Origin of the sequence: Segniliparus rotundus DSM 44985 (assembly GCF_000092825.1) — a bacterium.
GTDB classification, from domain to species: Bacteria; Actinomycetota; Actinomycetes; order Mycobacteriales; family Mycobacteriaceae; genus Segniliparus; species Segniliparus rotundus.
On record NC_014168.1, the window covers coordinates 2,474,156 to 2,531,826 of the forward strand.

Consider the following 57,671-nt stretch of genomic DNA (forward strand, 5'->3'; position numbering starts at 1 on the left):
GCGACGGCGTGGGCGTTGTTCTGCTCAAACGCCTGTCCGACGCGATCGCCGACGGCGATCGCGTCCGGGCTGTCATCAAAGGGAGCGCCGTCAACAACGACGGGAACCACAAAACAGGCTTCACCGCGCCCAGCGTCCAAGGCCAAAGCGAAGTCATCGTCGCGGCCCAGGCGGTCGCGGGAGTCGAAGCCAGTTCCATCGGCATGGTCGAAGCGCACGGAACGGCGACGCCGATCGGCGACCCCATCGAGGTGTCGGCGCTCACCAAGGCGTTCCGGGAATCCACAGATCGGACCGGGTACTGCCTGATCGGATCCGCCAAGACCAACATCGGCCACACCGACGCAGCGGCGGGCGTGGCGGGGCTCATCAAAGCCGCCCTGTCCGTCGAACACGGTGTGATACCCGCCAATCTGCATTACAACACCCCGAACCCGCTGCTCGACCTTGACACGAGCCCGTTCCGCGTCGCGGCAGACACTGTCCCCTGGCCCGAGGCAGAGGGACCGAGGCGCGCCGGGGTGAGCGCGTTCGGCATCGGCGGCACGAACGCGCATGTGGTGCTCGAACAGGCGCCGGACCCGGCCGAGGCCGAAGCCCCGCAGGACGCGCCCGCTGAGTCGTTGCTGGTGGTGTCGGCCGCGAGCGCCGCCGCGCTCGACCAGCTCGCCGCGCAATTAGGGGAGCACCTGCACAACCACAGCGACATCCCTCTCGCCGACGTGGCCAACACCCTGCAACTCGGTCGGCGCGAACTGCCGTACCGGCGTTCATTGGTGTGCGATTCGACGGCTCAAGCGGCAACGGCGCTGGCTGCTCCCGCACAGGCGACGCATTCGGGCGACGGCTCCGTGCCGCTGGTGCTGCTGTTGCCAGGGGGCGGGGCCCAGTACGTCGGCATGGGCAAGGGGCTCTACGAGACCGAGGACGTGTTCCGGTCGAGCATTGACGAGTGCGCCGAAATCCTGGCGCGGACATGCGGTATCGACCTGCTCGCCCACCTCTACGGCGACAGCGGGCTCGACGAGGAACGGCTCGATGTGCTTTTCGCGTCCGTGGTGGCGGTCGAGTACGCGCTCGGAACCCAGCTCGCGGCGTGGGGGTTGCGACCGAGCGCGATGCTGGGCCACAGCCTGGGCGAGTACGCGGCGGCATGCCTGTCCGGTGTGATGGACATCGGCCAAGCATTGCCCTTGGTGGCCAAACGTGGCGAGCTGTTCGCCCGGACCGAAGGCGCGACGACGAGCATTGTCCTGGCCGCCGCCGAGGTCGCCCAGCTCATCAGCGGCCGTCTGGTCATTTCCGGCGTCACGGACGCGTCCTCGTGCACAGTGTCCGGGCCCACTGCCGAGGTCGAGGCTCTGGAACAGGAGCTGGAACGGCGCGGCACGCAGTTCCAGCGGGTGCGGGTGTCGATGGCGGTGCACTCCCCCGAGCTGGACCCCGTCCTCGGCGAGTTCGCCGATGTCTTGGCCGAGGTGACACTGCGTGCGCCACAAGTGCCGTACTTGTCGAATGTCACCGGGACCTGGGTCCGCCCGGAAGAGGCGACCGACCCCGCCTATTGGGTCCGGCACAGCCGGGAGCCAGTGCAATTGGCCGCTGGATTCGACACATTGACCAGCCTGCCCGGCGCCGTCTTGTTGGAGGTCGGCCCCGGTATGGCGCTGACGCGGATCGCGCAGCAGCACGAAGCTCCGTTCGCGGTTTTTCCGACCATGCGCCATCGCAGCGACCGGCGCAGCGACCGGCGCGCGCTGCTGACAGCAGTGGGCAAAGCCTGGGAGCACGGCATCGGCGTCGACTGGGCAGTGTTGTCGGCGAACCACCGGGCCTCGCGCGCCGAGTTGCCCAACTACCCGTTCGAGCGGCAGCGGTACTGGCTCACAGCGCCCGAAAACGCGCAGCCCCAGACGCAGGCCCGGTCCGGCGCTGCTGTCCCCGTGTGGCGCAGCAGCGCGCCGACCGCGCCTGCCGCCGCGCTGCCTGCCGGGCGGTGGCTGGTGCTCGTCGGCGACGACGCGTCCGCTCAGCGGTTCGGCGCGGAACTCGCCGATGCCGGCGCTGGCGCGGTCGACCTCGTCGGCCCTGGCCAAGCAGGGTCGCCTGCCGACTACGAGCACATCGTCTTTCTGGCGGACGGGCCTGCGGCCCAGTTGGACCGGGAACGTCACATCGAATTGGCGCGCGCCGTCGAAGCCGCCGGTTCCGATGTGACGGTGCACATTGTTGTCCGCAACGCCTTCGACGTGACTGGGGCCGAAGCGATCGATGTGGCGCAATGGTTGGCGGTCGGCGCCGCGCAATGGCTGCGCCGCAACGCCGAGACACGCGCCGTCGAGCTCGTGGACATGGACCGGCCCGACGCCGGGCGGCTGGTCGCGGAACTGTCGGCCCCTGGAGGCGACCGGACGCTCGCCTACCGCAACGGGCGGCGATGGGTCCTCGACAGCGAGCCGGTCGAGGGGTCGGCTCCGGCGTGGTCGAGCGCCGGGGACGCGTTGCGCGCGGAGCCGGTCGCGGCGTTGGACGAGGGAAGCTCGGCTGAGCCCTCCAAGGATCTGGACGATCTGTGCGCCCAATATGTCTGCGCATACCTGAACAGCGCCGGAGTCCCCCTGGCTCCCGGGGCGGAGTTCTCGCAGGACGAGCTGATCGCCCAGCTGCGAGTGGTTCCGGAGTACCGCAAGATCATCGGCACATTTCTGCGCATCCTGCGCGAGGACGGCATCGTGTCGTGCGAAAACGGCCGGGCGCGGGTGCGGGACGGCGCAACGATTCCCAGCGCGCCCGATCTCGGGCGCTGGTGCGCGGAGCACCCCGAGCTGGCGGCGCAGGCCGAGCTGCTGGAGCAGTGTGTGCGCGGCTACGACGGCGTGCTGCGCGGCGAGGTCGTCGGCAATGAGGTTGTCACGCCGGGCGGGGACGACAGCTTGTACCGGGCAGTCACGGAACAGCGCATCGCGCACAGCGATTTCGCGAAATACCGCGAACTGATCGGAACGACGCTGGCCAGGCTCGCGCGGAACACCACACCGGCGCGGCCGCTGCGGGTCCTCGAAATCGGTGCCGGCCGCGGGTACCTCACCTGGCCGGTGCTCGAAACACTGCGCGGCGCGCCCGCTGGCTCCGTCGAGTACTGCTTCACCGACGTCGGGCGTTCCTTTGTGGTCGCCGCCCAGCGGCAGGCCGAGGCGGCGGGCTTGGATTTCGTCCAGTTCGCCACGCTCGACGTCGTCGCGGAACCGGCGACCCAGAATCTGCCGCTGGGCGGATTCGACATTGTGCTGGCGTTCAACGTTGTGCACGTCGCGCCGGACTTGCCCGCCGCCATCGGCAACACGGCCGCGTTCACCGCTCCGGGCGGGGCGCTGTTCTTGCTGGAAGCCAAGGGCGAGGCGCGATGCGACGCGCTGATCGACCCGCTGTTGACCGGCTGGCTCGATTTCAACGACGGCCTGCGGACCGATTCGCCGCTGATGGCTCCGCAACAATGGGCGGCGCTGCTGGAAGCCAATGGGTTCACCGGCCCGGCCGTGTACGACTCGGGTCCGGCGGGCGACCACGCGTTGCTCATCGCCGAGCGGCGCGCGCCGGTGCGCGTCCTGGACCCGGAGTTCGACCGGGCTATCGCCATGGCGCGCGAGATCGCGGCGTGCGCGCCGTGCGATCGCCGAACGCTGCTCACCGGCCCGTACGACGACTCCCTCGAAGCCGCGCTGGCCGCCGCCTACGCCCAGGGCACAGTGACCGCTCGGCACCGCGCCGGTTGTGGCGACTGGACCTATGTCGACGCATCGGCGTACGAGCGTTCGGCCGCGCCGGCAGACCGGCTCGGCGAGGTGCTCGGCATACCTGCCGTTGCGGCAGTGGCGCTGAGCCATCCGACGGCAGCAGGGCCGCGCGTGAGCCCAGAACGGCCCCCGGCTTCGGCGGAGCCCGCGTCCGCGAAGTCCTCGTTCAACCAGCGGCCACCGCTGTCGACGGAGTACTGCGCGCCGCGAACCGAGTTGGAAGAACGCATTGCGGCGATCTGGCAGCGCTTTTTCGGATATGACCGGATCGGCGTCAACGACAACTTCCTCGAGCTCGGGGGCGAATCGCTGTTGGCCATGCAGATCGCGGCGGAACAGCGCGCCGAGCTCGGGATCGAGGTGAACATGCGCCAAATGGTCGGTTCTGGCACCGTGGCGAATGTCGCCGCGTTCGCCACGGAGGCAGAGCCCGAGGAGTTTGCGCACGCCGCGCCGCCTGCCAGGCGAGGACGCGCCGCGCGCCGCACCGCAGACGGCGCGATCCTGATGGAGGAAGCTCGATCGTGACTGTTGACGTGCCATCTGTTGACGTGCCCGCTGCAGGCTTGGCCTCTGCGGCCGGGACCGAGGAAGAGATCACGCTGTTCCGGGCGTCCTTCGCCCAGCAGCGGATGTGGTTCCTGAGCAAGCTCGACCCCGGCAACCCCCTCTACAACGTTCCCATTATCCTCCAGTTCGACGGAGCGGTGCGTCCCGACGCGTTGCAGCGCGCGCTCGCGGAAATTGTTTCTCGGCACGAGATTCTGCGCACCACATTCGTCGAGTTCGAGGGCGAGCTGATGCAAGCGGTGGCCCAGAGCGCGGCGATCCCGGTGCCCGTGACAGAGATCGAGCCCACGCCGGGGCAGCCCCAGGCCCCGACGCGGCGCGCGGATGTGCGGGCGGCCGTGCGCGACCTCGTGACGGCTCCGTTCGACTTGAGCGCAGGACCGTTGCTGCGAGCGCATTTGCTCGATCTGCGGGACGGGGTGAGCCTGTTCGTCGCGACGATGCATCACATCATCGTCGACGGCTGGTCGATCGGCGTCCTGTGCGAAGAGCTTCGCGCCCTCTACCAAGCCGAAGTCACCGGCGTCGCAGCGGCATTGCCCCCCGTGCGACTGCATATGGGCGACATCGCCGAAGACGAGCGCGAGCGCGCGTCCGGTCCCGCGTACGCGCGGCACCGGGAATACTGGAAAGCGCAATTGGCCGGGGAGCTGACGGCTCCCGAGCTGCCGTTCGACCGCGACCGCCCGTCGCACAGCACATCCCGAGGCGCCTCCCTGGATTTCACCGTGTCGTCCGCCCAAATGGCGGCGATGGCCGCATTGGGCCGGGACATGGACGTCACTGCCTTCATGACGCTGCTCGCGGTGTTCTACACGCTGCTCTACCGCTATAACGGGTCACACGACCAAGTGGTGGGAGCGCCGATGGCGAATCGGGAGGACAGCAGGACCGCGGGTCTGATCGGACTGTTCGTCAACACGATTCCGCTGCGCGCGAGAATCGACCCCGACGCCGGGTTCGCCGAATTGCTCGCCAGTGTCCGCGAAGTGACCCTGGGGGCGTACGAGCACCAGGAACTGCCGCTCGAACAGATCGTCGAGGAAGTGGCCCCGGAGCGTCTTCCGGGACGCAACCCGCTGGTGGCCGTGTTGTTCGCGATGCAAAGCCCACCACCTGCCAATCTGGATTTCGCCGGGTCGAGCGCATCCTTCGTGGGGATGCCGACCGAGGCCACTCGCGCCGATCTGGAACTGCATTTCTGGCCGCGCAAGGACCACATCGCGGCGCAGTTCGTGTACAGCACCGAGCTGTTCGACGCCGCGACGGTCGAGCACATCCGCGACGATTATCTCGCGCTGCTGGATGCGGCGATCGCATCGCCGCATGTGCCGATCCGCAGCCTGCCGATGGGCACGGAGGAGGCGCCTGTCGTCCAGAACCTGGCGCCGCTGCTCGAACACGCCGGAAGTTCCGTCGCGGTCACGGGCGGCGGCGGCGAAATCACCCACGCCGAGCTGCGCGAGACTGCGGCGGCGCTGGCTGAGGCGCTGCCGGAGGCGCGCGGCGGGGTCGTCGCGCTCGCGCTCGAACGCGGACCAGACCTCGTGGCCGCGCTGGTGGCGGCGGTGTCGGTCGGCGCTCAGCGCGTCGTGTGGCTTCCGCCGTCGCACCCCGCCCCGTACCGGGAGCGCGCACTGTGCGAATGGGCGCCTTCGGTCGTGGTGGACGAGGTCCGCGTGGCCGGCGCGCGGGCCGCTGGCACGTCCGCGCCGCTCACGGCCAACGCCGCGGCAGGGCAGCTCGACAGCGGCCTCGCGGAGATGCTCGCGGCATTGCTGCATTCCGGGAGGGTCCATCTGGACCGCCCCGAACCCGTGGCGCGCACGGTGCTGACCGCAGACCGCCGATTCGCGCCGCCGGGCGTGCTCGGCGAGCTCTGTGTGGGCCCACTGGACACAGGTGTGCTCCCCACCGGGGTTCCGGCACGCGTGCGGCGGGACTCCTGCGTCGAGATCGCGCGCGCTCCCCGAGGGATCGCCTGGGACGGCTACCGCTGGGCAGACCTCTCGACCGTCGAAGCAGTGCTCCTGAACAACCCATTGATCGACGACTGCGCGGTGCTGTCACGCCGAACCGATTCGGGAGCCACCGAGCTCGTCGCCTACGTCGCGACCTGCGCCCCGGTCTCCGCGCACCGGTTGTCCGAGCTGGCCCGCGCCGCGTTGCCCGCGCCGCTGACACCGCGCGCGTTCGTGTTGGTCGCCGCCTTGCCAGTGACCAGCACCGGAGCGCTCGACATCGCCGCGCTGCGGCGCTTGCCAGTGATCGACGACGAGCTGATCGCGCAATGGTCGGCGCAACTGCCCGAAGCGACACGGGTGCAGGCTGTGCCCGACATTGCGGAGCCGCCGCGCATCCGGGTGCTCGGTCCGCCTGCGCACGGCGCGCCGGAGCTCGCGGCGCACGCGGCAGAACCGACTCGTGACGAGCTCTCTGTCCTCGATGGCGGCCCAGCGGTCGACCCGACAGTGCTCTCCCTGCCCGACGCGCTGGTCCGGGCGGCACACGAAACCGCAACGACAGAGCTGGTCTTTCTTGACGAATCGGGAGCCGAACGCAGGCTGACCTACGCGGCGCTGCTCGACGCGGCGCGGCGGGTGCTCGGCGGACTGCGCGCATCGGGGCTGGTTCCAGGAGACCTGGCAATTGTCCACCTGCCTCGCAACGACGATTTCACGGCGGCCATATGGGGATGCTTCCTCGGCGGCTTCGTGCCGGTGCCGGTGGCTGCGAACTCGGCCGGCGGCGCCGACAAAACAGCGGAGGCGTGGAACACGCTCGGCCAGCCGTTGGTCATCGGCGAATTCGCGCATCCGGCGGCGCGCACCGCGCTCATCGGCGATCTGTTGGCGCACGAGCCAGACGCCGAACACCACCGTCCCGATCCTGACGCGCTCGCGCTGCTGCTGCTCACCTCGGGCAGCACCGGCACGCCGAAAGGCGTGCAGCTGACGCACCGCAACATTCTCACCCGGTCGGCGGCGACCGCGCAGATGAACGGTTTCGGCTCGGCTGATATCTCGTTCAACTGGATGCCGCTGGAGCATGTCGGCGGCATCGTCATGTCCCATTTGCACGACGTGTATGTCTGCTGCCAACAGGTCCACGCCGCCACATCGTGGGTGCTCGCGGACCCGTTGCGCTGGCTGGCCGTCGCCGACCGCTACCGGGTGAGCACAACGTGGGCTCCGAATTTCGCGTTCGGACTCATCGCCGACCGGCTTGCGGAGACGGCCGAGCCGGAACGGTTCGACCTCTCGCCTTTGCGGTTCATTCTCAATGGCGGCGAGGCTATCGTGCCGCGCACCGCACGGCGGTTCCTCAGGATGATGGAGCAATTCGGCCTGCCCCGGACCGCGATGCGGCCGTCATGGGGGATGTCGGAGACCTCCTCCGGGGTTCTGTACTCGGAAACGTTCTCGCTGGAGACGACCACCGACGCCGACCAATGCACCGAGTTGGCGAAACCGCTCCCAGGGACTCGGATGCGGATTGTCGACGCGGACGACAAGGTTGTCCCTGTCGGCGCGGTGGGCCGGGTCCAGATCAGCGGCCCCACGGTCACGCGCGGGTATTACGCCGACGCGGAGCGCACCGCGGAAGCGTTCACCGCCGACGGCTGGTTCGACACCGGCGACCTCGGGCGGATCCAGCATGGCGCGTTGGCGCTCACCGGCCGGGCCAAGGACGTCATCATCGTCCATGGCGTGAACTACACCTGCCACGAGATCGAATCCGCAGTCGAAGAATCCCCCTTCGTGATGCGCTCCTACTCCGCAGCGGTCGCGGTGCGGCCCGAGGGCAGCGACACCGACGCGTTGGCGATCGTGTTCAGCCCCCAACCCGAAGCCGCGGAGGACGAAGCTTTCGCCGATATCCGCGCCCGCGTGTTGGCAGTCGGCCCGAACCCTGATTTCCTGATTCCCGTTGCGCCGGAGAACATCCCGAAAACCGATATCGGCAAGATTCAACGCACCTTGCTGCGGGAACGGTTCGCCGCTGGCGAATTCGACCATGCGATCCGAGGCCAAGGAGCGGGCGCAAGCGCAGCGAACACCTTGCCGAACTGGTTCTTCCAGCCAGTTTGGCATCGGCGCGAGCGGGCTCGGCGCAGCGCCGTCGTGGAAGGCGGTGTGCTGATCACGGGCGAGCCAGGAGCGCTCGGGGCGCAGCTGGCGGAGCAATTGGGCGCGCGCGGCGTTCCGGTGGCGCGCGCGGACGCGAAGGACGTCGCCGCAGGTTTGGGCTCGTGCGCAGGGCAAACAGCGATCCGTGCCGTCGTGTGCTGCATCGCGGAGCAACCCGGGCACGCGAACCCCGACAGTTCGCAGGAGGCGTTGCCAGCCAGCGTTTTCGAAGTCGCGCGGATACTTCGGGGCTTGGCTGGCGAGAGCCAGCCGCCCGCGCTGTACGTCGTCGGCTGTGGGACGCAGGCGGTCACCGACACGGACGCGGTCGAAAGCGGCCTCGCGACAATTCCGGCGCTGCTGCGCAGCGCGGTGGCCGAGACGCCTGGGCTGCGGGTGCGCTTCATCGACCTGGACCCGGACGATCCGGGCGCCGGAGCCCATCACGTGGCTGGCGAACTGGGCGAAACCGCCCACGACGGAGAAATCGCCTACCGGGGCGGGGTTCGCTGGGTCAAAGGGCTTGAACGGCTGCCTGACGAGCCTGGCGCCCCAGCCGACATCGCGCCTGGCACGCTGCACCTGATCAGCGGGGGCCTCGGCGGGCTGGCCTATGAGCTGGCCCGGCTGCTGGTAGAACGCTTTCACGCTCGGGTGCTGCTCATCGGGCGCCGCGATCCGGCCCCCGGACAGCTCGCAGCCCATCGGCGCCTGTCTGAGGCCGCAGGCCATGAGGCAGTGCGATACCACGTCGCTGACGTGTGCGATGTCGGCCAAGTGTGGAACGCGGTCACGGAGAGCGAGCATGACTGGGGCGCGCAGCTGTCCGGTGTCTGGCATCTGGCCGGCGCGTACCGCGAACAGCCGATGGCCACAACGACGGAAGCCGAACTCGCGGATGTCGCCAAGGCGAAAGTCGCAGGAGTCCGCGCCTTGCATCAGATCGCCTTGCGCCGGCCCGGCGTCCGCTTCGTGTCCTTCTCCTCAGTCAACGGATTTTTCGGGGGCGCTGGCGTCGGCGGATACTCGGCCGCGAACGCCTATCTGGACGCGTTCACCCTGTATCAACGCCGCAACTGCGGCATCGCCGCGCAGAGCATTGCGTGGACGATGTGGGACCACATCGGGATGTCGGCTCATGTGGAGCACCCGGAGCTCACTCGGGCAAGGGGCTACCATGTCCTCAGCAGATCCGATGGGCTCAACTCGCTGTTGATCGCGCTGGCCCACGACGCGCCGCACATTCTCGTCGGTCTCAATGACGCCAAGCCCATGGTCCGCGCGCGTTTGGCCGGGTTGGCTCCGACCAAGCACCTGCTTGTGGCAGATCTGCCGCAAGCCGCCCCCGAACGCGCTGGCGTGCTCGTGCACGACCGATACGGCTGTGTCGTGCCGACTCGTGTCGAATCGCCCAACGCCGCCCGCGAATGGGTCGCGGCGCGCGATGACACCGAACGCCGGCTGTCCGCCATCTGGCAACAGGTTCTCGGTTCCGACAACTTCGGTGTGACCGACAGTTTCTTCGAAATCGGCGGGAACTCCGTGCTGCTGGCTCTGGCGCACAGACTGGTGCAGGAAGCGTTCGAACGGTCCATCGCGCTCGTCGATCTGTTCCGCTATCCGACGGTCAGCACCCTGGCGGCGTATCTGTCCGGCACCAGCACGGCGCCCGATCCCGGCGATCCGAAATCTGACTTTGGCAGCGACCGCGCGCGAATCCGCAAGGAAGCGCGCCGACGCACACGCCCGAGCCGCGCATGAGCGAGCATCACGCCGACAAAAGGAGCCACTGATGACAGAAATCGAGCTGCGCGGAGCGGCCGAGACCGCGATATGGACGCTCTACACCCGCGCTGTCGAAGCGCAACGACCCGATAGCGTCTTGGACGATCCCACATGCGTCCAAGTGTTCGAGGCGATCGATTATCCTTATGAGCGCACATTCGGAAAAGACCAGTCGGGAATCCATGGCGAGAAATCACGGATCTTCGACACCGTCGTGCAGGGATGGCTGGCCGAGAACCCTCGTGGCACAGTCGTCGAGCTGGGCGCTGGCCTGGAAACCGAGTTCCACCGCGTGGACAATGGCACTGTTTCCTGGATATGCGTCGATCTCCCAGAAGTGATCGCAGTGCGGAACAGGTTCCTCCCTGCCACCGAACGGTGCCGCAACGTCGCCGCCGATGTGCGCGATCTGTCCTGGTGCGACCAAATCGAGGCAGGACCTGTCCTTGTCACCGCGCAAAGTCTGCTCATGTTCCTCAGCGAAGAGCAGGCGCGGGAGCTGGTCGTTGCCATCGTCAAAAAATTTCCCGGCGCGGAGATCGTTTTCGACGTCATTTCGCCGACAGTGTCCAAGAGGACCATCAAAGGGTACGACCTGACGGAGCATTACCGATTCCCGGTGTTGCACTGGGGCGTGAAGAAAAAAGACATCGCCGCGCTGGTGCGGCAATGGCATCCGGATCTGCGCATTGTGAAGACGCACAGTTTCGGCGCGGTCCACGGAATGCAGAAGGCGATCAAACCGCTCGCGCTGCGGCTTCCCGGTCTGCGCGAAATCCTGCCAAACGTCATTCATGTGCAAAGCCGCGCCGACCGATGACCCCGCCGGGCGCGCGGGTCCGCGCAGCGACGTCCCGCCGCCGGCCTCCTCCCCCGACGGCGTCGGCATGCTCGCGCTAGGGCATCGGCATGGCGGCGACCTCTAAATAGACCTCAGCCACCTTTTCGAGCCGACCGGGTTCGGCTTCTTTGGCCTGCAACCGCTCCGCAAGCCCGGCCACAGTGCGAGCGGCGAAGAAGTCGGCGACGGCCGCCTGCGGCGAGTCAAGCCAATCCCGGATCTGCGACACGGCTTTGATCGCCAGAATCGAATCGACCCCGAAGCTGAAAAAGTCGTCCAGGACGCCGATCTCGCCGCCCACCACCTCGCCGAGGATGCGCACAAGCGCTGCCTCCAAGGAAGTGCGCGGGCTGACGCCTTCCTGCGCTTGCGCGGCTGTCTCGACCAGCTTGCGCACGGCGGCCCGGTCGAGTTTGCCCACAGCGGTCAGCGGCATGGCTTCGAGCAAGACGACTGTGTCGGGAACCATGTGCGCGGGCAGAGCGCAACCGAGCGCAGCCCGGACGCTGTTCGCGTCGAGATCAGCCCCAGCCTCGACCGAAACAGCGCCGACCAGCCGTGTCGTCACGCCCTCCAGAGGCACGACCACAGCCCTCGCCACACCAGGAATCCGCCGCAGAGCGGTCTCGACCTCGCCGAGCTCCACGCCATAGCCGCGCACCTTGATCCGATGGTCCATGCGCCCGACGAATTCGAGCACACCGTCCGGCCAGCACCGAACCAGGTCGCCGGTGCGATACCAACGCTCGCCCTGATACTGCACGAACCGCTGCTCCGTGCGCTCGGGATCGCCCCGGTAGCCCTCAGCGATCCCGGCTCCGCCGACCCAGTACTCCCCTGGCACCCAATCCGGGCAGTCCTCGCCGCGAGGATTCACCACCCGGCACCGCACACCGGCGAGGGGCCGCCCGAACGGGATGGCCCGCCAATGCGCGGGCGGGCTGCCCTCTTCGTTCGGCACTTCGAAAACTGTGGAATGGATCGCCGTCTCCGTCGCGCCGCCCAAACCAGCGAAACGCGTCTGCGGCGCGCGGACGCGCAGGCGCCGCGGCAGGTCGGCGCTCACCCAATCGCCGCCGGCGAGCGCGACGCGCAAGGAGGGGAGATCGCCCGAGCTGGCGTCGAGCAGCAGGTCGAGCCAGCCGGGCATCCAACCGATGTAGGTGACCTCGTGCGTGCGCATGAGCTGCGCCCACAGGGCCGGCTCCTGGCGCGAGGCCTCCTCGATGACGACAACCGAGCCGCCGACGCTGAACATGCCGAAAATGTCGAACACCGACCAGTCGCACTCCAACGGGGAGAGCGACAAGCATCGGTCCGTCTCGGTGATCCCGAACCGGTCCACGACAGCTGCGATGGTGTTCATGGGGGCCCCGTGCCGAAGCTCGACGCCCTTCGGCTCGCCGGTCGAGCCAGAGGTGAAGAGGACATACGCGAGATCGTCCGCAGTCACCGCAACGGGCTCCGGCAACGGCCTGGGATGCTCTGTCGCGCTCGTGGCCGACACGGCGGGAACCGTGCCCGCCCAGGCTTCGACGGAAGCGGCCGCGACGTCGTCCGGCGCGATCACAGCAGCGATTCTCGCAGTTCGCGCGATCTGCTGGCGCCGCGCTTGCGGCTGGTCCACGCCAACTGGCACATACACCCCGCCGCTGGCGAGCACGCCCAGCAGAACCGGGATCTGCGCCGCGCCTTTCGCCAGGGCGACGGCGACGGCTTCGCCGCGCCGCACACCGAGCTCGGCGAGGGCGCCCGCGACGGCGAGCGCCTGACGGCGCAGCTCTGCGTAGGTGGTGACCGAGCCGTCCTCGGCGATGACGGCGACCGCGCCCGGATTGCGCTCGGCGTTTTCAAAGAACCCGGTGTGCAGCGCGCGCTGGGTGTCGGAGGCGGGGGCGGAGGCTCGCAGCGCTTCGCGCACCTCGCGCTGCCGCGCGGGCAGCGCGCCTTGGCCCGAAAGCGCGGCCCACTGCTCGGGGTCGGTCGCGAGCCGTTCGATTTCCGCTGTGTACCAGGCGAACATCGCCTCGACAACGCCGGGACGCAGCAACGGCTCGCGCACGTCCCAGTTGAGCAGGAGCCCGCCGTCGATTTCGGTGACCTGCGCGTCGAGCGCCACCTGTGGGCCTTGAGAAAGCACATGCACCGGCTTGCCGAATGTTTCGGCCACCCCCTGCGCGAAGAGTTCCCCCAAACCGATGGCGCTCGTGTACACCACAGGGGCGAGGATCTGCTCGCCGTGCAGGCGGCTGAGGTCCCGCAACACGTTCAGCCCTGAGTACGCGCTGTGCGCCGCCGCCTCGTGGAATGATTGTTGCAGGCTGCAGGCGCGCTCGCCGACTGTCTGGGGCTCGGCGAGGTCCACGCTCAGCATCACGGAGGAGGTGAAGTCGCCGACGACCCGGTCGAGCCGAGAATCGGCCGCGTCACGGGTGAACAACGGCAGGTTCAACAAGAACTTGGGGTTGGCCGACCAGTTGCCGATCGCGGTGGCGAAGATCGAGGCAAGCGCCATCGCCGGCGTCACGCCCCGGGAGCGGCAACGCTCGAACAAAGCCTGCTTGCGCTGCGGCGAGAGCCAGTAATGGCGCCGCGTCGCGCGGGGCGAATGGGCGAGACCGGACTCCGCCTCGGGCAGAACCGGCAGCTCCGGCGGGGGCGGCAACGCAGCAAGGCGCTCTGCCCACCACGCCCGGTCCGTCTCTTCGCGCGAGTCCGCGACGGCGCGTTTTCGTTCCAGGTGCTCCTGGAAGGTGATGCTCAGCGGTTCGAGCCGCTCGCCCCGGTAGAGCGCCGCGAGATCGGCGACCAGCACGCGGTAGCTCATCGCGTCAGCGGCGATCATGTCCACGTCCAGGCACAGCCTGCTCCGCCCGTCCGGCAGCGAGACGAGCAGGACGTCGAAGACCTGGCCCTCGTGCACTGCGAGATGCTGATGGCTCTTTTGCTCGCGGATCAGTTCGAGCCGCTCTTGCGCGTCGTGCTCCGCAAGCGCGCCGAGGTCCTCATGGGCGAACACCTGCCCGCCCGCGGCCGGCAGCACCCGCTGCGCCCCTTCGGGAAGGATCTGCACGCGCAGCATCGGATGGCGCTGCACCAGCAGGTCCACGGCGGCCTTCAGCCGCGCCGGGTCCACATGCGCGCCGTCGAACTCCACATACAAATGCGCCGCGACGCCGCCGAGCCGCTGTCCGCCGTCGCGGCCGACCCATTGCGCGTGCTGCATCGCCGCGAGCGGGAAAACCTTGCCGGCGCTCGCCAGTTCGCCGGCCTGGACCGGGGCGGCCGAAGATCGGACCGCCGGGGAGGGCTTTTTCGGCGCGTTCTGCAAGAGCGCATGCCATCCGGCCAGCGTCGGAGCCGCGGCCAACGCCCCGAACGCCACATCGACCCCCTGTTTGCGCCATGCGCCCGCGAGGGACATCATCCGGATCGAGTCGAGGCCCAGCGAGATGAGGTCCGCGTCCGTCGCGAGCGAGTCCGGCGGAACAGCCAACACGCCAGCCACCTGATGACGTATCTTTTCTAAAGAAATCACCGGCTCGCTCACGCAAGCTCCTTCCACTCCTGCGACGTTGGCTCAGTCCGCATTTGACATCCGGTCCTCGGAATTCGGCACCCAGAGTAGCATAGGCTAACCTTACTTTCCTCCGCATGACAGGGGGCTGCGGGTGGATTACACTAGGAAAGTTATGCTAGCCAAACCTAAACCATGCTTCGCCGCGGCGCCGGTGGTCGCCGCGGGGGTTGGCCGCCGCGCGCTCGGGGACGTGAGCCGCCGGGCGCGGTCCTCGGCGCAAACCCTCCGCGAAGCGCGGCCCGTGCTCCTTGCGCCACAGGAAAATTCGGAGGTTCTGTTGTGACTATGCCGGGGTTCTTCGGGTTGCCGCCCGAGATAAACAGCGCTTTGTTGAGCTCAGGCCCAGGCGCCGGGCCTTTGCTCGGGTCGGCGAGCGCATGGTTGTCGCTGGCGGGCCAGTACGCGCTCGCCGCAGAGGAGCTGATGGGCTCCTTGGCGGAGTCGATCGCGGTCTGGGAGGGCCCAGGCGCGGAGGCGTTCCGCGCCGCGCACGCCCCCATGCTCGCGTGGCTGGAAGAGCAGTCCGCCGAGGCGGGAGCCGCAGCAGCGCGGCACACCGGCGTCGCAGCGGCCTATGACGCGGCCCTCGCCGCGATGCCCCCCCTCGCCGAGATCGTCGCGAACCGCACCACGCTCGCGACCCTGCTCGGCACCAATTTCCTGGGCATCAACACCATCCCCATCGCCGTCACCGAGGCCGACTACGTCCGCATGTGGCTCCAAGCCGCCAGCGTCATGGAAGGCTACCAAGCAGCGGCCGAAGCCCTCACCGACAACGCCTCGCAACCCCAGCCCGCACCGCGCCTGCTCAAGAACAACGCCCGCGCCTTGAACGCCCAAAACTTCATGCAAACCCCCGGCAACAACAATCCGGACCTGCTCCGCCTGCTCGAACTCGGCGTGGACGATCTCATGAGGCTCGTCGACGATGTTGTGAAACTCGGCGAACGGGCAGTGGGGTCCCTGCTCGCGCTGTTGGGCTTGCTCCCGCTGGTCGCCGTGGGCGCCTATCTCGTTGCTTCGCAAGGGTTCTGGCTGGTCTGGGCGGCGATTTTCGCGGCGCCGGTCCTCATTCCGGTGTTGCTCGGCACGCTCATTCCGATGCTGCAGCCCCACGTCGAAGCCGAGGAGCCTGACGACGACCGCGAAGAGCAGAAGGGACAACCGGAGCAGCCCGAGACAGCGCGGCCGAAACAACACCAGCTCATACCCGTGGGCACGGTGGCTCCCCCCGGGACATCGGCTCCTGCCTCCTCGACCCCCGCCCCCCAGGCCCCGCCTGCGCCGTCGGCGCCCGCCGCGCCGGCGCCCAGCGCGCCGCCGGGCTTGAGCCTGTACGCGGTCGAAGGAGACTGGGGGGGCGGCGGCGGCGAGAAATTCGGGCCGGGGGCCACCACCGGCTCCTCTGCTTCATCCAGCTCCTCATTGGCGAGCGCGGCCGCCGCCGCGCAGAGCTTGCAAGACTCCGCGAAACGCAAGCAAAGCCAAGCCGCACGCGTCAGGGGCCGGGCGAGGGGCCGCAAAGTCGTACTCGAAGAAGACCAACGGATGCGCGCCGACGGGCACATGGACCTTGCGGAGGAGCCCGCGCTCGCCCCGTCCGCTTCCGAGGTCGGCGGCGGGCTTCTCGGCGCCAGCGGAGCCAACCCGCTCATCAACCCCAGCGCGTCCGGATTCCAAAAGCTTCCCGACGGGGCCTTCCAGACCGGGCCGACAGCGCCCATGCTCCCCACCAACTGGAACCCGGACAGCGAATAAACTCCGAGCGACGCGCAACGGCGCCTGGAAAACCGAAGACAGCCCTCTTCGGCCCAAAGCGCTGCCTCGGACCTGGACCGAAGTGACATTCTCACACGTCGGCGCTGGTTTTCCTCTGCGCGAGCAGATGCGCCAACGCGTCAGCCAGGACGAAGGAGACAAGACTCGCGCCGAGCAGCGGGAAGAACCAGCCGATCAGCCCGAGCCCAGCCACTGCCGCAGTGGCGGCAGAGGGAGACAGACGGGTGAGCGCGCCGCTTTTGGGCAGAGGGCCGAACGCGGAGCCCGAACCTTGCGGACGACGTTGCCACCACATGACGTAGCCACGCACGATCAAGGTGATCAGGCAGATCGCGACGCACGCCAGCGCGATCTGATTGGTGATTCCGAGCGTGATCCCCATGTGCAAGCCGATCGCGATCTCCGCCGCCTTCGCCATGAACGGCCAATGCGCCCAATCCCGATACTGCAACACCGCGCCTGTGGCGGGGTCGAAAGACGCGACGCCCATGCGGAACGGCAGGTCGCGCTTGCGCTCGTTGACCTGCCAGGTTTGACTGGTGTTCGTTGCCGGCGCGATCCAGATCGGGTCGAGCATGCCGAGCTTGCGGGCGGCGGCCTCCACGACGTCGAACTTTTTGATCTGTTCGGCTTCAGCGACAGGGGTTCCGCGAGCGCTCTGCGCTCCGGGCAGTTGCTTGCTCACCGTTGGCACGCTCCAGCCGAACACGGCGCGCAGGTCGCTGATCGATTGGCCGGCGTGTTGGGACCAGGTCAATCCGGACGCGGACAGGGCAAGGAGCCCGAGGAGGGCCCACACACCGACCGCGCCGTGCCAGGACAGCGTCCGAGACCGGCCGCGCGCGGACCGGTTTGGGACCAAAAACGCGCGCAACGCGAAAGGAGCGGCATGACGCGCTGTCCAGAGCGCGAGCCCTGAGAGCGCGATGAGCCAGAGCCAGCTGGCCGCGAGCTCGCTGTAGTTGCGCCCGAATTCGCCCAGGTGCAGGTTGCGGTGCAGCTCGTCGATCCAGGCCCGCGCGGGAAGCCACTCGCCGTACGTTGTCTCAGCGCCCAGGACCTCGCCCGTGTAGGGGTCGACGAACACGGTCCGCGAATAGCCCTCGGCCATGCCGTCGACCGTCAGGAGCACCCGGGTTGTGCCCGTCGCGGACGGCGCTGGGCTGACTTTGAAAATCCTGCCCTCGGGATGCGCAGCTCTCGCGGACGCTATCTGCGCGCTGATCGGCATGCGCTGTCCGCCAGAGTGGCCGACGGACAGCTCGTGCTGGTAAAGCGCCCGGTCAAGCTGGGGGGAGAATGTGTACATGAGCCCGCTCAGCGCGGCGAGGAACAAAAACGGAGCGACGAGTATCCCTCCGTAGAAGTGCAGGCGGAGCACGAAGGGCCGCAAGCCTTCTGGCGCTGCGGCCTCGGGCTTCTCTCTTGTCGTCGGGGACTTCGTCACAGTCGCCAGTGTCCCACGGGGCGCGGGCGTTGGCGCGTTCGCCAGCGGCCGCCGAGACGGTTCATCGCTATCGGTTTCCTTCGTGCTCGGCGCGGGTTCAGGCGGTCGCCGTGAGAGGTTTCTTCTTCCAGAGGTCTGCGATGGCCTCGCCAGCTCCCCCCCTGCGCCCCCAGTGCATCCGTGACCATGGCATGGCGAGATCCGCCCGATCCTCGACCGCGAATGGCTCCAATTGCTCGACAGGGTCCGCCAGCTGGTAACGGGTGAAGACGGAGTCAACATAGCGGTGCCCGGTGTCCGGGGCGACGAACAGCGTGGCGCGCGCCGGATCTCGGCGGTGCTCCCACAGAGCGGCGAGGTACGCGGCTCCGCTCGACAGTCCAGCGAAGACTGCATGCTCACGCAAGAGGCTGATGGCTCCGGATAAAGCAGCAGTGAACGAGATCCAGTGGACCACGTCGAAGAGATTGGGGGCGACGTTGTCGAAATGGATGGAACTCCCGATGCCCGCGATGATGACCTCGGGGTCTTCGACATGCTCGGCTCCGAAGGTCACCGAGCCGAACGGCTGCACGCCGACGAGGGTGGTGTCGACCCCGTTCTCTCGCAACGCTGTCGTCAACCCCCCTGAGGAGGCCCCGGTGCCGACAGGCCCGACAAGCGTCAGCTCCCGCACGCCGAGTTCGTGGGCGATCATCGCCGCGACCGCGCGGTAGCCGAGGTAGTGCACACGGTCGTGGTACTGGCGCATCCAATGGTATTCGGGATGCTGCCCGAGGATCTCTCGGATGCGGGCGACCCGCCGGTTCTGGTCGAGTTTGAGATTCGACGAGGAAGGCATCTGCTCCAGCCGCACACCGAGGACAGCTAATTGTGCGCGCAAAGTGGCGTCAATCGTGGTAGACCCGACAATATGGCACTGAAGCCCGTACCGGTGACAGGCCAAAGCCAAGGCGTGCGCGTAAATCCCGCTGGAACTGTCGATCACGGTGTCCCCGGGAATAATGGTCTTGGAGTCGAGAAGGCTCTTCACCGCGGTGAGCGCGGAGACCACTTTCATTGTCTCGAAGCGTAAGCACACCAAGCGATTTTCGAGTCGGATCAGATCAGGCTGCCCGACTGCATCAGCGAAATGTTCGTGCATAGTTTCCTCTTTTCCGTTCCTTGCATTTGTCATCCGTCCAGCCTTTGCTCCGCGCCGACGCGGACATGTCGCGCGGAGACTCGTGCGCCAAAAAAGGAGCGCACGGCTCTCTCGATAAAGGATGCCGATGGAGAAATAGGCGTGCGCGACTTTTCAAAGACGAGAAAGGGGCGCTCGCGACTCTCTGAAGAACAAGTCGTTTCGGTTCGCGAGAAAGTTCCGGGAGAGAATGTGAAATGTTTGTGTTCTGCCGCAATTGCAGGCTCGAGCGCCCTGAAGTGGGAAAAGTTCCCGAGAATAACGTGATGCATATCACATATGATCGTTTTCAGGGACGCACCGGCTTGACGGGCAATGCAAAGAAAATCTGAAAAAGTTCCCGGGAATATTGCAGATGCGCGCAAAGACCGGGAACAGGTTGCAGACCAATGCTGGCCATTGATGAAAAACGCTTTCCAACCTGGGATGAGGTCACTCCGTCGCACAAATTTCGACAGAGAGAAAATCAGCTTGTCGAGCCATAGGAGAGCAATACCCTTGCATTGGGCCGCATCTTTTTGTATGCTGCGAAACGTCTCTCGCCGAAGCGTTTGGCACACATGAGGCCAATACGTCAGTCGTAGGTGAATTTTTTCAATCGCGAAAGCTTCCGCGTTCGTCGGACCAGTCCCGCTCGACGCTCTTCGGCCATTCGGAGCAGCGCCAGAGAGAAGTGTTGAAAGGAGAATTTTCTTTGCCCTTCATAGGTAAAATGGAACACGCTTTGAGAAGATCGGCAGGGCCAGGAGAAGTCAGGGAGATCAGCCCGCAGAGGGGCGAATTATTGCGCCAGCTCGCAGATCTCTTTGTCAAAGCTTTCCCAAGCACAGCGCATCCCGGCTTCCGCAAAACCGTGCAGGCTGTGACCGCATCGCTCGATGGGGAACTGCGAGCAATCAGCGCGGCGCCGCCCGGCGGTGAAGCTTTCCGCATTGTGCGCGCCGTCACAGTCGGCGCAGCAGCGAGCCATGGCGCGCCTTCGTCGTGGGCTTCGGTCGACGACGCCGCGAACCAAGCGCTGGACACCCAAGTCTTGCTGCTCGCCAGTTTGGCCGGCAGGCCGTTCGCCTGGCGAGACGAACAAGGGGGCCGGCTGGTCGCGAACCTCGTGCCGGCGTGGGGCGCAGAGCTCTCCGGTCCGCACGCTGCGGATTCGCTTCCACAAGGCACGGTGCGCACTGTTTTATTGGTCTGCGTGCGCAATCCTCGGGCAGTTGCCGTCGAGATCGCGTCGAACGGTCCCGGCAGCCCCGAACACACTCCGCCGCCGAGGCCGCGGCGAGTGTTGCTCCGGTCAGGCGACTGCCTGTTCGCAGGGAACACGTCCGTCCGCGTGGAACAGCCGGACGAGGCGGACCAAAGCCTCGCAGCGGGGCTGTGGTTGAAGCGTGTCGGCGTCGTCATCAGCGCGCCGCGGCCGCGGCGCGCTCTGGCCGACTCGAGCGGCTTGCACGAGGCTGACGACTTTTTTGGAGCCGCGTCATGAAGGCTCCGACCCTGCGCGTCCTCTCCCGCAGCGACCTCGCGGATGTGAGCTTCCCGCCCGCCGAGGTCGTCGCTGTCGTCCGCGAGGCGTATCTGGCGTACGCTCGCGCAGACTCGGCCAACCCGGCCAAGATCGCGCTCCCATTGCCGGAGAACCGCTCTGTCGCATACTCGATGCTGGGCTTCGACGGCGCCCGCAAGGCGGTCGGATTCCAGACCCACTACACCAAGCAGCCGTCGCCAGAGCGCCAGCACCGATACACCACGCTGACCCTCTACGATGACGAGCACGGCGAGCCGATCGCGCTCATGGACTGCCTGCGGGCGACCTCGCTGCGCACATCCGCCGCCACAGCACTGCTCGCCGAGGCGAGCGCCCCGCCGGGAGCGCGCACCGTGCTCCTCACCGGGACGGGCGACCTCGGACGGCACACCTTGCCGCATTTGGTGCACACAGTGCCCACACTGGAGCGCTTCCTCCTCTACGGCAGGCACCAGGAGGGGTTGCAGGCGGTCCGAGACCTCTTCCGCGCGCATCGGCCGGACGACGAGGTCGAGGTGGTCGAGGACCCGGCAGCCGCAGCACGCGAAGCAGACATCGTCATCGTGGCCTCAGGGCCGCAGACCGATGTCCGAGCGGGCGCCGATTGGCTGAAGCCGGGTTCGACGCTGATCGACGTGGGCACCGGAGTCCTCCCCTCCGCCTACCACGAATCCGACCACACCATCACCACCAGCGCGAGCCAACTCGCCATCACCGGCAAGCACCTGGAGAACTCGGACGGGGAGCTCCCCCCGGCGGACGCCGAGCTGCCGCATATCCTGGCCGGGTCCGCTGTCGGACGGAAAAACGACCGCGACCGCGTCTTCGCGTACAACAGCGGCATGGTGGTCACTGATATAGCGGTGGGCCACACCCTCGCGGTCAAAGCGATCGCGGCAGGGCGAGGGCATGAGGCGCAGCCATGGAGCTGATCCGCAACAACAAAGGGTCCGTGGCGCTCCCCGCGATCAACCCCCCGTGGGTGCGGGCAACCCTCGACGACCCGGACTTCCTACGAGACACCTCGGCCGCGGTGGCCGGGCCGTTCCATGTGGTCTTCCCCGAACGGTTCGCGGAAAACCTCGACTCGTTCATCCGCGCATTGGAGGCCGCGGGCGTGGAAGGCGTGGTCTATTACGGCAAAAAAGCGAACAAGGCCCGGTGTTTCACCCGCCGATGCGCGAACAGAGACGGCGCCGGTGTCGACGTCGCGAGCTCGGCCGAGCTGGTCGAGGCGTTAGCAGCCGGCGTCCGGGGGAAGGACCTCGTCGTCACCGGCCCTGCGAAAAACACGGAACTGTTGTGGACAGCCGCCCGCCACGGAGCCCTCATAGCAATTGACGCGCTTGACGAACTGGAGCGGACCATCGCGCTCGCCCAGGACATCGCCGGGGTGCGGATCCTGCTGCGCGTCCTGCCGGAGACGAACGGCGCGAGCCGGTTCGGCCTCGACACGATGGAACTCGAGCGGGCACTGGCACGGTGCGCGGAGGAACGCGAGCGCGTGCGCATGGAAGGATTCTCGTTCCATCTCTCCGGATACGCGGTAGCGCCCCGGGCGCAGCTCTCGAGCGAGCTGGTGGACCGCTGCGTGCAGGCCAGAGCGCGGGGCCTCGTGGCAGACTCGGTGTCTATCGGCGGCGGGTTCGCGATGAACTACCTCGAACCCGGCGACTGGGCGGAGTTCATGAGCGGCTACCAGGACGAGTGGTTCCACGCGCGCAAGAAGTTCGCGTATTTCTACCCCTATCACCAAACGCCCGTCGGAGCGGATATGCTCGCCGACATCTTGCGCAGCGGCCTCGCCCCCGGTTACCGGGCCCTCGCGGAAAAATTCGCCAAGAACAAGGTGCGGCTCTTGCTTGAGCCGGGCCGGGCGCTGCTGGACGGATGCGGATTCAGCGTTTTCCCCGTCCAAGGGTTCAAAGAGCGCGGAGACTACGGCGTCATCGCCGTCGGAGGGGTGAGCATGAGCGTGTCCGCGCAATGGTTCGACAGCGAATACCTCCCCGACCCTGAGCTCTGGCCGGAAACCGGGGAGCATGAGCCGGTCCCGGCCTGCGCAGGTGGTTCCACCTGCCTGGAGACGGACATGCTCATGTGGCGCAAAGTCTGGCTCGCCCGCCGCCCGCAGTTCGGGGATCTGCTCGTCTACCACAACACCGCCGGTTACCAGATGGACTTCACCGAGTCCGGGTTCCACCAACTGCCGCTGCCGCCGAAGATCCCCGTGATGCTCAAGGACGGGCGGCCCAAGCGTCTCCCAGAAAGCGGTGTGCTGTGAGAACGACCGGACTGCCCACTCTGCGCGAAGGCCGGACGCTGGCCGTGCTGGCCGCCCCCATCGCGGGCATCCAGCTCGCCCAAGTGGCGCTCACCACCACCGACCTCGCGATGATGGGCCTTTTGAGCGTGCAGGCGATCGCCGCTGGCGGTCTTGCTATCGCGATCTACAACCAGATCCGAATGATGTGCATAGCCGTGACCACGGCGGTCGGGAACCTTGTGGCGGGCAGCGTCGGCAGGGGCGAGGCGCGCACCGGTCAAAAAGGGCTCGACGGCGCGGCAGAGACCGAGATCAGACGGCTGGTCCGAGCCGGCCTTCTCGTCGCCACCATGGTCGGGATGTTCGGCGTGCTCTCGCTCGTCGTGGTGAGCTTCGGGTTGTCCTGGCTCGGCCAGGCCCCTCAGATCCAGCGTTTAGCGCAGCCTATGGTCCTGACTCTGTCATGCGGCTTGATCCCCTCGATCTGGCTCGACACTCTGCGGCAATTCGCTGTGGGCATGCGCCGGCCAGGGTCGCTGCTCTGGGTCACGATCGCGTCCGTCGTCGTCAACGCGTCGCTCAACGCGATGTTCATTTACGGATGGTTTGGCGTTCCTCGGCTCGGCCTCGCGGGAATCGGGCTGTCCACCGCGACAGTCAATATTGTGACCCTCGTGGCGTTCTGGGCGATGGTCCGCCGCGACAAGACGCTTTCCCCGCTGTTTTCCCCGCAAGCGTGGCGGGCTCGCAAGGACGACGTGCTCGCCATCGTGCGCTTGGGCGCGCCCATCACGCTGATCTACGGTTCAGAAACAGCTATCTTTACGCTGTGCGCACTGCTCATGGGGCGTTTTGGCCCGGATGTGCTTGCCGCGCACAATGTGGTCTTCCAACTCACCTATATCGTTTTCCAAGTCAGCGTCGGACTGTCGCACGGCTCGTCGATCCTGATCAGCAGGGCTCTTGGGCACGCCGACCCTGGGCAAGCGCGGAGGATCGCGCAGACCGCCCTCGCGGCGGGCGGATGCGTGATGACCGCTGTCGCCGCGATCTACCTCGCTCTCCCCGACCTTGTGCTGACCCCCTTCCTAGACGCTCGCAACGCCGCGGCAGTCCTGCCGATAGCCCGCACATTGCTGCTGGTCGGCGTCATCGAGCAATTTTTCGACTGCTGGCAGAACGTGAGCGTCGGCTTGCTCAGAGGGTTGGGAGACACCAAGAGCGGTTTCAGGATCACGCTTCTTGGCTATTGGGCGGTCGGCTTGCCGACGGTGTTGACGCTCGCGTACGGCCTGGACTTCGGCGGAGTCGGCGTGTGGCTCGGCCTCTGCGCAGGCCTCGCGACAACAGCGGCGCTCTTGTACCGCCGCTTCCATCAGAAGCTCGCCGAACTGGAGCAGTCCGTCGAGGCTGTGCAATAGCCCGGGCCGAGGCGAGCCTACGCTCCCGCCTCGGCCAACGCCACCAGAATCGCTTCGAGCTCCTGGGCGTACGCGCGGGCTCGCTCGGCAGGAAGAAAAATGTCGATATCGACGCTGAGCTGCCCGTCGTAGGTGTACACGCCGTGCTTCGGGCTCGTGACCGCCGAATGGCCGCCCGTGTGCCCGCGCGCCGCGAGCAGAGCGGTGACCGGCGCCCAATCGAACTCCAACACGCCCCGCAGGCCGGTGAAGCCGATCTCGTCCAGCAACGGGACCTTCGGCACCACCCCGACGTTGCTCACAAACACCTGGGGCACATCGGGTTGCTCTTCGCCGAAATGTTCGGCCAGACGCAAGAACGAGCGCTGCACGACACCGGCTTCGAGGTCTTCGTTGACTTGGCGGTTCGCGTCAGCGCCGATCACGACGGGGTCGCTGTCAGGACGGACGCAGACCACCGGGTAGGCGTTGCCGATCACATTCGTCCCGCCCCAGATCGGCACCGGAGGGTCCAGGCGGTCCCGGATGTCCACCGGGGTGTGGATGACCAGATCGACTTCCTGGTCGCCGGTGACCGGCAGGAAACGGCGCGTCGCGACCGCGATCGCGCCGGTCACCAGGGCGTGGACCGTCTGCTGCCGGGCTTTGGCGGCCGCGCGCAGCCGCGTGGTCGTCGGCTCGGAGAGACGGACCTGCTGGAAGGAGGCTTTCGCGCCCGGCGCAGGTGCGGGCAGATCGCCGGGGAACGCCCTCGGAACTCGGGCCGGGGCCGCGCCGGACTTCGTGACGCCGCGCTCGCGCAGCAGCTCCTCGGGCGATTTCGGCACCGGAACCGGCTCGATCATCGGCGGCCTCCCGGCGACCAGCTCGCTGTAGTACGCGAACAGCTGCATGCACCAGAGCATCGCGAGCTTCGCGTCCGCGATGCTGTGGTGCAGGCACACGGAAACGGCCGTGCGCCGCCCGCTCAGCGCGATGTCGACGAATGCGACAGGCTCGCCGACCGCCAAGGGGCGGATGACTGGGCCGTCCCCCTCGTGGACGTCGAACCGGGGCTCGCCCGGCTCGGCGGGGACGACGAGGTCGTAACCCGGGAAACCTGGGGCGGACTGCTCGCCGCTGGGCACGATCCGGGCGGTGAGGACCGGATGCGTCCGACAGAGCAGCGCCCACGCCGTCCGCAAGGCCGCCAAGTCGAGAAGCCCCTCGGTGTGCACGGTGAGCCATGCCGTCATGGAGCTGAGCGCGAAATACGACTCGTAAAACGACAACGGCCGAGAGTACGCGGGCGCGGGGAGGGCGTCGTTCACGCGCGGTCTCCTCCTGCCACTGCCACACCGAGCTCTCGCAGCTCGGCGGCGACGTCGTCGGGGACGGCCGTGTCGAGATGCGTCACGCAGCCGCCGGGCTCGTGCGGGCCCGGCGGCCTGCGGCGCTGCGGCTCCCCCGCGAGTTCGACCACGTCGTGCTGGAACAGTTCGAAGTTGACGTCGCCCACCCGGACCATGGCCATGCGCAGGGTGTCCGTCGCGTCGAGTTCGAACTGGCCGAGCATGACCGCTCGGTCGGCGGCGCCGACCGAGCCGAGCACATGCTTGCCGCCGATCGCCTCGAACGCCGTGACGGCCCGTTCGAGATCGGTCACGGCGAACCCGGCGTGGTCGAACCCGACCACGGTGGGGATCGCCGCTGTCTCGTCCAGGCCCTCCTGCGCGGCGAGTCCGTCGGCCCGGGGGTCGCGAGGAGACGGCGCCCATTGTTGGACCTCGAAGAACCCGCCCCAAGGCATACGGAAGTACTGCCAGCGGAACCCGGCCAGCGCGCCGTCGGGCACGGTCAGGGCCGATCCGAGCACGACGACCCCGGGCTGCCGCGCCAGAAAACGGCTCGCCGCGTCGATGTCGGCCACGCGCACGCACATGTGGTTGCAACCGGCGTCGACCACGCGGGGCGGTCGCAGCGCCGCGTGGGCCCGCGCGACGGGCGCGAAGCGCAAACGGCGCGCCGCGCGCTCGCCGAACAGCGCGCGGGCGCGCGCCTCGGCCTCTTCGGGCGATGGCACGGCGAGGGTGAACCCGGTGATCGTCATCGGGTCGCCTCGGTCGCCCGCACAGCCTCGCAGAACCGCTCTGCCCGCGCCCGGATTTGCTCGGACGAGTCGTTCGGGGCCACACCGTAGCCCGAACCGAGGTGGCTGTCGCTGACTCCCACGGACAGCGCGACCGACCGCCGCAAAAGGTCGTCCGTTTTGGGCAGAGCCCCTGGGGTCCCCCGCTCGCCGAGCTGGATCATGTTCCCGTAGTAATGCCGCCCCGAGTCGTCAAGGGTCTTCGTGCCCAACGCTTGGGCCGCGCGCTGGGCGTGCCCCGCGTCCTCGAACGTCACAACGACGACGTTGGCGGTGTCGCCCTCGTGGTCGTGGCTCGGGCGCAGACGCGCGCACGGCGGCAGCGAGAGGTGGGCGACCAGCTCGTCGCGGACCCGCCGGGTGTCCGCGAGCACCGCGTCGAGCTGGTCCAGCTGGGCGCATCCGATCGCGGCGGAGAGCTCGGGCATGCGCAGGTTCAGCCCGAAGGTCGGCGTGTAGCCGGGGGGCTCGTTGCCGAGTTCCCTGCCGGGAGGCCATCCCTGGTCTTGGAACGCGTATCCGGCGTAGTAGTCGCGGTATTCGGCGAAGACCGCCGCGCCGCCCTCGCCCGTGGTGATGACTTTGTAGGGGTTGAACGAGTAGGCGCCCGCAGCGCCGATGGCGCCGAGCCGCCTGCCCCGGTACGCGCCGCCGCAGGATTGCGCGGCGTCCTCGACGAGGAAGATCCCGCGCTCCTCGGCGATCCGTCCGAGCGATTCAAGGTCGCACGGGGCACCGAGCATATGCACCGCGAGGATCGCCTTGGTGCGCTCGGTCACCCGGTCCCGGACGTCGTCCGGGTCCAGGGTCAGCGTCGCGTCGACCTCCGCGAGCACTGGCGTCGCCCCGAGGTGGGCGATAGCGCCGATGGACGCGACATAGGTGTATCCGGGGACGATGACCTCGTCGCCCCGCCCGACGCCCAAACCAGCAAGAGCGGTCACCAGCGCCGAAGTCCCGCTGTTGACGGCCACGGCGTAGTTGGCTCCGAGCGACTGGCAGAGCTGCTTCTCGAAACGCCGCGTCCACGACTGCGTCTCAGGGTCGGGCAAAAGGTATCGGGTCAGCCCCCACGTGCGGAGAACATCTTCGGCGTTCGCTCGTTCGGCTCCGCCGATTCGGCCGTATCCGGGACCTGGCATCAGTTCGCCTTCCTGTTCTGTCGGGTTGAGCCGAGTTGTTGGATTCGGTTGACCGCGAAGGCCAACTCGCCTTCGTCGACTGTTTGCGTGAAACCGCAGACCCCGATGCCGTGCAGGATCGGCAGGTTCAAATCGCCGCCCCGATGCAGCTTCGACTCCTCAATGGCCTGGTGCAGCATGCTCATCTCGCAGAACAGCGGATGGCACGACGGGAGGCCGACCTGCGCGATGACCCCGTGGACGCGTTCCACGTCGCCCGCCCGCAGCAAGCCCCGGGCCTCGGCGATCGCCGCGGTGAACAGGCAGTCGATCGCCACGGCCTCGCCGTGCAGCAGCTCAGGCACCACCGCCATCTCGATGGGGGGGCTGAAGATGTGGCCGTAGTCCACGATGCGCTTCAGGTCGCGCTCCCAGAGGTTGTCTCGTAGCTCGGTGTGCATCCCGATGATCGAGCGCTCGATCACCTCATTCGCGCTGGGGTGCTGGAAGGAGGTCTCGACCAGCGCGGCTCCGTGCTGTTCGAGCAGCTCGAACAGCCTGGCGTCTTTGATGAGCGCCATTTTGAGGATCTCACCGCAGGCGTTGGAGATCTGGCGCCGGGGCAACGTGGCCAAAAGGGCGCTGTCGATGAACGTCCGGGCGGCGGGGTGGAACGAGCCGAGGCGGTTGCGCGCGCCCCGATGATTCACGCCCGTCTTCGCGGACACGCACCCGTCCACAACCCCGAGCAGCGTCGTCGGAATGCGGATCCACGGGATGCCGCGCCGATACATGCTCGCGGCGAAGCCGACGACGTCGAGCAGCACGTTCCCGCCGATCGCGACGACCGCGTTGTTGGACCGCCGCACCCCGACGCTGTCGAGGAACTCGACCACGGCCAGAACCGAGTCCATGTCTTTCCTCGCTTCGCCCGACGCGAGCGCGAGCACACGCGCCTCAATACCATGCGCGGCGTAATACTCGTGCGCTCTGGTCCCAATCTCATCCGCGAGGACGTCGTCGACCACGACCGCGCGGACCTGCCCCGGACAGCTGCCGCGGTGCTCGTCGGCGAGGGCGGTGTTGCGCTCGTCGAAAATCCTGTTCACGACGTCGAGCCGATAGCTGATGTCCAATGTGGCTGTCGCCTCCAGTGACAAGGCGAGCCGAGTCTCAGACGGTTCCAATACGTTCAACACACGCTCCTCGTCAAGGGTTCGAGTAGGGAATTCCGGCCCGCGTGGAGCCGAATGGGGTTGGGTCTGGTCAGGCGGCGCGGCCATGCCAGAGCGCCGCGCGTGAACAACTGAGCCACCGGACCTCCGGAAAATCGCATGTAGAATCAACGCAGCCACGAAGGTGAACAACGCCCCTGGAAAGGGGCGGCATTCACGTCTTTGGTGGTGTGGACTGCGCACCACAACTTAGATAAGCCTAAGCTAAAAAGCAACTCCCGCCACCCGAAACATCCCGATTGTGACTGGCCGCATAGCAGGCCGGGGCCGCCTGGCCCAGTTTCGCCCCGCCCCCGATCTCGGCGGAGCCCCGCGTCGCGGCCAGAGCAGACAGAGACATCCCACAGCGCAGCGACATCCCACAGCGCCGCTGGCCGGGTCGCTGCAGCGCTCGGCAAAGAGCGAACTCTGCGAGCATTACTGCGCTTGCTCTCTTCTGTCAAGAGTTCTTGTCCGCGCGCAAGCAGCGCGCGCGCAGCATCTTTCCGATTGTCGGAACCCGGAGGGTCTCATACTCTCAGGAAGTCCAACCTTTGAGGAAGCCGCCCTTCGAGGAAGGAAAAGAGGTCACTCGGCCAGAATTCGCAGCGAGGCGATTCCGCCGAGCACAATAAGCACGAGAGCATGGTCGTCACCCCACTGGGAAACCTGCGAATTTTTTGCAGGGACAGCTCTTGGCGCAACCTTTGCCCGAGAAATTGAAAAGCGAGTTTGCCCATGCCAGAATTTCCGAAAACTGCCGTCGAGCAGTTTCGCCCAGACGGGTTCCATGACAGCGGGCCAGAAAGCAGCCGGAGCGCATATGGGCTGCCCGCGAATATCCATGTTCATCACCCACGAAGACGCAGTTCAGAAGCCTCTTCGTTTTCCTCCGCGAGCGCGCCCGCGGCGCTCCTCGACAAAAACAACGGCTGACAGGTCGCCGCGGCCAGCGAGAGAGCCTGGACGCATTTCTCGACAAACTCACATTTCTCGACAAAATCATTCGGAAAACCGGGAGCAACGCGCATTCTTGGCAAGCGTTCCTCCAGTATCTGTTTTTTCTTGAAACCACACACGCTTCACCCCAACACCCCCGGCACGAGCACTTGAAGAAAGGACATCGCCATGCATGCGACATTGATGATCGAAATAGGCTGGTTGGCCCTCCTGGGCGCCATCGAGCTCGCGGCGGCGCAATGGGAACGCCGCACCAACGGGCACACCCGGAAACTGCGCAATATCTCCTTCGCGGTCGTCAACCACATCGCGATGCCGCCCATCACCCTCTTCCTCATCTCTGCGCTTGGCAGCCGCTTCGGGACACACTGGGCGGCGAGCCTGCCGTGGCCGCTCGCGCTGACGGCAGCCATACTGGCGTTGGACTTCGCGGGGTACTGGTTCCACCGGGCCAGCCACGAAATCGAATTCCTCTGGCGCTTCCACCAGGTGCACCACATGGACGAAGACCTCGATTTCACCACGGGGACCAGGGTGCACCTGGCCGAAGCGGTGCTGCATCAAATCCTGCTGGTCGCCGTCGTCGTCGCGCTCGGCGTCCCGCGCTCCTGCTTCACCGCCTACGCCACCATCTCGTTCCTGATCGCGATCTTCCACCACTCCAACATCGCAATCCCGCGCCCCGTAGAGCGGGTGCTGCGCCTCGTGCTCTTCACCCCGCTGACCCACGGAACGCACCACCACGACCTCATCGACAACAACCAGTCGAACTACGGGTTCATCCTCCCTTGGTGGGACCGGATGTTCGGCACCTACAACAAACTCGACCTGCAGCCCGAATGGCGGGTGGGCGTCTCCTACTCCGGCGACCTGAAGTTCCTCAGACTGATGTTCGCCCCCTTCGCCCCCACCCCGCTGTGGGAGTTCGAAGCCCCAGCCGGCGCCACGAACGCCGAAAAGAGCAATCCCGCGCTGGAAAAAGCCGCCTGAGCAAGACCGTCGAGAAACCCACCAGCCAACACGAATCAAGCACGGACCAAGAAGCCACACCATGAAGGAGTCAGCCATGTTCCTCTCCTTGCCCGCAGCGCTTTTCCGAGGCGGCACCTCCAAAGGCCTGTTCTTCGTGCGCGACGACCTCGCCCAGCTCGGGGTCCCCCTCGACGTCGCGCTCACGTCAGTGATGGGCGGCGCGGACCCCCGCCAGATCGACGGGATCGGCGGCGGCAGCACGACCACCAGCAAAGTCGCCATTGTCAGCCGGTCCGCGGAAAACGACATCGACGTGGACTACCTCTTCGCACAGGTAGACCCGCAGACCGGCACCGTGGACTGGACCCCCACCTGCGGCAACGTGCTCACCGGAGTCGGCCCGTTCGCGATCGAGCGCGGACTCGTCCCGACCGCCGGGGACACCACGCAAGTGCGGGTCAGGCTGGTCAACACCGGGGCGAAAGTCGTCCTCGACGTCTGCACCCGAGACGGCCGGGTCCAATACAGCGGCGGGCACCGCATCGCCGGGGTCGCCGCCGCGGCAGCGCCAGTGCGGATGACCTTCACCGACTTCGTCGGCGGGACCAGCGGATCGCTGTTCCCCACCGGCAATCGCGCCGACGTCGTCGGCGGGATCGCAGTCAGCTGCGTCGACGCCGGGGTCTGCGCGATGCTGGTCCGGGCCGACGATCTGGGCGTCGTGGGCGACGAGTCGCCCGCCGAGATCAACGCGAATCGAATCCTGCTCCAACATGTGGAATCGATGCGCCGCGCGGCGGGCGAGCTCATGGGCATGGGCGACGTCGCCGGCCGCGTCGTCCCGAAGGTCATGATCGTTTCGAACTCCCCCCGTGCCGACATCCGGTCCCGCTATCTCGTCCCGACCTCCTGCCACCCGGCCCACACCGTCTCCGGGGCGATCAACCTCGTCACCGCCCTGTCGTCCCCCGGCACCGTGGCGCACTCCCTCGCCCCTGGCCGGGGGATGAAAAGCACCCTCGCCGTCGAGCACCCGGCGGGAATCATCGACCTCGACGTCGTCATGCGAGACGAGACTCCGGTCGGCGTGGCGTTGACCCGCACCGCGCGCAAAATCTTCGAAGGCTCCGTGTTCTGCGAGATCGACGACCAAGCCCGCAGGGGCCGGAACAAGCTGGCCGCATGACCGCGCCCCCTCGGGCATGCCAGCTCGGCTGCATTCCCCTCGTCGCCCTGCTCGGCTTCGCCGCCAACGCCGTCAGCCTGCCCGGCGCGTGGCTGGTCGCAGCGATCGTCGGCGCCGCGGCCGGCGCGGTCTGGTCACGAACAGAGCTCGCCCCGCCCGCGCTGGCCATGTCGTTCGCACAAGGAGTCGTCGCCGTGGACGCCGCCCGGCCCCTGAGCACGCTCAGCCGCGAGGACTTCGGGCATTACGCCGGCGTTTCGGCGTTCTCCATCACGCTGACCCTCAGCCTGAGCGTCCTGTTCGGGCTGCTCCTGGCGAGATTGGCCAAGGATCTCAGCCCCGCGACAGCCGGGCTGTCCGTGATCGCGGGCGGGGCGAGCGCCATCACCAGCATGGCGCGAGAACTCGGGGCCGACCAGCGCTATGTGACCCTCTCGCAGTATCTGCGGCTCATCGTCGTCGTCGGCAGCATGCCACTGATGCTCGGGCTGCTCAGCCCCGGCTTCGCCGCCCCCGCCGGAGAAACCGCCGGACATCAGTGGTCATGGCCCGGCATCGCGGGCGCCGCAGCACTGATCTGCGCCGGAACATGGCTGGCCCGAAGGGCCAAGACCCCCGCCCCCGCGCTGCTCGGGCCCCTGGCCGCCGCCACCGCGCTCGGGCTGCTCTGGCCCGAGGCCATGGCCGCCATGGGGACGCCCGCGCTGGTCACCAACGCCGCGTACGCGGTGATCGGCTGGCAGGCGGGCGGCGGGCTCTGCGTCGCATCCCTGCGCCGATTCGTCCGGCTGCTGCCCCTCACACTCCTTTTCATCCTGCTGATGATCGGTGTTTGCCTCCTCGTCGCACTCGTGGTCGCGCGCTGGACTGGCGTGCCGCTCACCGACGCGTACCTCGCGACCACCCCCGGCGGCATCTACGGCGTCCTCGCAGTCGCGAACCAAACCGGAGCAGGCCCCCTCGTCACCATGCTCCAAGTGCTCCGGATGATTATCATGCTGCTCGCAGCCGGATCGGTGCCCTACATAACCCGCAGAATCCAAACCCGGATCACCCAGAAAAGCGCCCACGCGCAACGAGCAAAGGAGACCGCGCCATGTTCGACGCCCATTTCCATGTGATCGACCCAGACCACCCGCTCATCCCCAACCAAGGCTTCCTGCCCGAACCATTCACCGTGCAGGACTACCGCAAGCACGCCGACGCGCACGGCATCACCGGCGGGGCCGTCGTGTCCGGCTCCTTCCAAGGCTTCGACCAAGGCTACCTGCTCTCCGCGCTGCGCCAGCTCGGCCCCGGATGGGCCGGGGTCACGCAGCTTGACCCCGCCGTCTCGGACGAAGAAATCCTGCGCCTCGACAAAGCCGGCGTGCGCGCGGTGCGCTTCACCCTGGCCCGCGGCGGCGAATTCGACATCGATCTCGCCAAGCGCGCGCACGACGTCGCAGGCTGGCACACAGAACTCTATGTCGACGGCGCCCAACTCCCCGGCCTTCTGCCGCTCCTGAAGCAACTGCCCCTGGTCAGTGTCGACCACCTGGGGCTCAGCGAAGAAGGCCTGCCGCATGTGCTCGAAGCCGCCGACCGAGGCGTCCGGGTCAAAGCCACCGGATTCGGCAGGGTCCGGCTCGATGTCGCCGCGGCCCTGCGGCGCATCGACGCAGTGAACCCCCAAGCGCTGCTCTTCGGCACGGACCTGCCCGGCACCAGGGCGCCGCGCCCCTTCCGCGCCTCAGATCTGGACCAGATCACCCAGGTCCTCGGCGACGACGCCCTCGACCGCCTCGCCGACAACGGCAGGGCCTGGTACCGGGTCAACCAGCCCGCCCCGGCCTCCACCTAGACCCTGGGCCGCGTGGCCACAACCCTGGTCGGTTCATCCTCAGCAAGCGTCGACACTGCACGGGATAGCCGACGAGGCGAAGGCGGGCATGGCCGATGTCGCTTTCCTGGCGAAGTTGCCCAAGAGCATGTTGTCTCGGTTGTGGGACGAGGAGGACTGGCTCGACCGCTCGTCGCGGGACAGGCTATCGGTGCTTCCGGTTATCTCGCGCTCTTCTTCATTCTCCCAGACGCGCCACTGTGGCTGCTGATCAGCTTGAGCGCCCCGACTGGTATCGGCATCGGCATCACCGCACCGTCCATGACGATGGCGCTGTTGGACTCGACTCGCGCAGAACTGGCCGGCGTAGCCTCAGGTGTCTTGAACCCTGCTCGCCAGATCGGCAGCGTGCTCGGCACCGCTCTTTTCGGGTCCTTGCTCGCTGGAGACCATGGCATCGGGCACGGGGTGCGGATTTCAACACTTATCGCCTTCATCCTGACCGCGATAACATGCTTCACCTCGTACCTCTGCATCAGACCCAATCCCACAGTCACAATGCCCGGCAATACAGTCAGCAGCAAGCAATAGTTCAGCAGTATTTTTTCTCTAGAAAGGAAGAAAAGTGAGCATCATCCCCGAAGGTTACGAAGATCTGCTTCAGCGGCCCCTCTACGGGCACTTAGCAACCATCCGTCCTGACAACTCGCCCCAAGTGAACCCGATGTGGTTCGCCTGGGACGGCGAACTCATCCGGTTCACAAACACCAGCAAACGCCAGAAGTGCAAGAACCTCCAAGCGAAACCCCATTTCGCCATGTCTGTCACCGACCCAGACAATCCCTACCGGTATCTTGAGGTGCGCGGAGATCTCGTTGAGGTCGTGCCTGACCCTGGCGCGAAATTTTTTCTCGAGCTCTGCGTCCGCTACAGCGCCCCATACACCGAGCCGCCCGCCGATGCCGCAGACCGCGTCATCATTGTGGTTCGACCGACTACGACAAGCAAGCAGTGAGCCTCAGCGCGGACACCGTGCGGCAGCAGATGCCCGGAGGCACAGGGATCTGGTGCGCGAGCTCGCTCTGGGGACCATGATGTTCGACAAGTTCGCCAACCCGGACCAAGACGCGCGCGCATCATCCGATCCGCGTTGGACAGCGGAGGGAACTCGCGGAGGCGCCCGACCGACGCCCTGCACGCGAGCCCACGCCGGCTTTGCGCCGAACATATTGATCTCTACCAATTGCATCGCCAGGACCGGCACACCGACCTCGACGAGGCTCTGGGCGTTTTGTCCGATTTCGTGCGCAGCGGCACAGTCCGGGCCGTGGGAGCCTCAGGATATCCGGCCAAAATGATAGTCGAGGCGCTCTGGCTCGCCGAACGCCGCCGCCATGCCCGCGCAAAAATCCACCAGCCTCCGTATTCGATCTTCAAGCTCGCCGCTATCGCGCCGCGCGCCCAGGAACAACGCGACGATTTACTCTGCGGCGTGTCGGCGCGGCTGGACGACACGACGCTCGATGCGATCGTGGTCCCGGGTTCCGGGTTCAATCCCGCTGACGCAGACTGGACACCCCGGCCTCTGACCGAGACCAGGCTCCGAAGACAGGGCCGCTCCTCTCCGATCGACCAGCCATCCCTGCCCGAATGGAGCAAGACCGACAAGAAAGAAGAAACGCCATGAGCAAAAACCAAGCTTCGAACCTCTCCGCCGAGGAAGTTTTCGCCGCTGTCGTAGGAGAGGCCGGGACTCGCGATCTCAGCCCGCTCGCCGATATCGCCCCAGACTTCGTCCAGCTCACCATGGAACACGGCTACGGCAGGATCTACAACCGAGAGGGGCTCTCCCTGCGCGACCGAGAGCTCGCCACCATCTCGGCGTTGGCCGCGATCGGCGGCTGTGAAGGCCAATTGCGAGCGCATCTGCACGGCGCGTTGAATGTGGGCCTCAACGCCAAAGAGATCGTTGAGGCATTCATCCAAGTTTCCTCCTTCGCCGGATTCCCAAGAGCCATCAACGCCCTCGTCATCGCAAAAACCGTGTTTCAAGAACACGGAGTCTCCCCTCTTGACTGAATCAGCCCCCCGCTCCCCGTTGACGGCGGCTTTTCCATGGGGCATTACACGCAACGCCGGACACACACCGCGCAAGCAGCATTCGCGCAGGAAATCAGCTACAACAAACAAAAGTGAAGGAAATAGCCGTGAAAAAACGAGCACTCGGAAGCACAGCGTCCACCGTGACTGCTCCAGGGCTGGGCTGCATGGGCATGAGCTGGGGATACAGCGAGGGGACAAGGAACGACAAGCAATCTGTCGCAGTCATCCGGAAGGCATTGGAGCTCGGCGTTGATTTCTTCGACACCGCGAACGTGTATGGGGACGGGCACAACGAGCAATTGCTCGGTTCAGCGCTCGGCGCGCACAGCGACCGGATCGTGCTAGCCGCCAAACTAGGCCTCGTCGTTGACGACCTCAAGACGAGGGCCATGCACACCGACGGCTCCCCGAAGAATGTCCGAGCATCGGCGGAGGCCAGTCTGCGCCGGTTGGGCGCAGACCATGTCGAGCTGCTCTACTTGCACCGAGTCGACAAAAACACCCCTCTTTTAGAGACATGGGGGCCATGCGGCAGCTTGTCGAAGAAGGCAAAGCGCGATATCTCGGATTATCAGAAGTAAGTGTTGCGCAAGCAGCAGCGCACGCAGAACATCCGGTGACAGCGATCCAGTCAGAATTTTCTTTGTGGAGCCAGGACGCGCGCGACCCGAACTCAGTCTCGGGCGATGTGGTCGGCTGGTGCGCGAAGAACGGGGCTAGTTTCGCACCATTGGGCCGAGGCTTCCTCTCTGGCACGATCACAAGCGTCAGCCAGTTGGAAAAGTCCGACTTCCGGTACTCGAACTCCCGCTACCAGGATGATGCTATCGCCGAGAATCTCCAAATCGTCGACATAGTCCGAGAAGTCGCAAAAGGCACAACGCGACCCCCGCGCAAGTGGCGATCGCATGGACCATTGCGCTCGGAGACCACATCATCCCGATACCTGGGACCAAGAAGGAACAATACCTCGTGGAAAACTTCCGCGCGGGCGATCTCAACCTCACCCACGAAGACCTGGCACAGCTCTCTAAAGTACCACCAGCTGTCGGCACACGATACGCAGAAGGCAGGCAGTTCTAGGGTGCATATGCCCGGAAAACCGGGAATAAACCACCTGGCGCGAACAACTCCTTGCCATGATCGGCCGCATGCTGGCCAGGAATATCTTGGCGCTCCGCGCGGTTCGACCGCTGCCACGGCAGCCCAGCGCCTAACTGCGCCAGCCTCAGCGCAGCATTCACCCAGTGATCTGAGGCCCAGGGCCGCCCACAACGGAAAACACACCCCGAATCGAAGGCCCATCCAGCAGTGGACGGGCCTTCGAGCGTTTTCGCGGTTTCACAGGTTGAGGGAACCCCGTATACCCTTACCTCGCCCGACTGGTCCTGCATTTCAGTCCACGAAACGATCCGGACCCAGGCCCCGTGGGACTGGGCGGAAATTGCCAAGCCCCTGATCAGGACATACGAGAAAAAGGCGCGGAACGTGATCGTGGAAAACGCGGAACGAGCGGCCAGCCCTGACCCGGGGAAACGCTGAAGTTATTCCTGAAATGCGGGTTTGGCGCTGAGCGGCCCCCGCATATGCCCGCTGGCGGGTATCCGGCGCCGCCTGACGGCGCGAACCCCGCCCAAATCGATGCTTCGCCCGCGGACCGCCCCCAGTTCCGGACGGAAATCGTTCCTGCATTACTGGTCAACTCTTCGCATGTGCGCTCGACTGGTAAAATTTTGTGAATCTGGATTTGGCCCCAGAAAATGACGAGGCGAAGTAGATGAGCACCGAACCACTTGTAAACACCACGCAACGACAACGGGCGAATAATCTGTCGTCTAGGATCAGCATGCTGTACGAAACCATGGCTCCAGCTGGAGAAATCGTTTCCGACGCGACGGTGGCCGAGGGGATCTTCGAGAAGACCGGGGTGCAGATGAGCGGCCCGTACTTGTGCCTGTTGCGCACGGGCAAGCGGACGAACCCCTCGATTCAAAACATCCAGGCGATCGCCGAGTACTTTGGCGTACCGGCCTCGTACCTTGTCGACACCGACAACGACACCGATACCGAAGTGGAAGCTGAACTGAGACTGGTGAGGGCGATGCGGGACATGGGCGTGCGCGATATCGCGACGCGGCTCTCTGGCCTGACTTCGGAGTCGATCGCGAACTTGGCCGGGCTTGTCGACAGAATGCGAGAGCTGGAGCACCTGCCGCCCATCGCGCCGAGGGGGCCGCATGCTGTGGGCGAAGCGTAGGGCGCGGGCCGAAAGCGGCGCGAGGTCTGAGAAAGAGGTCCGCGCGCTCATCGAGCGGCTGGACATACCGGAGCCGTGGGATCGCGCGCGGTTCGTCGAAAACGTCGCGCGGGTGCGGGGGCGGGCGATCACGCTGATGCCCGTGCCCGCCGCAATACTGGCGGACAACCCCTGCGGATTGTGGCTCGTGCGAGAGCACGACGACATCGTGCTGTTCGAAGAGGGGACCTCGGAGTACCACGCCGACCAGATCATCATGCACGAACTCGGGCATATGATCCTCGGCCACGACAAAGGGGCCGGGGACGAGGGGCTCGCGCGGATGGCCCAGCCGCTCTTGCCGCACCTCGATCCTGCGACGGTGCGCGCCGCGTTGGGGCGCACCGCCTACGGCGAGCCGAGGGAGAAAGAGGCGGAGCTATTCGCGAGCCTGATGATGGCAAGGCCCAAGGAGGTGAAATCCGAGAGCGCGCCGGATTTCTCCCGCGTGTTCCTCAAAGAAGAATGATCTCGTCCATCCCGAGCGCTGTGGCCTGGCCCGTCCTCGCGGTGTTCCTGCTGATCGTGGCTCTCCGCCTTGCCTGGCGCAACACGACGCAGTTCGACCGCTATACCAACATCATGCTCTGCACGATGGTGGCGGTCCAGCTGCTCGCGGACCCTCTCTTCGAGAGGTTCGTCGCCGACCACGCCCCGATCGGCTCCATCACGGTCTCGCAGTTCGCCCTGTGCTTGCAGTCTTCGACGTGCGCGGAGTTCCTCGGCGTGACGGCGGTCATGATGGGCCGGAGTCCGGCGGCGGTGCGCCGCCGCCACACCCTGCACCGCGTCGGAGGTCTCGCGGTCGGAGCCATGATCTTCGTGGCGGGGACCAGGGCGCGTGCGGCGGGTGCGCGGCTCGAGGAGCCACTCGGCTGGGACACGGTCGTGGTCTGGGCGCTCTTCTGGGTCTTCCCCGTCATCCTCTCCGTGCAGATCTTCCGGCTGTGCGCCAAGGACTTGCCGGGGGCGAGGGAGAACGCGCGGCGCGTTCTTGTCCTCCTGAACCTTGCTGTCATTGCCTTCATCATGAGTTTCGTCTGCCTTCTGGCATTTGTGCTCGCTGTGCTGGAAGAATTCGGGGCAGCGCATACAGTCGAGTTCAGAATAGAGACGCATTCGCGCAATTTTTTCTGGGTTCTCCTCGCCGTCCTCGTCGTGATGTCGTGGGCGTGCGTCGGCGACGCGCGCGAGCGGCTCGGCCTCGACAAACGCGGGAGGATGCGCCGCCAGTTGCTGCCGTTGTGGGCCGAGCTCACCGCGCTTTTTCCGGAAACCGTGCTCGACCCGTCCCTGCGGCCCAAAAAACGCAGGCGCGTGACGGACTACGAGCTGAACCGGATGGTCGTGGAGATCAGGGACTCGCTCAAACAGCTCCGGCAATACACCCGGCGAACACCCCTCACAGAACGGATGCGGTTCCTGGAAGACTGCGATGGGGACAAAGACGCCGCGTCCACGGCGCAGCTCGCATCGCAACTCGTGTTGGCGCTGGAAGCAAAGCGCGCAGGCGGGCCGAAATCGCCGCCGGACCAAAGGATCGAGATCCCTTCCACCGCGAGGAGCTTGGAAGAGGAAACGCTCGAGCTCCTCGAACTCTCCCAGTGCTTGCAGAAGGCACACGCAACAAAGACCACCTCTCCGCGCAACGAGGATCCGGCCCCGACAAGCAGAACAGCGAGCATGGCATGACCGACCCAATCGCAGCCGAAAAACCCACGAGGGCAGGGTTGCCGCATCCGCGTTTCCGACTGCCGCTCCTCGGCGACCTGCTGCGGCTGGACCTGGCCAAACCCACCCAAAGCTTGGTCCCGTTGTCTCATGAAGCTGGCCCAGTCTTCGAGCAGGTCTTCTTCGGCTTCCCGCTCAGAGTCGTCGCGGGCGCTCGGGAGATCGAAGAGGTCAACAACGAGGAGGCGTGGGAGAAGCACGTCGGCCCGGCTCTGCATAAACTGCGCCCGATGGCAGGAGACGGGCTGTTCACCGCCTACAACCGGGAGCCGAACTGGCAGAAGGCGCATAACGTGTTGATGCCCGCGTTCTCGCGCTCGGCCATGGTCAACTACCACGCGAGCATCCGGGGCGCGGTCGAGGAGCTGGTCGAAGTCTGGGCCGAGGACGCGAGGAGCGGCGCCTGGGTCGATGTGGTCGACAGCATGAACAAACTCACGCTGGAGGTCATCTCCAGAGCAGGCTTCGGCCACTCTTTCAACCTTTTGTCGAGCCGGGAGGAGAGCCCGCTCATCGCCGCGATCGTGCGAGAACTGACATACGCGCAACGCAGGACCGACGTGCTGCCCTGGTTCGAGCGGATGTTCCTGCGCAAGCGGGAACATCAGCACCAGGCCGACATGACGCTCGCGAAGCGCACGGTCGACGACATCGTCGGCGAGCGCAGGCGCAACCCGCACGAGAGCCCGACGGACATCCTCGACCTCATGCTCACGGCCGTCGACCCGGAGACCGGCGAACAGCTCGACGACGCGAACATCCGCAACCAGATCCTCACCTTCCTCATCGCCGGCAGCGAGACCAGCGCGAACGCCGTGTCCTTCGCACTGCACCATCTCGCGGAACAACCGGAGCTCGCGAGACAGGCCCAGGCGGAGGTGGAAGCCCGCTGGCCGGGACGGGACTTCCCGGACATCGGCTACGAAGACGTCGCGAAGCTCCGATACCTGCGCCGCGTCACCGACGAGACGCTGCGACTGTGGCCGGTCGCGCCAGGATACTTCCGCCGCGCGAGGAAAGACACGACCGTCGGAGGCCACGCCTTCAAACAGAAAGACTGGGTGTTCGTCCTGCTCATCGGGGCGCACCGGGACCCGGCCTCGTGGGGGGCGGACGCTGATCGGTTCAACCCGGACCGCTTCTCCCCCGAGAACATCAGGAGCCTGCCGCCTCGCATCTACAAACCGTTCGGCACGGGCCCGAGGGCGTGCATCGGCCGCCAGTTCGCCCTCCACGAGATCATTCTGACCCTGGCCGCGATCCTGCACCAGTTCGACCTCGAGCCCGACCCGGGGTACACGATCACGGCGACCGAGCACCCCACCCTCAAACCAGCCGGACTCAGGTTACGCTTGCACACGCGAAGCCGCTGAAACCGCGCTGGCTGAAGCAGGTAGCGATTGACCAGGCAACAGTCTTCCTCAGGGGCAGGTGCGCCGCGCGAGAGAGCGCCTTGATCTCATGCAGGAGGAGATCGCAGGCAAGATTGTGGCGTGGCATCCGTCGAATCCACAGTCCCAAGAACCCGTTGCGCCCAATCCGCCAGGAGAGCCGCAGCGATTACTCGAGCGAATTCCTCAGGAGGCGGATCGCAAAAGATCTGGGCGGATGTTGACGAGGGCCGCAAAGAAGGGCTCACGAGCGCAAAGAGCTGGTCGAGCTGCGCCGCCGAACGAGGGTGTTGGCGACGGAGGTCAAGGTCCTGCGCAAAGCCAGCGCGTACTTCACCAGGGAGAACGTCCCCCTGAAAGGGGTTCCGGCTGGCCGTGAGCCAGCACGACGACAGTTTTCCCGGCGCGGCGGCCTGCCCGGGTCCTGGGCGTCTCCCGCTTGGGGCATGACGAGCAGCTCGGCCGTCCTCCCCCCGCCCCGCGAGGTCGCGGGCGAGGCATTGGGCAGCACGATCAGGGAAGTGTGGTCGGGCTCGCGGGATGCCTACGGGGTCCGGCGCGTGCGCGCGAAGCCGCGCCTCGGGCTCGGCGTCCGGGTCGCCCACAGCGCGCCGCCAGGCTCATGCGCTCGGCGGGGATCGCCGGGGCCTGCCCCGGCGACGCGCCCGGACTTGGTCAAGCGCCAGTTCCGGGCGGAGGAGCCGAACCGGCGCTGGGTCACCGACATCACCCAGCGCCCCGCCGCAGAGGGCTGGGTCCGCTGCACGGCGGTCCCAGGCGTGTTCTCCCGCAAGGTGGTGGGCTGGTCGATAGCCGACCACATCAAAGCCGAGTGAGTCACAGACGCCCTGGACACAGCGCGGTGGCGGCGCAAACCCCGTGGCACCGTGGTCCACAGCGCCCCTGGAAGCCAGTGCGTGTCACAGCTCTTCGGGCGCTGGCTGCGAGAAAGAGGCCCTTTGGGCGCGGTGGCCCGCGCCGACGACAACGCGCTCATGGCGTCGTTCTTCTCGTCCATGCAGGTCGAACTCCTCGACCGACACGAATGGGCCGACCACCACGACCTCGCCCAAGCGGTCTTCGAACACATCGAAGCCTTCCACAACCCCGCCAGGCGGCACAGCGGAATCGGCTACCACTCGCCCGCCCGCCACGAGACTCTGCCCCCTGCCGCAGCGAGTGCGGCAGGGGGCAGAATATCAACCTGCCCGGGGGAACGGGAACAGACCAATAGCGCGTTCCTCGAGGTCTTCGAATCCGCCCGGAACGACCTTTGACAAGAGGTGTCCACTTGCGAAAAATCGCCGCCCAATTCCGCAGACCGCGTGACGCATGCCTATCTTCCTGCGGCACCCCTCGTCGCCGCCGAAGATTCTCGCATGCCTATTCAACCTTCCCGCAGTTCGCCGCCCAGTGCTTGCGTCGAGCTAGCTTTTCACCCGAGCGTACCAGCCATATATTGACTAGTAAATGAAACTATGGCACATAAATTTACTAGAGTCAATAGCCGCTCCTGGCATCAGGTTCGTGCGGTTCCACGCTGCGGAAAACCGTCAGATCAGCCATGGTCACACGCGGCGCTCCCGGATGTCCGTCCACATCGCTTCGATGCGTCACAGTCCCTCCAGCGGGCAGATCCGCTCGATCCCCGCCACCCAAGAGGATCGCCGCCAGTGCAGCAAGCCCGGCTGGTGCGCGTTGGAGCACACGAGCTCGGCGACATCGCCGACCTTGGGGTAGCGTCCGACGCCGACGATGGGCAGGTCTTCTGCGTCCGCGCCAGCTCCATCACCAACGACCGCATCTTCCTCGGCGTAGAAGACCTCCCGGTCGCACGCGGCGCCATACGACCCGCCGGGCACAACGGCGAAGCCGGCCTCGCCCACGAACCGGCCCTCGCGCTCGCCGACCTCGTGCGAGCCGCAAGAGGCGACGTGCACACCACTGCTACGACACCGCGCTGCGGGGCACGCACCCGGAAGCACACTCTACGAAGAGCTGTTCGGGCGGCGCGAACACGGTTCAGAGCGGGAACAGCCAGCCTAAGACCCGTCCGTTCGCTCTCTCCCCCTGGCCTCAAGCTCGCCCACGCCCGCAGGCCCTGCTCCTCAAGCCGATCCTGGCTCAAACACGCCCCTGGCTCTCAAGAGCCACGCCCTCACCGACATCTCGGCGATTTTCGCCTCCGCCACGCCCACCCGCTACAATCTAAACCTCCCAAAGCCCACCGGCGTGGAATAACCATCCGCCTTTCCACCCGGTCCCCGGCCCCGTGGGAATGGATGGAAATAGCTGAACGGCAGGTCAGTCGGTACGGCTCCTGAGCCTTCGGAACGTGATCATGCGTTTTTCGGAACGTCGAACCACGGTTGAGCTGGGGTGATAACCGAATAAACTTGTGATCAGCGCGTTTCGAGGAAAAAAGGGGGCGAATGAAGCCGAGCGGCGGATTGACGGTCTCGCCTGGGCATGTGGTGGGCTTCGGGACCGATGTCGGGGATTTCACGGACAAGTTCTGGGATCTCGCGAACAAAATAATGGGGTCGGTCAAGCTACCTTCTGGCGCGACTGGGCTCTTGGCGGATCTCGTCGCCCCGTTGAGGAGCTTCCGCGACCGAGTGTCCGACGCGCACCAGCGGGACCGGGACGCGCTCTACAAGCTTTCGGGCGGATTGTCGGAAGCCGGGCGTCTCTATCACGGGTGGGACCAGCACAACGCGCAAGCTCTGAATATCTTCGGACTGGGCGGCGCCGCTGCGGGCGAGCTCGACCACACGGCCTGGGGCGGCGCACAACACCCCGATGTGCTGAGCATAGGTCCAGCCGATGTTGGGGCGCGCCGAGTCGTCCAATGGGCCATCGAGACCCTTGCCCCGCTCGAAGCCAAACTGGAAGCGGCAGCTGGTATTAAACCTGTCGCTGACCATCTCGAACCGATTGACTGCGACTGGGGCTCGTTGCAGCCCCTCGCCGAGCACGTCGGGCTCCTCGGTTCGAACGACCAAGCGTGGCCTCCAACCTCGGGGACGGGACGAAATGGCTCGCCCAACACTGGTCGGGCGCTGGCGCGCAAGCGTTCACCAGCGCCTCGGACACGAGACGCGGCCTCGCGGACGAGCGCAGCAGCCATATGACGGGAGTTGCCGCCGTGCTTCGGCAAGGCGGACAGCAAGTCGAGCAGCAAGCCCGGAATCAAGCGCTCGCGCTCGTCAACGACCTGATGCGCCCCACCACCCGCCTTGGCTTCACCCTGCCGCTCGCGCTATGGGGCACGATTCTCGACAGTCCGATGCGCGAGATCCTGCGCGTCGAGATTCGTGGCGACATTCAAGCCGCGCACGCGGAAGCGCTGTCACGTCATGAGGGTATCGTCGTGACGGTGCAGGGCATGCAGGACGCGCTCGCCGCCGAGTCCGCGCAAGCGATCCCGAGCAGCGGCGAGTCAACAGCCATCTCCTCGGTCCAGGCCCGTGGCCGCACGAGCTACGGGTACGGGGGCAACACGTGGTGGGAGGACGACCTTGCGCCAGCCTCCTGAACAGGCCGTACCCGACGACTGCGCCAGATACGGGTGGCGAAACAATATCTGGGACAAGCCCACCGCTTTGGAGAAGAGCGCCGTCGGCGCAGCCGTCCAGGCTTGGTTCGACTCCGAGGGGTGGACGTTCGCGAGCGAGCTGCTCGGCTACTTCATGGGGAACAACAAAGAGGGCTTCGTCTATGACCTCAACCCGCGTTTCGAGTTCTTGGACGAACTCATGGCCACGGACGATGTGAAATTCGGTGTCCAAAAGGGCCTGGACTCCATCAAACGGCAAGCCGTGGAGAACGTCCGCCGCGACCCGTCGCTCTTCAACATCAAACAAGAGATCAACGGCAAGTTCGTCAACCCCCCGTCTATGGATGAAAACGAGTGGCGCGTCACCTACCCCACTGACAGTCCCGATGTGACCTATGCGCTGGGGCACTTCTCCACCGCCGTCGTCAGCGACACCGTGGTAAACCGACCCATCGGGAACGGTGAGGTCACCGCTGAAATTGTCTACGACGTGTACTTCTACGACTATTACTACTACCACCTGAGCGAAGGCCGCCTTGGCGGATTCGCCACTGACTTCAAACATTCCATGGCGCTCAACGCTGACGAGGACATGCGATGGTTGGAAGAGGCCGGGTGGGCTCGAAGCTTCCGCGTCAAAGGCAACACCTACGGCGGTGTCTGGAAAGGGGTCGTCGCATGACCGAACGGACAACATCTGGACGTCGAGAAAGAACCGATCAGCGGCGGCATACGGCGGGCAAAACAATCCCAGTCTTGGCACTGGCGACGACGCTCGCGATTACCGCGTGCTCCAGCAAAGAGGAGAGTATCCTCGAAGACGCCGGCAAATGCGGCAACATCCACTTCCGCTCGATGCCGCACGTGGTCTCCGCGCAACGGATCGACGGGGCCGGCGGCGATATGCTGATCCAGCTCGTCGCCGACATCCCAAACGGCGAAGTTCAGTCCTTCAAAGACCTCTCAGGACTGCACAACTTCGCCCCTGGCGTTCCCGAGGCGCTGGCTGAGAACTATTGGAAAGGCAGCGGTCTCGCCGAAACGGTGAAGACGAACGGTTCCGCCGGAGGGGAGCACGAGGAGAACGAGGGCGGTGGCTCTGCCGGGAAGTGGGTCGTCATCCGCGCGAAAGACGACGGAGAGTCCCGTGTCTACATCCGACTCGCCTGCTGATAGGTGGACTGGATGGAAATTGACAAGCCCCTGATCAAGACATACGAGCTGAAACGCCTTGGAACGTGATCATGGGATTTTTGGAACGTCGAACCACGGTTGAGCTAGGGCGATAACCGAATAACCCTACGAACAGTACGTTTGAGACAGAGAGGGACATCGATGCCGACGGACAATGCAGGGCACCTGGGCAGCGAAACCTCAGACGCTGATGATGCTTCTCCAATAAAGGCTGCTGTGACGAGCGCGGCCAACAGTGTTGAATGACGGGTCCACGTGGCGATGCTCGCACACGGGTTTTTCTCGCTTGTGCAGGATCAATCCATAGCGGAACTTGTGGGCGCTCCTTACGAGAAGGGCACGAGACGAGAAGGGCACGAGCAATTTCTGGTGTATCCACCACTTCATGAAGTATCTTGCGCATCATGGCGTGGCGAGCGGGTCCTTCCGAGAGGTCGCGGAAATTCTCGGAGCGATGGAGCGGGCAGGATTGCTCTTGGACCGAGGCTGGGACCACACGACCCCGATCATGAGGAAAAGTCACATGTCGAACATTGGCTCTATTTCGCAGATGCGTGGATCGCTGTGGCTGTCTGAGGTTTTCGGAGGGGCGCTCATCATTCCCTGCTGTAAGGCGGTCACCGTGCAAATCGCCGGACTATCCTCCGAGGACGGTGCTGAGTGTTCGCGTACGGGGCTGGTGTTGGATCGGTCGCACGTGCTCACCAATGCGCATGTTGTGCGGGGCATGACGGACTGAACCGCACCGGGTTTGACGCGGGGCATTTCCTCCCGGAAAGATGGAGATCATGCCCGAAGCGGTGCCGACCCTGCTCGCCCACGACCCGGCCCTCGGGGGATGCGGCCGCAATTGGTCCATGCGCTCGTGACAAGAATAGAGACAGGAGTGGTCCCTCTCGTGGAGCGCGCGTGCGCCGCGCTCGCCAAATCCCTGGCCAAACCGTAAGATCCAGACGCCACAGACAGATTTCAAACGGCAAGGAACACTATGGCCGCAGGCGACCCGGAGATCACGGACGCGTACTCGGCGAACGCCGCTTTCTGGACCCAGATCATCCGCGAGGGGCGCGACAAGTACCAGACCGGACTTGTTGATCGAGCGCTCTTCGAAGCGATCGGCCCATGCGAGGGAAAGGCCTTCCTCGACGCCGGCTGCGGCGAAGGCTACTTCTCCCGCGAGCTCGCCCGCCGCAGCGCCGGGCACGTCCACGCCGTCGACGCCTGCGCCGAGCTCGTCGCCGCCGCCCGCGACCTCCCCGACCCAGCGATCACCTACCACGTCGCCGACATCGCCGCATTGCCGCTGCCCGACAACTCCGTCGACGTGGTCGTCGCCAACCGGCTCCCCCACGGCCTCGCAGACCCCGGCAAACGCTTCTTCGAGTTCGCCCGAGCCTTGCGACCCGGCGGCCGTCTCGTGTCTCTCGCCCTGCACCCCTGCTACTACACCGCCCGCGACTCCCAGAACGAGAAGCCCCCGCTCGACGAATACTTCGAAGGACGCATGGTCGTCCAACACTTCGAAGTCGACGGACTCGTCTCCCCCGAACCCTCCGTCCAACGGTTCTTCTCCCTCGAAGAACACGTCAGCATGATCCTACGAGCGGGGTTCGTCATCACCGGCCTCACAGAACCCCGGCCCACGCCAGAGCAGTTCGACACCGACCCCTGGTGGCAAGAGCACTACACCCGCCCGCTCTTCCTCCTCCTCCAGTGCAGACTGGACGCGTAGCCCAGAATTCACGGTGTTCACGCATTCCAAATGCTCTGCCTACGGGACTGGGCTGAAAGAGCTGAACGGCAGTTCAGGTCGCCGTCTCCCGAGCCCCCGTGATGCGGGCCCTCCACGGCGCGACACTCTTTTTCGTCTTCTCTGCGTGGTCACGCCGAAAGCAGTGCAGCACGCTGCCCGCTTCGGCTCACCGCCCGGCTGCGATCCATTCGGCCAGATGCGGAGCCTCCGTGCCGATGGTGGTGCCGTCGCCGTGGCCGGTGTGCACCAGAGTCTGCTCGGGGAGCGAGAACAGCCGGTCGCGGATCGAGGCGATGATGGTCGGGAAGTCCGAGTACGACCGCCCTGTGGCTCCTGGCCCTCCGGAGAACAAGGTGTCGCCGGAGAAAAGCACGCCCGCTTCCGGCGCGTGCAGGCAGACCGAGCCCGGCGAGTGCCCCGGGGTGTGGATCACCTGGACATCGGCGCCCGCCACCGGAATCCGCAACCCGTCGGACAGCTCCCCGTAGCGCACCCCCGGGTGGGTCTGCCGCCACAGCACGTCGTCCCCGGGGTGCAGGAGCAGAGGGGCGTCCAGCTCCTCGGAGAGCTGCGGCGCGACCGTCACGTGGTCGTTGTGCCCGTGCGTGCAGACCACAGCGAGCACCTTGCGGCCGGCCACCGCGGCGATGATCGGCGCGGCCTCGTGCGCGGCGTCCACCACGAGCACCTCGGAGTCGTCGCCGACCAACCAGATGTTGTTGTCCACCGCCCAGCTTCCCCCGTCGAGGCGGAACGTTCCCGACGTGACCACTCGCTCGATCCGCAGCCCGCTCATAGCACCACCACCGAACGCAGCACCTGACCAGCTCCCATCGCCGCGAACGCCTTCTCCACGTCGTTGAGCCCCACGCGCTCGGTGACGAATTTCTCCAATGGGAGCCTGCCTTGCAGATGCAAGTCCACCAGCATCGGGAAATCGCGCTCGGGCAAGCAGTCCCCGTACCAGGAGGATTTCAGCGCGCCGCCGTGGCTGAAAAAATCCAGCAACGGCATCTCGATGCGCATCTGCGGAGTCGGCACCCCGACAAGGACCACCGTTCCCGCCAAATCCCGCGCGGAGAAGGCTTGCCGCCACGTCTCCGGCCTGCCCACCGCGTCGATCACCACATCAGCCCCGAACCCTCCCGTCAGCTCTTGGACCGCCACGACTGCGTCTGCCTCGGCGCTGTTGACCGTGTGCGTCGCGCCGAGCTCGACGGCCCACCGCAGTTTCTGGTCGTCCCGGTCCACGGCCACAATCGTCGTCGCGCCCGCGAGAGCGGCCCCGACGATCGCGGCGTCCCCGACGCCGCCGCAACCGATCACCGCGACCGAGTCCCCGCGCGAGACCTGTCCCGTGTTCATCGCGGCGCCGAGGCCGGCCATCACCCCGCAGCCGAGCAGGCCTGCGACAGCGGGGTCGACAGACGGGTCGACCTTGGTGCATTGGCCCTCGTGCACGAGGGTCTTCTCGACGAACGCGCCGATGCCGAGCGCCGAGGTGAGTTCGGTGCCGTCTTCGAGGGCCATCTTCTGGCTCGCGTTGTGCGTGTTGAAGCAGTACCAGGGCTTGCCTTTCTTGCAAGCCCGGCACTCGCCGCAGACCGCGCGCCAGTTCAGCACGACGAAATCGCCCGCCTCGACATGCGTCACCTGTTCTCCGACGGCCTCTACGACCCCGGCCGCCTCATGCCCGAGGAGGAAGGGGTATTCGTCGTTGATCCCGCCTTCGCGATACGCGAGGTCGGTGTGGCACACCCCGCAGGCGAGCACTCGGACAAGCACGTCGTGGCCGACTGGGTCGGGGACGACCACAGTGACCGTCTCGACAGAGCTCCCTTTGCTCCGCGCGATGACGCCCTGGACGTAGTTCGGCATGGTGTTCCTTTCCGAGCTCGTGCCCCATCGGGAATAATGTTGCTCTATGAGCAACAGCATCGTACAACGCGACAGTGGATCAGGTGCGGCAGTCCAATCGGTCGACCGGGCGCTCCTGGTCCTGGAGATCCTCGCGCAGAGCGGGCCGACCGGGATCACCCAGCTCGCCGAAGAGATCGGCGTGCACAAATCCACCGCGTCCCGGCTCGTCGCGGTGCTGGAGGGCAGGGGGTTCGTGGAGCGCGGCGCGAACGGCAAATACCAGCTCGGATTCGCCGTGGTGCGCCTGGCCGGCTCCGCCTCGGGCGTGCGCGACCTCGGGAAGGCTTCCCAACGCAAATGCGACGAGCTCGCCGCCCGGCTCGGGGAGACCGTCAATCTCGCGATCTTCGAAGACGGCCTCGCGATCAATATCGTGGAGGCTCCCGGCCCCGCCGAAGTCGTGTTGCGCTCATGGGTCGGCCAGGCCAGCCCCGCGCACGCGACGTCCAGCGGCAAGGCGCTGATCGCGGAATTGAATCCGCTCGAACTGCGCGAGCGCCTCAGCGGCCGCCTGGAGCGTTTCACCGCGAACACGATCACGGATTTCACGGTGCTCGAAGAGCATCTGGCCCTCGTGCGCGAACAAGGCTGGGCCTACGCGGCAGAGGAGCTGGAGCTGGGGCTCAACGCGGTCGCCGCCCCGGTCAGGGGCAACACCACGGCAATCGTCGCGGCGCTCTGCGTCTCTGGCCCCTCCTACCGTATGCCGCAGAGCGCCCTGCCCTCCATGGCGCAGGAGATCCTGGGCTCCGCGCGCGAAATCAGCCTGCGCCTGGGCTACCCCTCGCGCCGGTAAACATGCTTTCAATCTGTTTTTAACAAAGCATGCCTTGACAGCCATCTTTCCATCACCGTACCCTGAGTTGCGTATAGCGAGCTATGTTGCGCATAGTGCAACATAGCTTTCTTGGTCCAGCCTTGGTCCGCCGCAGGCGGACCACCACAGTTGATCCCTCGCAGCCCAGGAGCGGACATTGACATCTCCGAAAGTCGTCATCATCGGCGCCGGCGTCGTGGGCTGCTCGCTCGCCGACGAGCTGACCGGGCGTGGCTGGACCGACGTGACCGTCCTGGACCGGGGGCCGCTTTTCGCCACGGGGGGCTCGACCTCGCACGCGCCAGGCTTGGTGTTCCAGACCAACAGTTCGAAGACGATGAGCACCCTCGCCAGGCGCACGGTGGAAAAATTCCTCGAACTCGGGGCCTTCGACCAGGTCGGCGGACTGGAAGTCGCCACGACCGAGGCGCGGATGGCGGAGCTGCGCCGCAAGTCCGGCTGGGCGCGCTCCTGGGGGATCCAGGCCCGCCTGATCGGACCCGAGGAGTGCGCCGCGCTGCATCCGCTGCTCCTCCCTGAGGCCGTCCTCGGCGGTCTGCACACTCCGACCGACGGGCTCGCGCTCGCGCTGCGCGCCGCCGAAAGCCAAGCAGAACGGGCCAGCGCGCGGGGCGCGAGATTCTTTGCCCGCAGAGAGGCGCTCGAGATCCTCGAACACGGGGGCCGGGCGTGCGGGGTGCGGACCGCCGAAGGCGACATCGCAGCCGACTTCGTAGTCTGCTGCGCCGGGTTCTGGGGGGCCGAGTTCGCCAAAAAGCTCGGGCTCGCCGTGCCGCTGCTCCCGATGGCGCACCAATACGCCACAACCGGACAGCTGCCGGGCCTGCCGGTCGCCGGATTGCCGATCCTGCGCCATCAAGACCAAGACCTGTACTACCGGGCGCACGGCGACCGCCTCGGGATCGGCTCCTACAGCCATCGGCCCATCCCGGTGGACATGGGCTCGCTCGCCGTCGACACGGCGGACGAGCCGATGCCGTCGATGCTCCCTTTCACCGAGGAGGACTTCGCCCCCGCCTGGCGCGCATCGATGGCATTGCTGCCCGCGCTCGCCGAGACGAAAGTCGAGGAAGCCTTCAACGGGGTCTTCTCGTTCACCCCCGACGGCTTCCCGATTCTCGGCGAGCACCGCGAGCTGCCCGGGCTGTGGACCGCCGAAGCGGTCTGGGTGACCCATTCCGCGGGGGTCGCCGCCGCTATGGCCGAATGGATGGTCGATGGGACTTGCGGGCTCGACCTGCATGAATGCGACCTGAACCGGTTCGAGCAGCATGCGTTGAGCCCGACATTCGTCGCAGAGACGAGCGCGCGGAACTTCATCGAGGTCTACGACATCATCCACCCGCACGAGTACCGAACCGTCTTGCGCGGACTGCGCACCAGCCCGTTCCACTCGGCGCAGCAGGAGCTCGGAGCGTCTTTCTTCGAAGGCGGCGGCTGGGAGCGCCCGGCCTGGTTCGAAGCAAACGCGCCGCTCTTGGCCGAGCTGCGCGAAGGGGGGACGCGCATTCCGGAACGCGACGGGTGGTCGGACAAGTTCTACTCCCCGATCTCCATCGCCGAGGCCGCCTGGACGCGAGAGCGCGTCGCGCTCTACGACATGACCCCGCTCACCCGCTACGAGGTCGCAGGCCCCGGCGCGCTGAGCCTTTTGGACCGGCTCACCACGAACGTCGTCGACAAGCCGGTCGGTTCGGTGGTCTACACCCTCATGCTCGACGAGCGCGGCGGCGTGCGCAGCGACCTGACCGTCGCGCGGCTCGGGGCGCACACGTTCCAAGTCGCGGTCAACGGGCCGTTGGACTTCGACTGGATCTCCGGGCACCTGCCCGACGACGGCTCCGTCACGCTGCGCGACATCACCGGCGGCACCTGCTGCGTCGGCGTGTGGGGGCCGCTCGCCCGAGCGCTGGCCCAGCCATTGTGCCCGGACGACTTGTCGCATGAGAAATTCCGCTACTTCACCGCGTTGCGAACGTATTTGGGAGCCATCCCAGTCACGCTGCTCCGTGTCTCCTACGTGGGCGAGCTCGGCTGGGAGGTCTACGCGAGCGCCGAACACGGGCGGGCGCTGTGGGACGTCCTGCGGGAAGCCGGGCGAGAGCACGGGGTGATCGCGGCGGGCCGCGTCGCGTTCAACAGTCTGCGGGTGGAGAAGGGCTACCGTCTCTGGGGAACCGACGTCACCACCGAGCACACCCCGGCGCAGGCGGGCCTCGGATTCGCGGTGCGGATGGGCAAGGGCGATTTCATCGGCAGGGCCGCGCTCGCCGAAGCCCCGGCTCCCCCCACGATGTTGCGCAGCCTGGTGTTCAAGGACCCCGACGCGGTCGTCCTCGGCAAAGAGCCGGTGCTCGTCGCAGGCTCGCCGGTCGGCTACGTGACCAGCGCGGGCTGGTCCGCGACCATCGGGCGCTGCATCGCCTACGCGTGGCTGCCCGCCGAGACGCCGATCGGCGCCGAGGCAACGGTGGACTACTTCGGCGCGGAGCTGGCCGCCGTCGTGTCCGCCGAGCCGGTGGTGGACCCCGAGATGGCCAGGATCAAACGATGAGCACGCCGCACGCGACGCGCGAGCACAGCTACGACGTGATCGTCGTCGGGCTCGGCGGGATGGGGAGCGCCGCCGCGTGCCACGTGGCCAAGCGCGGGCGACGGGTGCTCGGCCTGGAAAAACACACCCCGGCGCACGACAAGGGCTCCAGCCACGGCGGTTCGCGGATCATCCGGCAGTCCTATTTCGAAGATCCCGCCTATGTCCCGTTGCTGCTGCGCTCCTATGCGTTGTGGGAGGAGCTGGCCCGAGACTCCGGGTCCGATGTGTACCGGCTCACCGGTGGCATATTCCTCGGCTCCCCGGACTGTCGCACCGTCGCCGGAAGCCTCAAAGCCAGCCAAGAGTGGTCCTTGCCGTACGAGCTGCTCGACGCCGCCGAGATCCGCCGCAGGTTCCCGCAATTCGCCCCGCAGCCCGACGATGTCGCGCTCTACGAAGAACGCGCCGGATTCGCCCGGCCGGAGGCGACCGTGCAAGCCCATATCGACCTGGCGCTCGGCGCCGGGGCCGAGCTGCGCTTCGGCGAGCCCGTGCTGGACTGGGAAGAAACCGCATCAGGGGTCGTGGTGCGCACAGAGCACGGCCCGTACCTCGCCGAACAGCTGGTGATCTGCCCGGGGGCGTGGGCTCCACAACTGCTCGAACGCCTTCGCATCCCCATCGAAGTGGAGCGCCAAGTGCTCTATTGGTTCGACCCAGTCGGCGGGACGGGCGCGTTCGAGAACGCTCCTGTCTTCATCAACGAATGGCCGGACGGCGCGCAAACCTACGGCTTCCCCGCGATCGACGGGCCGGGCGGCGGCGTGAAAGTGGCGTTCTTCCGCAACGGCTCCCCCTGCTCCCCCGACACCATCGACCGGGTGGTGCGCCCTGCGGAGGTCGACGAGATGCGCGAACGCATCCGCGGCTTCGTCCCCGCATTGGACAGCCCCTGCGTGCACACTGCCACCTGCATGTACTCGAACACCCCGGACGAGCATTTCGTGGTCGCCCGCCATCCTGACTGCGCGGCGGTGACCGTGGCGTGCGGATTCTCCGGGCACGGGTTCAAATTCGTGCCGGTCGTCGGCGAAATCCTCGCCGATCTCGCGACCACAGGCTCCACCGCTCATCCGATCGGCCTGTTCGACCCGCAAAGGCTGGTGCTCCGATGACCCTCTTGCCCACTCTCTCCGGAGAGTACTACCACAGCCCGGACGTGTTCGCCGCCGAGCAAGCGCGCATCTTCGAGTCGATGTGGTTCTGCGCGGCCCGCACGGACGAATTAGCCGCCCCCGGGGCGTTCAGCGCTGTGACCGTCGGGCACGAGAGCATTCTGCTGGTGCGTGGGCGGGACGAGCAGTTGCGAGCCTTCCTCAACGTCTGCCGGCATCGGGGGGCGATGCTCTGCGTCGAACCGCACGGCCAGGCCAAGCGCACACTGCGCTGCCCCTACCACGCCTGGACATACGGTTTGGACGGCAAACTGGTCGCCGCGCCGAACCTGTCTTCCCTGTGCGACGACACGGGCCGGAGCATCGACCGCACGGAATACGGCCTCGTCCCGGTGCCGCTTCGCGAGTGGCTCGGCTACGCCTGGGTGTGCCTGGCCAAGGACCCCCCGTCCTTCGAGACGGACGTGGTCGGGGCGGCGACCGAGCGGCTCGGCGATCCGGCGGCCATCGAGCGGTACCACCTGGATCGGCTCAAAGTCGGCAAACGGATCGAATACGACGTCGCGGCCAACTGGAAACTGATCATCGAGAACTTCATGGAGTGCTACCACTGCGCGTCCATCCACCCAGAGCTGGTCAAAGTGCTGCCTGAATTCGCAGGCGGGCTCGCCGCGCAATATTTCGTCGGCCACGGAGCGCAGTTCGGCGAACACGTCGAAGGTTTCACCGTGGACGGCTCCCCCGGCGTGGCGCAGCTGCCGGACCTCGGCCCCGACCAAGACCGTCGGTACTACGCGGTCACGATCAAACCCACCGTGTTCGTGAACCTCACCCCCGACCACGCCATCGTGCACCGCATGTTCCCGTTGGCCCCCGACCGGACGCGGGTGGTGTGCGACTGGCTTTATCTGCCGGAAGTGGTCGAAAGGGGGGACGACGTCTCCCGCTCCGTCGAACTCTTCCACCGGGTGAACACGCAGGATTTCCAAGCCTGCGAGCGCACCCAGCCCGCGATGCGCTCCCGCGCGTACCACGCGGGAGGAGTGCTCGTGCCCGCCGAGCACCACATCGGCCTGTTCCACGGCTGGGTGCGGAAGATGCTCGATGGATAACGCCCTGCCTTTCCAGCCGCCGCGGCCGAGCCTGTTCCTCGGCGGCAGATGGACCGGATCCTCCGACGACGGGACCCGTGAGTCGGTCAACCCCGCCGACGGGCAGGTGATCGCGCTGGTGGACGAGGCGACTGCGGCAGACGCGGCGCAAGCGGTCGCGGCGGCTCGCGCAGCGTTCGAGCACGGGCGATGGCCGCGCAGCGCCCCCGAGGAACGCGCCGCTCTGCTCTCAGCTATCGCGGAGCTGCTCGACCGCGACCGCGAGGCCATCGCCCGGTTGGAGACGTTGGACACCGGCAAGACCCTGAAAGAGAGCCGGATCGACATCGACGACGTGGCGGCGGTGTTCCGCTACTACGCGCAACTGGCCGAGGACCCCGCCAGCTACGGGCGCAGCGTCGACGTCGGCGAGCCCGATATCGACAGCCGCGTGACGTTCGAACCGGTCGGGGTGTGCGTGATGATCGCGCCGTGGAACTACCCGCTCTTGCAGATCTCGTGGAAGATCGCCCCCGCGCTCGCGGCAGGGTGCACGATGGTGCTCAAGCCAAGCGAGGTGACCCCGCTGAGCACCATCGCTCTGGTGCGCCTGATCGAAGAGGCCGGGGCTCCTGCTGGCGTGGTGAACCTGGTGCTCGGCTCCGGAGCTGTGGTCGGGGCGGCGCTCGTCGACACGCCCGGCGTCGATCTGGTCTCGTTCACCGGAGGCCTGCACACCGGCACGAGGATCGCGGCGACAGCCGCGAAGCACGTCACGAAGGTCGCCTTGGAGCTGGGCGGCAAGAACCCGCACATCGTCTTCGCCGACGCGGACTGGGACAGCGCCGTCGACGCCGTGCTCACCGGCGTCTTCCTGCATTCCGGGCAGGTCTGTTCGGCGGGGACCCGGTTGATCGTCGAAGAGCCGGTGGCGGACCGCTTGGTCGCAGAGCTGGCCGCACGGGCCGCGCGGATCACCGTCGGCGACGGGCTCGACCCAGCGAGCGAGACCGGCCCCCTGGTCTCCTTCGCGCACCGCGAGAAAGTCGAGCGCTATGCGGCCCTCGGCGTCGCCGAAGGCGCTCGGCTCGTTTGCGGCGGACAGCGCCCGAACGATCCGCGATTGGCCGAGGGCGCCTACTACCCGCCGACGATCTTCGACCATTGCGACCGGCGGATGCGCATCGTCCAAGAAGAGACGTTCGGCCCGATCCTGACCGTCGAGCGATTCACGACGGAGGACGAGGCCGTCCGCCTCGGCAACGACACCCGCTACGGCCTCGCGGCCGGGGTGCGCACCGCCGACCAGGAGCGTGGCGAGCGAGTGGCCCGCGCCCTGCGCCACGGCACGGTGTGGATCAACGACTTCGGCCGCTACGCCCCTGCCGCGGAATGGGGCGGCTTCGGCGACTCCGGCTTCGGCAGGGAGCTCGGTCCGAGCGGGCTGGCCGAATACCAGCAGAGCAAGCACTTCTGGCGCAACACCGAGCCGAAAGCCGGGAACTGGTTCGCGGACGGCGGAAAGGACTGAAACCATGGCGAAAGACGCGAAACTCGCGATGCTCGCAGGCTTGAAGATCGTGGAGGCCGACCACGGACTGGCGGAGTTCGGCTACGTGCAACGGCTCGACCGCAGCATCGGCAAGTTCGCGAGCTTCGCGGCAGGAGTCAGCTACATCTCCATCCTCACCGGCGTGTTCGAGCTGTTCTACTTCGGCTACGGCATTGGCGGACCCGCGTACGCGTGGTCGTGGCCGCTCGTGTTCGTCGGCCAGCTCATGGTCGCGCTGTGCTTCATGGAGCTCGCCGCCCACTACCCCGTCGCAGGTTCGGTGTACAACTGGGCGAAAGCCCTCGGCGAGCGTGTCGTCGGCTGGTCCGCCGGATGGTTGATGCTCACCTCCTCCATCGTCACGCTGGCGGCGGTGACGCTCGCCCTGCAGTTGAGCCTGCCGAAACTATGGGCGGGGTTCCAGCTGGTCGGGTCCGCCGAGAACCCGGTGGACCGCGCTGAGAACGCCGCATTGCTCGGCGTGGCCGCGATCGCGCTGACCACAGCCATCAACATGGCCGGAGTCCGGCTCATGTCGTTCATCAACAGCGTCGGCGTGGCCGTCGAGCTGTTCGCCGCGGTGGCGATCGTGGTCGTCCTTGCCGCGAACGCCGTCCGGGGGCCGAGCGTGTTCTTCTCCACCCACGGCGACGGCGCCACGGAGAGCGGCGGATACCTCGGCGGCTTCTTGATCGCCTCTCTTGCGTCCGGGTATGTCATGTACGGCTTCGACACGGCCAGCTCCCTCGGGGAGGAGACGGTCAATCCTCGGCGTACCGCGCCCGCGGCGATCTTTCGGGCGGTG

Annotated in this window: 43 protein-coding genes and 1 pseudogene (2 of these 44 running past the window's edge); 34 read left to right on the forward strand and 10 right to left on the reverse strand. The window is 66.4% G+C overall.

Features of this window, described 5'->3' with window-relative positions; genetic code table 11:
* The 3 genes in view from SROT_RS12170 to SROT_RS12180 are tightly spaced (at most 31 nt apart) and all read left to right on the forward strand, a layout consistent with a single transcriptional unit that may run on beyond the window.
* A protein-coding gene (locus SROT_RS12170; RefSeq protein WP_013139327.1) for a type I polyketide synthase crosses the window boundary here: on the forward strand, window positions 1-4,322 show its 3' portion. The gene continues 721 nt to the left of window position 1, outside the view; only the last 4,322 of its 5,043 coding nucleotides appear in the window; its start codon lies beyond the left edge, outside the window; the stop codon is at window positions 4,320-4,322.
* Window positions 4,319-10,255: an SDR family NAD(P)-dependent oxidoreductase gene (locus SROT_RS12175; RefSeq protein WP_013139328.1), complete on the forward strand. Its 5,937-nt coding sequence runs from the start codon at window positions 4,319-4,321 to the stop codon at window positions 10,253-10,255. Before SROT_RS12170 ends, SROT_RS12175 begins: the two co-directional genes overlap by 4 nt.
* A 31-nt stretch (window positions 10,256-10,286) precedes the next feature.
* Window positions 10,287-11,099: a class I SAM-dependent methyltransferase gene (locus SROT_RS12180; RefSeq protein ID WP_013139329.1), complete on the forward strand. Its 813-nt coding sequence runs from the start codon at window positions 10,287-10,289 to the stop codon at window positions 11,097-11,099.
* Between the two features lie 76 nt (window positions 11,100-11,175).
* Here SROT_RS12180 and SROT_RS12185 read toward each other — a convergent pair whose 3' ends face one another.
* The gene (locus SROT_RS12185; RefSeq protein ID WP_013139330.1) at window positions 11,176-14,670 is read right to left on the reverse strand and encodes a non-ribosomal peptide synthetase; all 3,495 of its coding nucleotides are present in this window, start codon (window positions 14,668-14,670) and stop codon (window positions 11,176-11,178) included.
* Between the two features lie 315 nt (window positions 14,671-14,985).
* Between SROT_RS12185 and SROT_RS12190 the strand changes: the two genes are divergently transcribed.
* The gene (locus tag SROT_RS12190) at window positions 14,986-16,458 is read left to right on the forward strand and encodes a PPE family protein (RefSeq protein ID WP_041407287.1); all 1,473 of its coding nucleotides are present in this window, start codon (window positions 14,986-14,988) and stop codon (window positions 16,456-16,458) included.
* A 91-nt stretch (window positions 16,459-16,549) separates the two neighbouring features.
* Here SROT_RS12190 and SROT_RS12195 read toward each other — a convergent pair whose 3' ends face one another.
* Both SROT_RS12195 and SROT_RS12200 read right to left on the reverse strand, forming a co-directional pair.
* On the reverse strand, window positions 16,550-17,926 hold the full coding sequence (locus SROT_RS12195; protein WP_013139333.1) for a PepSY-associated TM helix domain-containing protein: 1,377 nt from the start codon (window positions 17,924-17,926) through the stop codon (window positions 16,550-16,552).
* A gap of 97 nt (window positions 17,927-18,023) precedes the next feature.
* Window positions 18,024-18,986 carry a pyridoxal-phosphate dependent enzyme gene (locus SROT_RS12200; protein WP_342626115.1) on the reverse strand — a complete coding sequence of 321 codons (963 nt, stop codon included), beginning with the start codon at window positions 18,984-18,986 and terminating at the stop codon, window positions 18,024-18,026.
* Between the two features lie 847 nt (window positions 18,987-19,833).
* Between SROT_RS12200 and SROT_RS12205 the strand changes: the two genes are divergently transcribed.
* From SROT_RS12205 to SROT_RS12220, 4 genes are read left to right on the forward strand one after another with little or no spacing between them, the layout of a single operon-like run.
* Window positions 19,834-20,595, forward strand: a complete 762-nt coding sequence (locus tag SROT_RS12205) for a hypothetical protein (protein ID WP_148223436.1) — start codon at window positions 19,834-19,836, stop codon at window positions 20,593-20,595.
* Window positions 20,592-21,569 (forward strand): ornithine cyclodeaminase/mu-crystallin, encoded by a 978-nt coding sequence (locus SROT_RS12210; RefSeq protein ID WP_013139336.1) that lies wholly within the window; start codon window positions 20,592-20,594, stop codon window positions 21,567-21,569. Before SROT_RS12205 ends, SROT_RS12210 begins: the two co-directional genes overlap by 4 nt.
* Window positions 21,560-22,921, forward strand: a complete 1,362-nt coding sequence (locus tag SROT_RS12215) for an alanine racemase (RefSeq protein ID WP_013139337.1) — start codon at window positions 21,560-21,562, stop codon at window positions 22,919-22,921. The genes SROT_RS12210 and SROT_RS12215 overlap by 10 nt, the downstream gene beginning before the upstream one ends.
* On the forward strand, window positions 22,918-24,324 hold the full coding sequence (locus SROT_RS12220; RefSeq protein WP_013139338.1) for an MATE family efflux transporter: 1,407 nt from the start codon (window positions 22,918-22,920) through the stop codon (window positions 24,322-24,324). Before SROT_RS12215 ends, SROT_RS12220 begins: the two co-directional genes overlap by 4 nt.
* A gap of 17 nt (window positions 24,325-24,341) precedes the next feature.
* Here the strand turns inward: SROT_RS12220 and SROT_RS12225 are convergent, their stop codons facing one another.
* Genes SROT_RS12225 through SROT_RS12240 form a run of 4 tightly spaced genes read right to left on the reverse strand, consistent with a single transcriptional unit; the run spans window position 24,342 to window position 28,769 of the window.
* On the reverse strand, window positions 24,342-25,634 hold the full coding sequence (locus SROT_RS12225) for a phthiocerol/phthiodiolone dimycocerosyl transferase family protein (RefSeq protein WP_013139339.1): 1,293 nt from the start codon (window positions 25,632-25,634) through the stop codon (window positions 24,342-24,344).
* Window positions 25,631-26,413: a VOC family protein gene (locus SROT_RS16810; protein ID WP_013139340.1), complete on the reverse strand. Its 783-nt coding sequence runs from the start codon at window positions 26,411-26,413 to the stop codon at window positions 25,631-25,633. The genes SROT_RS12225 and SROT_RS16810 overlap by 4 nt, the downstream gene beginning before the upstream one ends.
* Entirely contained in the window at window positions 26,410-27,594 is a 1,185-nt protein-coding gene (locus SROT_RS12235; protein WP_013139341.1) for a DegT/DnrJ/EryC1/StrS family aminotransferase, read from the reverse strand. Before SROT_RS12235 ends, SROT_RS16810 begins: the two co-directional genes overlap by 4 nt.
* On the reverse strand, window positions 27,594-28,769 hold the full coding sequence (locus SROT_RS12240; RefSeq protein WP_013139342.1) for a sedoheptulose 7-phosphate cyclase: 1,176 nt from the start codon (window positions 28,767-28,769) through the stop codon (window positions 27,594-27,596). The genes SROT_RS12235 and SROT_RS12240 overlap by 1 nt, the downstream gene beginning before the upstream one ends.
* A 1,146-nt stretch (window positions 28,770-29,915) precedes the next feature.
* Here SROT_RS12240 and SROT_RS15785 point away from each other — a divergent pair.
* The 15 genes and pseudogenes from SROT_RS15785 (at window position 29,916) to SROT_RS16180 (ending at window position 42,525) form a co-directional block, all read left to right on the forward strand.
* On the forward strand, window positions 29,916-30,737 hold the full coding sequence (locus SROT_RS15785; protein WP_013139344.1) for a sterol desaturase family protein: 822 nt from the start codon (window positions 29,916-29,918) through the stop codon (window positions 30,735-30,737).
* Window positions 30,738-30,798: 61 nt separating this feature from the next.
* A complete protein-coding gene (locus SROT_RS12255) occupies window positions 30,799-31,905 on the forward strand; it encodes a PrpF domain-containing protein (protein ID WP_222829195.1) in 1,107 nt (368 codons plus the stop codon).
* The gene (locus SROT_RS12260; protein ID WP_013139346.1) at window positions 31,902-33,026 is read left to right on the forward strand and encodes an AbrB family transcriptional regulator; all 1,125 of its coding nucleotides are present in this window, start codon (window positions 31,902-31,904) and stop codon (window positions 33,024-33,026) included. Before SROT_RS12255 ends, SROT_RS12260 begins: the two co-directional genes overlap by 4 nt.
* Window positions 33,002-33,748, forward strand: a complete 747-nt coding sequence (locus tag SROT_RS12265; protein ID WP_013139347.1) for an amidohydrolase family protein — start codon at window positions 33,002-33,004, stop codon at window positions 33,746-33,748. The genes SROT_RS12260 and SROT_RS12265 overlap by 25 nt, the downstream gene beginning before the upstream one ends.
* Before the next feature lie 12 nt (window positions 33,749-33,760).
* Window positions 33,761-34,318 carry an MFS transporter gene (locus SROT_RS16580; RefSeq protein WP_148223438.1) on the forward strand — a complete coding sequence of 186 codons (558 nt, stop codon included), beginning with the start codon at window positions 33,761-33,763 and terminating at the stop codon, window positions 34,316-34,318.
* Window positions 34,319-34,352: 34 nt separating this feature from the next.
* Complete coding sequence (locus tag SROT_RS12275) at window positions 34,353-34,742, forward strand: PPOX class F420-dependent oxidoreductase (RefSeq protein ID WP_013139348.1); 390 nt, start codon at window positions 34,353-34,355, stop codon at window positions 34,740-34,742.
* A 135-nt stretch (window positions 34,743-34,877) separates the two neighbouring features.
* Window positions 34,878-35,414, forward strand: a complete 537-nt coding sequence (locus tag SROT_RS15790) for an aldo/keto reductase (protein WP_049773364.1) — start codon at window positions 34,878-34,880, stop codon at window positions 35,412-35,414.
* A complete protein-coding gene (locus SROT_RS12285; RefSeq protein WP_013139349.1) occupies window positions 35,411-35,806 on the forward strand; it encodes a carboxymuconolactone decarboxylase family protein in 396 nt (131 codons plus the stop codon). The genes SROT_RS15790 and SROT_RS12285 overlap by 4 nt, the downstream gene beginning before the upstream one ends.
* A 194-nt stretch (window positions 35,807-36,000) precedes the next feature.
* Window positions 36,001-36,913 (forward strand): annotated as a pseudogene (locus tag SROT_RS12290) (aldo/keto reductase).
* Between the two features lie 694 nt (window positions 36,914-37,607).
* Window positions 37,608-38,087: an XRE family transcriptional regulator gene (locus SROT_RS12295; RefSeq protein WP_013139350.1), complete on the forward strand. Its 480-nt coding sequence runs from the start codon at window positions 37,608-37,610 to the stop codon at window positions 38,085-38,087.
* The gene (locus SROT_RS12300; protein ID WP_013139351.1) at window positions 38,068-38,595 is read left to right on the forward strand and encodes a hypothetical protein; all 528 of its coding nucleotides are present in this window, start codon (window positions 38,068-38,070) and stop codon (window positions 38,593-38,595) included. Before SROT_RS12295 ends, SROT_RS12300 begins: the two co-directional genes overlap by 20 nt.
* On the forward strand, window positions 38,592-39,818 hold the full coding sequence (locus SROT_RS12305; protein WP_013139352.1) for an MAB_1171c family putative transporter: 1,227 nt from the start codon (window positions 38,592-38,594) through the stop codon (window positions 39,816-39,818). The genes SROT_RS12300 and SROT_RS12305 overlap by 4 nt, the downstream gene beginning before the upstream one ends.
* Window positions 39,815-41,230 carry a cytochrome P450 gene (locus tag SROT_RS12310; RefSeq protein WP_013139353.1) on the forward strand — a complete coding sequence of 472 codons (1,416 nt, stop codon included), beginning with the start codon at window positions 39,815-39,817 and terminating at the stop codon, window positions 41,228-41,230. The genes SROT_RS12305 and SROT_RS12310 overlap by 4 nt, the downstream gene beginning before the upstream one ends.
* 308 nt (window positions 41,231-41,538) lie before the next feature.
* Window positions 41,539-42,084: a hypothetical protein gene (locus SROT_RS16175; protein WP_187288034.1), complete on the forward strand. Its 546-nt coding sequence runs from the start codon at window positions 41,539-41,541 to the stop codon at window positions 42,082-42,084.
* Window positions 42,085-42,216: 132 nt separating this feature from the next.
* Window positions 42,217-42,525 (forward strand): integrase core domain-containing protein, encoded by a 309-nt coding sequence (locus SROT_RS16180; RefSeq protein WP_245535409.1) that lies wholly within the window; start codon window positions 42,217-42,219, stop codon window positions 42,523-42,525.
* A gap of 336 nt (window positions 42,526-42,861) precedes the next feature.
* Here the strand turns inward: SROT_RS16180 and SROT_RS12320 are convergent, their stop codons facing one another.
* A complete protein-coding gene (locus tag SROT_RS12320; protein WP_013139354.1) occupies window positions 42,862-43,188 on the reverse strand; it encodes a hypothetical protein in 327 nt (108 codons plus the stop codon).
* Between the two features lie 492 nt (window positions 43,189-43,680).
* Here SROT_RS12320 and SROT_RS12325 point away from each other — a divergent pair, with 492 nt between their 5' ends.
* From SROT_RS12325 to SROT_RS12350, 5 genes are all read left to right on the forward strand, one after another.
* The gene (locus tag SROT_RS12325) at window positions 43,681-44,382 is read left to right on the forward strand and encodes a hypothetical protein (protein ID WP_041407299.1); all 702 of its coding nucleotides are present in this window, start codon (window positions 43,681-43,683) and stop codon (window positions 44,380-44,382) included.
* Window positions 44,379-44,786: a hypothetical protein gene (locus SROT_RS12330; protein WP_041407301.1), complete on the forward strand. Its 408-nt coding sequence runs from the start codon at window positions 44,379-44,381 to the stop codon at window positions 44,784-44,786. The genes SROT_RS12325 and SROT_RS12330 overlap by 4 nt, the downstream gene beginning before the upstream one ends.
* The gene (locus SROT_RS12335; RefSeq protein ID WP_013139357.1) at window positions 44,770-45,489 is read left to right on the forward strand and encodes a hypothetical protein; all 720 of its coding nucleotides are present in this window, start codon (window positions 44,770-44,772) and stop codon (window positions 45,487-45,489) included. Before SROT_RS12330 ends, SROT_RS12335 begins: the two co-directional genes overlap by 17 nt.
* 74 nt (window positions 45,490-45,563) lie before the next feature.
* Entirely contained in the window at window positions 45,564-45,980 is a 417-nt protein-coding gene (locus SROT_RS12340; protein WP_041407305.1) for a hypothetical protein, read from the forward strand.
* Window positions 45,981-46,989: 1,009 nt separating this feature from the next.
* Window positions 46,990-47,733 carry a class I SAM-dependent methyltransferase gene (locus SROT_RS12350; RefSeq protein WP_013139359.1) on the forward strand — a complete coding sequence of 248 codons (744 nt, stop codon included), beginning with the start codon at window positions 46,990-46,992 and terminating at the stop codon, window positions 47,731-47,733.
* Window positions 47,734-47,920: 187 nt separating this feature from the next.
* Here the strand turns inward: SROT_RS12350 and SROT_RS12355 are convergent, their stop codons facing one another.
* Together SROT_RS12355 and SROT_RS12360 are read right to left on the reverse strand one after the other, a co-directional pair.
* On the reverse strand, window positions 47,921-48,550 hold the full coding sequence (locus tag SROT_RS12355; RefSeq protein ID WP_013139360.1) for an MBL fold metallo-hydrolase: 630 nt from the start codon (window positions 48,548-48,550) through the stop codon (window positions 47,921-47,923).
* A complete protein-coding gene (locus SROT_RS12360) occupies window positions 48,547-49,632 on the reverse strand; it encodes an S-(hydroxymethyl)mycothiol dehydrogenase (protein WP_013139361.1) in 1,086 nt (361 codons plus the stop codon). The genes SROT_RS12355 and SROT_RS12360 overlap by 4 nt, the downstream gene beginning before the upstream one ends.
* Window positions 49,633-49,678: 46 nt before the next feature.
* On the opposite strand from SROT_RS12360, the gene SROT_RS12365 reads away from it, so the two are divergent.
* From SROT_RS12365 to SROT_RS12390, 6 genes are all read left to right on the forward strand, one after another.
* A complete protein-coding gene (locus SROT_RS12365; RefSeq protein WP_013139362.1) occupies window positions 49,679-50,470 on the forward strand; it encodes an IclR family transcriptional regulator in 792 nt (263 codons plus the stop codon).
* 178 nt (window positions 50,471-50,648) lie between these two features.
* Window positions 50,649-53,066 (forward strand): GcvT family protein, encoded by a 2,418-nt coding sequence (locus SROT_RS12370; protein WP_013139363.1) that lies wholly within the window; start codon window positions 50,649-50,651, stop codon window positions 53,064-53,066.
* Entirely contained in the window at window positions 53,063-54,223 is a 1,161-nt protein-coding gene (gene solA, locus SROT_RS12375; RefSeq protein ID WP_013139364.1) for an N-methyl-L-tryptophan oxidase, read from the forward strand. Before SROT_RS12370 ends, solA begins: the two co-directional genes overlap by 4 nt.
* On the forward strand, window positions 54,220-55,335 hold the full coding sequence (locus SROT_RS12380) for an aromatic ring-hydroxylating oxygenase subunit alpha (protein ID WP_041407307.1): 1,116 nt from the start codon (window positions 54,220-54,222) through the stop codon (window positions 55,333-55,335). The genes solA and SROT_RS12380 overlap by 4 nt, the downstream gene beginning before the upstream one ends.
* A complete protein-coding gene (locus SROT_RS12385; protein WP_013139366.1) occupies window positions 55,328-56,845 on the forward strand; it encodes an aldehyde dehydrogenase family protein in 1,518 nt (505 codons plus the stop codon). The genes SROT_RS12380 and SROT_RS12385 overlap by 8 nt, the downstream gene beginning before the upstream one ends.
* A 4-nt stretch (window positions 56,846-56,849) precedes the next feature.
* Window positions 56,850-57,671, forward strand: partial view of an APC family permease gene (locus SROT_RS12390; protein ID WP_013139367.1) — the 5' portion only. 729 nt of this gene lie beyond the right edge of the window; the window shows 822 of its 1,551 coding nt (coding positions 1-822); the start codon lies at window positions 56,850-56,852; the stop codon falls past the right edge of the window.

Excerpts from the sequence above, each read along its gene's own strand:
- SROT_RS12180 (WP_013139329.1), top strand. The coding sequence starts at position 10,287 with ATGACAGAAATCGAGCTGCGCGGAGCGGCCGAGACCGCGATATGGACG.
- SROT_RS12190 (WP_041407287.1), top strand. The coding sequence starts at position 14,986 with ATGCCGGGGTTCTTCGGGTTGCCGCCCGAGATAAACAGCGCTTTGTTG.
- SROT_RS12200 (WP_342626115.1), bottom strand. The coding sequence starts at position 18,986 with ATGAAAGTGGTCTCCGCGCTCACCGCGGTGAAGAGCCTTCTCGACTCC.
- SROT_RS12210 (WP_013139336.1), top strand. The coding sequence starts at position 20,592 with ATGAAGGCTCCGACCCTGCGCGTCCTCTCCCGCAGCGACCTCGCGGAT.
- SROT_RS12215 (WP_013139337.1), top strand. The coding sequence starts at position 21,560 with ATGGAGCTGATCCGCAACAACAAAGGGTCCGTGGCGCTCCCCGCGATC.
- SROT_RS16810 (WP_013139340.1), bottom strand. The coding sequence starts at position 26,413 with ATGACGATCACCGGGTTCACCCTCGCCGTGCCATCGCCCGAAGAGGCC.
- SROT_RS12235 (WP_013139341.1), bottom strand. The coding sequence starts at position 27,594 with ATGCCAGGTCCCGGATACGGCCGAATCGGCGGAGCCGAACGAGCGAAC.
- SROT_RS15785 (WP_013139344.1), top strand. The coding sequence starts at position 29,916 with ATGCATGCGACATTGATGATCGAAATAGGCTGGTTGGCCCTCCTGGGC.
- SROT_RS12255 (WP_222829195.1), top strand. The coding sequence starts at position 30,799 with ATGAAGGAGTCAGCCATGTTCCTCTCCTTGCCCGCAGCGCTTTTCCGA.
- SROT_RS12260 (WP_013139346.1), top strand. The coding sequence starts at position 31,902 with ATGACCGCGCCCCCTCGGGCATGCCAGCTCGGCTGCATTCCCCTCGTC.
- SROT_RS12265 (WP_013139347.1), top strand. The coding sequence starts at position 33,002 with ATGTTCGACGCCCATTTCCATGTGATCGACCCAGACCACCCGCTCATC.
- SROT_RS12285 (WP_013139349.1), top strand. The coding sequence starts at position 35,411 with ATGAGCAAAAACCAAGCTTCGAACCTCTCCGCCGAGGAAGTTTTCGCC.
- SROT_RS12295 (WP_013139350.1), top strand. The coding sequence starts at position 37,608 with ATGAGCACCGAACCACTTGTAAACACCACGCAACGACAACGGGCGAAT.
- SROT_RS12300 (WP_013139351.1), top strand. The coding sequence starts at position 38,068 with ATGCTGTGGGCGAAGCGTAGGGCGCGGGCCGAAAGCGGCGCGAGGTCT.
- SROT_RS12305 (WP_013139352.1), top strand. The coding sequence starts at position 38,592 with ATGATCTCGTCCATCCCGAGCGCTGTGGCCTGGCCCGTCCTCGCGGTG.
- SROT_RS12310 (WP_013139353.1), top strand. The coding sequence starts at position 39,815 with ATGACCGACCCAATCGCAGCCGAAAAACCCACGAGGGCAGGGTTGCCG.
- SROT_RS12325 (WP_041407299.1), top strand. The coding sequence starts at position 43,681 with ATGAAGCCGAGCGGCGGATTGACGGTCTCGCCTGGGCATGTGGTGGGC.
- SROT_RS12330 (WP_041407301.1), top strand. The coding sequence starts at position 44,379 with ATGACGGGAGTTGCCGCCGTGCTTCGGCAAGGCGGACAGCAAGTCGAG.
- SROT_RS12350 (WP_013139359.1), top strand. The coding sequence starts at position 46,990 with ATGGCCGCAGGCGACCCGGAGATCACGGACGCGTACTCGGCGAACGCC.
- SROT_RS12355 (WP_013139360.1), bottom strand. The coding sequence starts at position 48,550 with ATGAGCGGGCTGCGGATCGAGCGAGTGGTCACGTCGGGAACGTTCCGC.
- SROT_RS12360 (WP_013139361.1), bottom strand. The coding sequence starts at position 49,632 with ATGCCGAACTACGTCCAGGGCGTCATCGCGCGGAGCAAAGGGAGCTCT.
- SROT_RS12365 (WP_013139362.1), top strand. The coding sequence starts at position 49,679 with ATGAGCAACAGCATCGTACAACGCGACAGTGGATCAGGTGCGGCAGTC.
- solA (WP_013139364.1), top strand. The coding sequence starts at position 53,063 with ATGAGCACGCCGCACGCGACGCGCGAGCACAGCTACGACGTGATCGTC.
- SROT_RS12380 (WP_041407307.1), top strand. The coding sequence starts at position 54,220 with ATGACCCTCTTGCCCACTCTCTCCGGAGAGTACTACCACAGCCCGGAC.
- SROT_RS12385 (WP_013139366.1), top strand. The coding sequence starts at position 55,328 with ATGGATAACGCCCTGCCTTTCCAGCCGCCGCGGCCGAGCCTGTTCCTC.